Source organism: Ereboglobus sp. PH5-5 (genome assembly GCF_029504805.1).
Classification (GTDB): domain Bacteria; phylum Verrucomicrobiota; class Verrucomicrobiia; order Opitutales; family Opitutaceae; genus Ereboglobus.
Genome location: NZ_JAQFIT010000001.1, coordinates 173,015 through 230,685, shown reverse-complemented (window position 1 = coordinate 230,685; position 57,671 = coordinate 173,015). Strand labels below are relative to the sequence as shown.

Genomic DNA, 57,671 nt, shown 5'->3' with positions numbered 1-57,671 from the left:
CGCCCACGAGGTAGTTCTCGGGGTTTTCCATGATGCCGAGGTTTCTCAGCCATGTGGGCAGGAACACGCCGCTGATGATCATGAGCAGGAAGGCCACGTTGAACATGCCGCTAAAGCGCCATTCGTCCCTCTGCTTGAGCTCGGCTTGCATCTCGGCGGGTATTTTTTTGAAGTAGCGGCGGTCGACTATGTAGAAGACCAGCATGAGCAGCCCGAGCGTGCACAGCCATTCGACAACCACCTGGCCGACGAGCCAGAAGAACGGCACGCCGCGCAGAAAACCGAGAAACAGCGGCGGATCGCCAATCGGTGTGAGCGCGCCGCCGACGTTCGACACGATGAAAATGAAAAACACAATGTGATAGGGATTGAGGCGGCGGTGGTTCATGCGCATCCACGGGCGGATGAGCACCATCGACGCGCCTGTCGTGCCGATGAAGTTCGACAGCAGCGCGGCGAACGCCAGGAAGATGACATTTTCAAAGGGCGAGGACTCGCCATTCACGTTGATGTGGATGCCGCCCGCGACGACGAACAGCGATCCGATCAGGCAGATGAACGAAAAATACTCATGTGCCGTGTGCACGACGCTGGTTCCGCCGTTTGGCATGAACGCCACGTAGTAGGCGGCGACCAGCAGCCCCAGGCCGATCGAGATGACGGGGTAGTATTTTTCCCAAAACGCCTTGATGCCATGGGGCGTCAGGGGCATCACCGCGATGAGAAGCAGCAGGAGCGCGAATGGGGCAATGAGCCAAAGCGGGATTTCGACGCCGGCTGTTGATGAAGCAAAAAGTTCGACGATCATGTTGGCAGTGTAATTAAAAAGAAGGATCAGTGCGAAATGCGCAGGCTGGGTCAAAGGTTTTCCAATACGGCGACGGCATTCGGGAAATAGGCGCGCGCGGGGCGCTTTCAAAAATGCGCGTCCACGCCGCCGTCCGTATTGGGAAATGGCGACGCGCCCCAAGGTGAAACAGCTTTTCGCATCGCCCTCATCAGTGTTTCTTCTAGCTGTCGCGTTCGCCGCGCAAGGCATGGCCGGCTCGAAATGGTTTTATTCGGGGCAAAGTGACTGCCAGAACAGAAGGCCGCAAACCCTTCCCCTTTGAAAATGAATAAAATTTTATGCGTAGTGGCTGGATATATGGCGGCGGTCATGCTCGTGGCGTCGCCTGCGGACGCTGAAAGCGCGGCAGCCGGGGCATCGGATGAAAACACGGCGATCACGCGCCAGCTACTTGCGCCGATCAAGATAAGCAACCAAGACGGTGTGATGAAAATAAACAGGACGATTTTTTACACACATGGGCCGTTTATGGAAAAAAGACACGAGCCATTTGTGTTGGAGCGGGAATACACCGACAGAGAGGAGAGGATAAAACTTATATTTATAAAAAACGGGCGCGAGGCTGTGGTTGACACGATTAAATCGAGGCACGATCGCGCACCCTCCGGGGTGGATGACGTTGATACTTTTATGGATTCTTACCTTATCGGGAATCGAATTCACTATATATACAGATCTGGCGGACGCGTGTATGTTTCATACGCTGATGACGCCGGGGATGGGCAGATCATAAGGTGGGGAGATAGATTGGAAATCGGGCAGAGGCTTCATACTGGTCGATTAAAGTTTACCGCTCCCTATGGGAAATATCCATTGAGTATCTTTGTCGGATTTAGTAGCAGTTTTCAAAAAACCGGCCTCAAGGTTTATGAACTGGATGATTATTCAAATAGCTTTAAATTAAGCCAGGCGATACTGAAGGATGACGGGACACCCGAGGGGAGGGTCGTGTATCAAAGAATTTGGGATCGCATGCGCAACAGTCCGGTGGTAAAAAAGGAGCCGTTGCCCGATGACACGGTGTGGGAAAGAAAAAAAGGTTTTTTCCCAAATAAAGTTTTTCTGCTGCTGGGGTATCCATGCCCCGAAAAAAGGCCGGCGTCCTTTTTGTTTGACGAGAAGCAAACGGCAAATGAGCACAGGTCACGCTTGTTATTTGTGGAAAACGGCCGCGAAACCATTATCGACAGCCATACGGCGGCCTTAAATCCGGATGACGCCCGCAAGATTTTTTTCGACTGTTATATGGCAGGGAGTCGGCTCCATTATATATACTATGTTCATGGTAATTATTACGTTAGTTATGCGGATAGAGCCGAGGGCGGGCATTTCAAGAAATCAGATAATGCGTTATGCTTGGGCTTATGGCAGACGCTATTTACCCATAATCCTGAATTCCAAAGTCCGAAAAACGGGCGGCCATTGAGCATCATTTTGCGGGATCAGCACGGATTCTTGTTTTACGAATTGAACAATCAAAATGAGTTTGAGTTTAAACGAACAATAAACCGGGAGGGGAATACGCCCGAGGAAAAGGAGTTTTTGAGAGAGTTTTGGACGGAGTATAACCGCCGATATTTGGGGATGGGACGCTGGGCAGACGTTGAAAAAGCACCCGCCTCCGCTATCCCGCCAGCGGAAACTTGATCGCGGGGATGGGCGGCAGGTCGTCCACGAATTTTTCCAGCGGCACGTTTTCGCGGATTACGAGCGTGGCGAGCACTTGGGGGACGTAGAGGCGCGTCTCGGCGGGGAGCTTCGCGGCGATGTCGGCGTAGGTTTTGGCGCCGGGGGTTTTCTTGATCGCCACGGCAACGCGGCCTTCGCCCGCGTTGTAGGCGGCGAGGGCGAGCGGCCAGGAATTGAAGCGCTTGTATAACATGCCGAGCAGGCGGGCCGCCGCGCGCGCGTTTTTCACCGCGTAAATGCGCTCGTCCTCGGGCGCGGTGCTCAGGCCGAGCGCGCGCGCCGTGGCGGGCATGAGCTGGTAGAGGCCGCGCGCGCCGACGGGACTTTTCGCGAGCGGGTTGAACGAGGACTCGACCTCGGCGAGCCAGACGAATTCGACGGGAATGTTTTCAGTTGCAAAAATGATTTTGAGCAACGGCGCGAGCAGGTCGGCATTTTTCGGCTTGGCCCGGTTGCTGACGCGTTTGTGGCAGAGGTTGTAGTAGGGGATCGCGTTGTTCGGCGGGGGCGTTTGGTAAAACGGTTTCGGCTCGAGTGTGATCGGTGGCAGCGTGAATGGCGCGGGCGGTTTGGGCGCGGGGACGAGCGCCGGGGGCTGGCCGGGGCTGATGGCGTCCTTCGCGCTTTCGATGAGTTCGAGGCGCTCGGCAAACCAATCGGTGTATTCGGACATTTCCGGTTTTGCGCGAAGCGCGTTGAGCGTGCGCTTGGCCTTGGGTTCGAGCGAGGCGATTTCCTCAAGCGATCCGGTTTCGAGGGTTTGTTGAAACTCAGTGATGGCCGAGGCCCACTCATCGCGACTCATGAACTCGTAGTGCTCCTTGATTTGTCCGGGCGCGTAATCCTCGAAAAGCTGGCGGCCCAAGTCGTAGAGCGCGTTCATGTCGTCATCGGATATGAGCGGGGGCCGGTTTGCGCCCGCGAGCACCGGGGCGGCGGTGCCCGATGAAATTGGCTCCGCGGGCGGCTGCGAGTCCGAGGCGCGCAGCGCGGGCAGTGCGCACATCACGACAATCGCCGCCGCCGGCGCAATGCGGCGAAACGAAAAATTAGTGCGTGTCAGGGCGCGGGTCATGTGCGGGGAGAGTGAAGTTGGAAACACGCGGCGTCGCGATGTTTCACGGAAAAACTGCAATAACGCGCGCGGGCGTAAACCCCAAAAGCCGCGGGAGGTTTTTGGGGCGGTTGCGCTTTGTTGTTTTTTTACCAAACGGGTCGAAGCGATCATTGACCGTTCGGTTGAGATATTCCTACGCTCCTGCCCGTCTCTCACCATCTTGTGTATGAAAAAAGCGGTTCGTATTATTCTCGTTTCGGCAGGCGCGCTTTTGCTCCTGCTGGCGGTCGTGGTGATGGCGTTGTTTCAACCGCCGGTGCAGACGTGGTTGGTCCGGAAAGTTGTTTCCGGACAGCAAGGTTGCGAGATCGAGATCGGGCGCGTGAGCGCCGGGTTGAACAAGGTCGAGCTCACCGGTGTGCAAATGAAAGGGCGGGGGATGACGGTCGATTTGCCGCTGGCGGTGGTCGAGATGCCGCTGCTGGGTTTGATTCGCGAAAAGGTGGATGTGAAAAAAATCACGGCGAAAGGCTGGACGCTTGATCTTTCGCAACCGGCGGCCGAGCCTCCGCCAACTGCCGGCGCGCCCGCACCGGATGCGGGCGCCCCCGAGAGCGGCGGCAAAAATATTGGAGGGATTCTCGACATGTTGCGTTTTCCCGTCGATCTCGCGGTTGAGGACGCGGACATCGAGGGCGCGATTGTTTTTCCGCCGGAAACGCCGGACGCCGCGCCCGTGCGCGCCGGGGTCAGCGTGCGCGGCGGCCAGTTGCGCCCCGGCAATGACGGGCGGTTCGAGCTCGCGCTCAACATGGAGGGGCCGGAAAGCGACGCCGCGGTTTCCGCCATTCAAGTGACGAGCAGCCTGCTCGTGCGCATGGGCGCGGCGCGCGACATCCAGTCGCTCATCTTCGACGTCGATGCGAAGGCCTCCGGCGCGCAGCTGCCCCGGGGCGCGCGATTGCAGATCAACATCGCGGCCTCAAAAAACGCGAGCGGCGAGGATTATTCGATCAGCCTGAAGTCGCAGGAGGAGGGTTCGGAAAAAAACATCCTCAGCATAAAGGCCACCAACCCGTCCGGACCCGAGGGGCTGAACGCGATGTGGGTGGTCGATTTGCGCGATGCCGACCTCGCGCCATTCACGGGCGGCCTGGGTTTGAAACTGCCCGCGTTCAAGGCCAGCGGGCAGGGCACGTTTGCCGCGGCCGATAATTTCACGAGTTTTCACGCCGCCGGAAAAATCAGCGGCGACGCGAGCCGGCTCGAGGTTTTCGACGCGGCGCTTTCGGAGCTCGGGCATGTTAAGTTTTCAAGCGATTTCGACGTGGTCAACGAGGGCGACTTGTTGCGCGTCGGCGTGCTTTCGGCGGACGTGCTTTCGGATGTTCCGGTCGCCTCGATAAAAACGCTGCAACTCATCGAGATCAACACGGCGAACGGCGAGATCAAGGTGCCCGATCTCCAGGGCGATCTTTTGCGCGTGGATGTGCACGGGCTGCCCCTGGCGTGGGCGAGGCCGTTTATCAAGGACACGGGGCTCGCGATTTCGGGCGATCCGCTGCGCGGCGGCTTCACGGGCAGGGCGCAGGGCAACGGCTATTCGATCCGCAGCGCCACGCCGCTCACGCTGGGCGGACTGTCTGTCGCGCGGGACGGGGTCGCGCTCGTGAAAAATCTGGATGTGGCCGCGTCGTTCACGGCCGATTACTCGAATGCCGCGTGGGCCGTGGGTGTGTCCGATTTTGCAATACGGAGCAACGGCGCGCCGCTCGCGGTCGTGACAAACGCGAGGGCGGGCGGCGCCGTCGCGCCGGACGGGGGGATTTCCACGACGGGCCGGGCGCGGCTCAACATCCCCGCCATCCTTGCGCAACCGGTCGCCGCGGGGCTTTGCGCATTGTCGGGCGGCGCGGTTGATGCCGATTTTTCCGGGCGCGTCTCGAAAAAAATCTCCTCGTTCGAGGCGAAACTCGCCGCCTCGGATTTGCGCGCGGGCGACGGCGAGGCACTGCCGGAAGTCTCGGCCAATGTGCGCGCGGACATTCACGCGGACGGCACGCTCGAGATTCAGGCCCCGGCGGTGTTTGAACTCAACGGGCGCAAATCGGACATCGAGCTGGGCGCGACCCTCAAGCCCGACGGCGCGCGCCAAAACATCGACGCGTCCATCGCGAGCAACGATCTTTATGTCGAGGATCTGATGATTTTTTCCGCGCTGGTCCCCGAGGATTCCGGCGGGACAAAGCCGGGCGAGGATGTCGGCGGTGATACGAAGGAAACAGGCGCGCCGCGAAATGGTGTGAGCGGGCGGGTCAAGTTTGCGTTGAAAAATGTGGTCTGGTCGCGGGACATTCAGGCGGGTAATGTTGACGGCGCAATCAAGGTCACCCCCTCGCTCTTTTCACTGGAAAACCTGCGCGGGCAAATGGCCGACGGCGCCGAGATCAAGGCGGACGGCAGCATGAAACATGACGCCGCCGCGGGCGCTACGGCATACAGCGTCGAGGCAAGGGTGGCGCTCGCGAATTTCGATCCCGCCCCGTTCCTGCGCATGGCGAACCCCGGCAAGCAGCCGACGGTCGAGGGAAGGTTTGACGTCAACTGCGTTGTGACGGGCGCGGCCGAATCGCTTGTGAAGATAGCGGATGGCGTGAGCGCGGACCTGACGCTCACAAGCCGCGGCGGCAAATTTCACGGGTTTTCCCCATCGGTAAAATCGTCGGGCATCGACAATCTGCACAAGGACTCCGGCGCGACATCGACCATCGCGGCAATCAGCGGCGCGATTTTGTCCCTCGTCGGCAAAAGCGACAACTCCGCGACACTCGAAAAAATCAAGACGGGCCGGCGGGTTTTGGAGCGGCTTGGCGAAATCGATTTTGACCAGATCAACCTCGACGCCTCCTACAGGGCGGGAAGGGAGATTGAGATCAGGAATTTTAGCCTGCTCTCGCCCGACATGCGCTTTGCGGGGATGGGGACGCTTGGCAACAAGCCCGCGCTTTCGCTGTTCAAGCAGGCGCTTTCCATGAACCTGCAAATGGCCGTGCGCGGCGAGCAGGCGGAGGATTTGCGCGCGCTCAACATCTTGAAAAAGGAGACGGACGCCGACACGCTCGGCTACATGCCGCTGCTGGAGAATTTCAGCATGGAGGGAACCCCCTCAAACCTGATCGCCGCCAGCCTGGTGCGGCACATCGTCAGCATGCTTGCGAAGAAGTGAGAGGGTGCGCGGGCGGGATGTTTTTGCGCGAGCCAGCCCATGCGATGCACGCTTGGGCTTGCGCAAATCCAATTTCATGGTGTGTGCTCTGCGAGTGATGAGATACTTACGCTTTTTACCGCTGGCCGCATTGTGCGTGCTTTTGTTTTCGGGATGCGCCACCTACAAGGCGAACGTGAAGCCTGACGCGGATCTTTCCCAATACCAGCGCGTCTGGGTGAAGAGCAACATGAACGACAATCGCGGCATCGGGCACTTCATTCGCGAGGCGCTCCGGGAGCGCGGCCTCGAATCCGACCTCGGCCCGCTCACCATGATGCCGTTGAACACGCAGGCGATCATCTCCTTCACCGATTCGTGGACATGGGATTTCAAGGACCACATGACCGGGCTGACGCTTTCGTTTAAGGACACCAAAATCGATTTCCCTATCGCGACCGCGACTTACGTCGGGCACACCTCGTTCACAAAAGCGCCGCACGAAATTGCCGAAAAACTCGTCGACAAACTGTTCGGCGAAAACACCCCGAAGAAAAAATGAACCCCGCCGGGGCGGGCAAACAACCGGCGTCCGATCGACATTAACTGAACACTTGCCCTCGTCGCGCAACCGATGACAATCCCGCCACACTCGACATGACAAATCCAACGCTCCGCATCGTCCCGCTCATCCTCGGTGTTTGTTCGCTCGTGCTTCTGTCTTTTTCAGGATGCGCGCATAAAAAAGAGTATGTTCCCGAAACCGATCCGAACGCGCCCCCGCCGCCCGCGATGCAAGGCTACGGGGAATTTTTCGACGGCAAACTGCTCGTCGAGGCAAGCCTCGGCCGCGGCTTCCGCATGCGCCCCGGAAAAATGCGCGACATGGACGGACGGCGCGGGCGCGGGGACAGTTTCACCGAGGTGTATTATGTCGATAGCGACGACGAGCCCGAGGAACAATATTTCATTCCGCGCATGAACAACAGCACGCTGCCCCCGGTTGCGCTCCGTCTGCGCGTGACCAACCAGATGGCGGAATCGGTCGAGGTGGAGTTTATCGAGTGCAATTCGCTGCTGGGCAATTTTGCGGTGCGTCCGGAAAAAATCACAATCGCCCCCGGCGAGACGGGGGCGCCCGAGCCCATGACATCGCTGCTCGGTCTCTCGGCCGGCGAGTTTCAGTTGAAAATCGGCCTCAAGGTCGGCGCGATACAGGAGAGCAAAATCCTGATGCTGCACACGCTCAAGGACGCCCGTCCACCCGAGACGGAAAAGGGCAGGCGCGGCAAACCCCCGCGCCAGCCGAAGGAAAACTGAGCGCGAGGTTTGATGGCGGTGTGGAACCAAGCAGCGCTATCGAATGAAAACAGGCTTGCGCCCGCGCGTTGCTTCGCCGCATGTTCCACAAATCCGGCATTTGTGCCGGATGTTCTTTTCACACCCGACACATCACGCTCAGGGCACTGGGAAAAGCCGTGAAAACCGGCTACAGTTGCGCTGCGGTAACGCATCAGTCCAGACCATCGTTCGCGTCTTAAACGCGCGATAAAACCAGTCGGCCTCCCGGTCGGCGAAGGAGATGGCGAGGCAGGCGGCGCGTCCGATTTCGAAAACGCAAAACCACGTTTCACGAATCGCGCGCGCCCCGGCACATGCGGAGTCCGAATATCCACCCTTGGGCGCTCACGCGGCCGGCGCGAAATTTTTGCGCGCGCTGGCTTCGCGAAATCTTCATCGCAAAAATGAAGCGTGAGAGCAGTGCCTCGAGTTCGATTGCGCGCCACAAAAAACGCAGGGCGCGCAACGAGCCCTGTCTGCTCTTGCCACCAACCAAGAGAGACAGACCCGTGAACCAACACAAAAACCGTTCGCTGGCCCGCGTCCGCGCCTTCCGCGCGTCGGGACAGCTTTTTTCATTCGCGAACATCGCGGCCGCCGCCGCGTTCGCCGTTGCCATCGCAACCGCCGCCACCGGCCCCGCCGCGCGTGCCCAAAGCGTGACCGCGACCGCTTCCGCGCCGCAACAACAGCCCGGCACCGTCGAGCTCGAAGCCTACGTGGTGTCCGCCTCGCGCACCGCGCAAAATATCAAGCTCACGCCCAGCAGCGTGACCTCCATTTCGCTCTCCCACATGGAGAACTTGCAGATTCCCGATCTGCGCACCGCCTTGCAAACCATCCCCGGTGTCAACGTCTCTGAAACCGGCGGCGCGGCCGGCAGCCAGTCCGCGATTCACATTCGCGGCGCGAGTAAAAACCACACGCTCTTTCTCGTCGACGGCATCCGCATGAACGCCGAGGACTGGACCAGCGACTACAACAATTTTCTCGGCGCGTCCGGGCTCGCCGGCTTGGAGCGCGTCGAGATCCTTCGCGGCCCGCAAAGCACTCTTTACGGCAGCGCCGCGCTCGGCGGTGTCATCTCGCTTGAAACCGCCCGCGGACGCGGCCCCGCGCACGGCATGATCGCGGTCGAGGGCGGTTCGTTCGCAAGCATCGGCGGAGTTGCCGCCGTGGCTGGCAGCGTGCCCGTAACGACCGGATTTTCCGCGCAGCCGCAATCGCTCAGTTACAGCGCCGCGCTTTCCGCCTCCTACACGGAAAACGACCGCGACAACAACGATTTCAGGCAGTTCAGCGGCTCCACGCGCCTCGAATACAAACTCGCCGACCGCGTCACCGCCGGTTTCACCTTTCGCGGCCTCAAGTCCCGCTACGAGGAGCCCGGCCCGGTTTACAGCCCGGGCGACGCCGGCGTTCTCGATCTCGATGTCAACATCGCCACCGTTTACGCGGCGTGGAATCCCGTTGAAAACTTCGACACGCGCCTCACCTACGGCTGGGTTCAAAACATCTACGACTGGGACGCCTCCTGGCCGTCCCTCGCGCACAGCACGCGCAACGTCCTCGACTGGCAAAACACCTGGCGGGCCCTCGATCAGCTCCAGCTTGTCGGCGGCGTCAACACCGAGTGGTCGCGTTACACTTCCGGCGGCGAGACCGAAAGCGACCGCCTTGTCTCGGCCTATGTGAACGCCGTCGCGAACCCGCTCAAAAACCTTGAGCTCACCGCCGGTGTCCGCGTTGACGATTACAACACCTTCGACACGCGCGCGACCTGGCGCGCGGGCGCGGCCTATCGTATTGAAAAAACGAATACAACCGTTCGCGCCACCTACGGCACCGGCTTCAACGCCCCCGCGCCCCAATACGTGCGCGGCGGCGGATGGTATGTGGAAAGCCCCGACCTCAACCCCGAAAAATCCAAGGGCTGGGACATCGGTTTCGAGCAGGATGCCTGGAATGATCGCATCACCTTCGGCGGCGTGTTTTTCAGGAATGATTTCGATAACAAATTTGTCGCGAATTACGACTCCGGCAGCGGCCTCTACAAATACACGAACATCCCCGCCGCCACGACCAGGGGTGTCGAAGCCTATGTGTATGCGCGCCCGATCGACCGGATGGGCGTTCAGGTTGCCTACACCTATCTCGACACGCGCGACAGCAACGGCGCGCGTCTCATTCGCATGCCGCGCCATGTGTTTTCGGGCGACGTCAATTATCGTGTCACCAAGGAGCTGATGGTTGGCGCCGGCGTCACCTTCGCCTCGGGGCGCCCGAGCGAAACCTACAGCGTTTACGATGCATATTGGAATCCAACAACGGTCGTGCAGCGGATGGGCGGTTACGCGAACGTCCGCCTCTACGGCGGCTACGAGGTTTGCTCCGGCTTGAAACTCAAGCTGCGCGTTGAAAATCTCCTCGATAAAAAATACGACACCGTCGCCGGTTATCCCGCATTGCCCGTCGGCGTGTTTGGCGGCATTGAGTGGAAATTCTGAAAATGGAACAATTACACAAGGTAGGGCGAAGCCTCCGGCTGAGCCGCAAACAGCGTTCGCTGCTCAAACTGTTTCGGCTCACCGGGGACGGTTCGCCCTGCCTTGTTGTTTTTCTCCTCCTCCTTTTCACCCTTCACCTTTCACCCTTCACCCTTCGCGTGCGCGCGGACGCACCGCGTCCGCGCGCACGCGTTGTTTCCCAAACCGTCGGCAACGACGAACTGCTCCACGCGGTCGCCGATCCCGGGCAAATCGCCTGCCTCAGCCACCTTTCGCGCGACTCCAGTTTTTCCGCCATCGCCCGGGAGGCCGCCGCGTTTCCCAGCCTCCAAAAAAACGCCACCGCCGAAACCATCCTCTCCCACGAACCGACGCTCGTCATCTTCAACGATTACAGCCGCGTCGAGCTCGTCGAACAAGTGCGGCGCGCAGGCGTGCGCGTGATCGTCATCAGCAAATACTACACGCTTGAGGACGCGTTCGATAATCTTCGCATGATCGCGCGAGAACTCGGTCCCCGCGCCGAGGCCCGCGCCGAGGCCATCATTGCCGACGGCCTGCGCCGTGTCGCGGCCCTTCGCGAAACGCTCAAGGGCGCCAAACCCGTTCGCGTCATCGCGCCCTCGACCTACGGCCTCATTCCCGGCGACCAGAGCACGTTTCAGGACCTTTGTGATTATGCCCGCGCCGAAAATCTCGCCTCCACGCTCGGACGTTTGCACGGACACCAGGCGCCGCCCTCGGAAAAAATGCTCACATGGCCGATCGACAAAGTCGTGCTCATAGGCGCGGACAAAAACGCCGCGCTTGCGCCTTACGAAAAACTTCCGCCCTATCAATACATGTCCGCAATCCGTGAAGGCCGTGTCGCGCTCCTCGAACCCTGGCAAATAAGCTGCGTCTCCCACCTGCGCATCGGCGCCTACGAACGGCTGGCGCGGGAATTGCACCCGGCGCGGTTCCCGCTAATGAATAATGGAAAATGAAAAATGAACAATGGGGAAAACAACTCATCCGGTGGAAGGGAAAGCGCAACGGCCGCAAAGCGTGCGCGCCCTTCGCATCAGAGATCATTCTTCATTCTACATTTTCCATTATTCATTAGCATAGTCCTGCTCGCGGGACTATGCGTCGTCTCGCTCTGTGTCGGCGACATGAACCTCTCGCCCGCGCGCACGCTCGACGGACTGCTCCGGCGCGACGAGCTCGCCACGTTTGTCATTTGGAACATGCGCCTTCCGCGCCTCCTTGTTGCGATGCTTATCGGCGGCGCGCTGGCGTCGAGCGGACTCGTCATGCAGGCGTATTTTCGCAACAGCCTCGCCAGTCCCGGTCTCCTCGGCGTGAGCGCCGGCGGCACGGCGGGCGCGGTCGTTGCGATTGGGGCGGGATTCGCGGCGGGCACGTTTTTTCTCCTGCCGTTCGCATCCATCGCGGGCGCGTTTATTGCGACGGCGTGCGTCATCGCGCTCGCGCGGCGCGGCGCGGGCACCGAGCGGCTCCTGCTCGCCGGCATCGCGCTCAACGCCATGCTCGGCGCCGTTTCCAGTTACGTGCTTTCCAACGCCACGCTCACCTACGAGCGCAACGCGCAAATCCTTTTCTGGCTTCTCGGCGGGCTTGAGGATCGCACGTGGGAGCACGTCATGATGGCGTCGCCAATCCTGCTCGCCGCGCTTCTGCTCTGGCCGCTCGGCCGGCAAATGGACCTGCTCAGCCTCGGCGCCGACGAGGCGCAAAGCCTCGGTGTCGATGTGCGCCGCCTGCGTGGCTGGCTGCTCGTGCTCTCGACCGTGCTCACCGCGCTTGCGACGGCGGTCACCGGCACGGTCGGATTTGTCGGACTCGTCGTGCCGCACATCTTTCGCCTGCTCGTCGGCCCCGAGCACCGGCGGCTTGTTCCGCTTTCGCTGGTTGGCGGCGCGGCCTTCGTCGTCGCGTGCGATCTCATCGGACGCGAAGCCGGCGGACTGCGCATCGGCATCGTCACGTCGTTAATCGGCGGGCCGTTTTTCCTGTGGTTATTAAGGAGGCAGGCATGAGCGGAATTTTCGATTTTGGATTTTGGATTTTGGATTGGGAGCTCCCGCTCCATTTTCGATTTCGTTTCCGCGCGGCAGCGCGCAATCGAAAATCGAAAATCGAAAATCGAAAATTCCCCACCCCATCCCTCTGATGTCCGACGCACTGACAATCTCCAATGCCACCGTTCCCAGACGCATCGCCGGCGTCAGCCTCGCGCTTTCGCCCGGTGTCATGGCGGGACTCGTCGGACCCAACGGCTCCGGGAAATCCACGCTGCTCCAAGTCGCCTCCGGATTGCTTTCGCCCGGGCCCGGCGACGTGCGGTGGAGCGGTGTTCCGCTCGCGCGCATTCCGATTCTCGAACGCGGACGCCGCGCCTCGTGGGTGCCGCAGGAGGCGCATTTCGAGTTCGGCTTCACCGTGCGCTCCGTCGTGGCGCAAGGCCGTTACGCGCACGACGACGACGGCAAACACGTTGACGAGACACTCGCCCGGTTCGATCTCACCGCGCTCGCGCACCGTCCCGTCACCCGGCTCTCCGGCGGCGAACGCCAGCGCGTGCTCCTCGCGCGCGCGCACGCCACCGCCGCGCCCCTGCAACTTTGGGACGAACCGCTCGCCGCGCTCGACCCGCGCCACGCGCTGAAGATTCTCCTGCTTGGCAACAAACACACGCGCGCCGGCGGCACGCTCCTCTTTTCGCTGCACGACCTCCGCATGGCCTACATCCTCGACATGGTTGTGGTGATGCACGAAGGCCGTCTCCGCGCCGCCGGCAAACCCGCCGACGTGCTCACGCCCGAACTCCTCCTCGAAGTCTTCGGCGTCCGCGCCGAAATCACCTCAAGCCTCTCCTTCGCGCTGCCCTGAAAAATTCCAGTCCCGACTTAAATCGACTTGGGGCGACTTAAGTCGTTTTCAAAAAATGAAACAAAATCACACACCGCAAACCACCGCCGAAAAAACCGGGCCGCAAACCGAGGCCGAGCACGCCGGGCACATGAAAGCCGTTCAGGCCGACATGCGCGCCAAGCTCGAAGCGACCCGCGAAAAACGCGGCCTCGTCATCGTGCACACCGGCAACGGCAAGGGCAAAAGCACCGCGGGCTTTGGCATGGTCGCGCGCATGCTCGCTCACAAACGCAAATGCGCCGTCATCCAGTTCATAAAATCATCCAACGACGCCGTTGCCAAACTCCTCGACGGCCCCAACCTCCGCTGGCACCACGTCGGCGAGGGTTTCACGTGGGACACGCAAAATCGCGACGCCGACATCGCCCAATGCCGCGCCGGCTGGCAACTCGCGCTCGAGCACATGCGCGACCCCGAAATCTCGCTGATCGACCTCGATGAAATCAACGTCGTCCTCGACCTCGGCTATCTTCCCGTTGACGAAGTGCTCGCCGCGCTCCGCCAAAAACGTCCCGACCAGCACATCGTCTGCACCGGGCGCAACGCCCCCGCCGCGCTGATCGAGCTCGCCGACCTCGTCACCGAAATGCGCGAAATCAAGCACCCCTTCAACACCGGCGTCCAGGCGCAGGCGGGCATCGAGTTTTGAAATTTTCGATTTTCGATTCTCGATTTTGGATTGGGAGCTGCCGCTCCATTTCCGATTTCGAGATCGCGCGGTAGCGCGCAATCGAAAATCGAAAATCGAAAACCGAAAATCGAAAATCCATCCACCAATCTCATGTCACACACTCCTCCCCTCATTCCTTCTCTCGCAAACGAACTGGAACCCGCGCTCCGCGCGGCCATCGACAACAAGACCAAGCCGCCCGGCTCGCTCGGACGGCTTGAGGAAGTCGCGCTCCGGCTTGGCCTCATGCAGGGCACGCTCGCGCCCGAGCTTCGCGCGCCGGCGTCGCTCGTGTTTGCGGGCGACCACGGACTTGCCGACGAGGGGGTGAGCCCGTTTCCCAAGGCAGTCACCGTGCAAATGGTGCTCAACTTTCTCGCGGGCGGCGCGGCGATCAATGTCTTCGCGCGCCAGCACGGGCTCCACCTCAAGGTGATCGACGCCGGTGTCGCCGGGGCGCTGCCCGAGCATCCCGATCTCATCTCGCGCAAAGTCATGCCCGGCACGCGCAACGCCCTTCGCGAACAAGCCATGACGCCCGCCGAGGTCGAGCTCTGCTTTGCGCACGCCGACCGCATCATTGGCGATCTTCACGCGCGCGGTTGCAACGCCGTCATCTTTGGCGAAATGGGCATTGGCAACACCTCCATCGCCTCGCTCCTCATGAGCGCGCTCACCGGCACTCCGCTCGAGGACTGCACCGGGCGCGGCGCGGGGCACGATCCCGCCGGGCTCGCCCGCAAAATCGACATTCTCAAACGCGTGCAGGCGCGTCACGGCCCGATCACCGATCCGCTCGCCGCGCTCGCGGCCTACGGCGGTTGCGAAGTCGCGATGATGGCCGGCGCGATGCTCTCCGCCGCCTCGCGCCGCATGCTCGTGATGAACGACGGTTTCATTGTGACAAGCGCGCTGCTCGTCGCCTCGCGCATCAACCCCGCCGTTCTCGACTACACGATCTTCGGGCACACGAGCGCGGAGGGCGCGCATCCGAAACTTGTTTCGCTGCTCGGCGGCAAGCCGCTCATCGCGCTCGACCTGCGTCTCGGCGAGGGAACCGGCGCCGCGCTCGCGTGGCCGCTCGTCATGAGCGCCGCCGCCTTCCTCCGCGAAATGGCGACCTTCGAATCGGCCAAAGTCAGCAACAGGGAATGAGCGCAACGAAGGCGCAGGGGGCGCGAAAAACAGATTTTTTCTTTGTGCCTTTTGCGCCTCTTTCTTCGTTTTAAACCATGTCTTTCCTCCAAACTGAGCTTCGCGCGCTGCATTCCGCGGTGATGTTTTTCACGCGGATTCCGATGCCGTCGTTCAAGGACTACGATCCCGGCGACCTGCAACGCTCGTCGGCTTATTTTCCGCTGGTCGGCTGGCTCACGGGTGGCGCGGCGGCGCTCGCGTGGTGGGGCGCGATTCAAATCTGGCCGCCCGCAATCGCCAGCGGCGCGAGCCTTGCCGTCACGCTGTTGCTCACCGGCGCGTTTCATGAGGACGGCTTTGCCGACATGTGCGACGGCTTCGGCAGCGGCGCGCCGAAGGACCGCGTGCTCGAAATCATGCGCGACTCGCGCATCGGCGCGTTCGGCGCGATCGGGCTTGTCGTCATGCTCACGCTCAAATGGCAGGCGGTCGCCGCGCTGCCGTTGCAACCGGCGTGGCTCACGCCCGCGCTTTTGCTCGCGGCGCACACGGTGTCGCGCGGCGCGTCCGGCACGCTCATGACCACGCTCGCGTATGTGAGCGAACAGGGGAAGGCGAAACCGCTCGCCACCACACTGCGCGGCTGGCGCCTGGCGGTTTCGCTTGTGTTCGCGCTCGCGCCGCTCGCGCTGCTGCCGGTGCGTTTTTGGTGGACGCTGGTCGCGGTTGGTGCGGCGCGCGCAGTGATGGCGTGGCTCTGCAAACGCCGCATCGGCGGCTACACGGGAGACTGCCTCGGCGCGACCCAGCAGGTCTGCGAGGCCGCGTTTTATCTCTGCGCAATCGCGCTTGTTTGGGCAAGGTAGCACAGACATTCTTGTCTGTGCCGTGAATCACTCGCGCACCGAACACAGACAGACCCAGCCGGAAATATCCGTGCTGTTTTTATGAATAGTGCGGTATTCACTTGCGTTCAAATTGCGCTGACGAAAAGTCCTCGCGAACTTCATCAATCCCATGCCCCACGAACGCGATCTCGTCGGCCTCGGCGCGGATATACACATATCCCGGAGAAATCTTCCCCACTGGACAATCAGCGCAAGCACCGGGGCCGTTTATTGGATCACTTTTAGACTCGCTGATTCCATCCCGCAGGAAACGCTGCGCACATGGCGAAACAGCTTCAATGTTTGGAAACAAGCGCATCCGCCGCCGTGGGATGCCGCGGTTTGGGCCGAATATGACGAACGCTTCGGCAAACATTATGAAGCATGGCTCGATCAGGGCAACGGTTCGCGCGCGCTCGCAAAATCCCATGTTAGGGACATTGTCACCAACTGTCTGGCACGTTTTGTCGGCGAACGTTTTTTGCTGCATGCAGCCGTGATCATGCCCACGCACGTCCATGCTTTGATGCAGCCGCTCCATCATCACACAATCACCGCGACTCTAAAGGGCATCAAGGGCGCGAGCGCGAGAGCGGCCAATCAACTGCTCGGCACAACAGGATCGTTCTGGCATGACGAGAGCTACGACCACATTGTTCGCAGCAATGAACAGCTTGCACATTACTTTCGCTATATTGCGGACAACCCGCGCAAGGCCGGCCTGAGTTTCGATGAATACTGGCTATACAAAAAATAAAGCGGCACAGGCACAGACAAGAATGTCTGTGCTACCTTCCCGGAGCGTTTCCCGCGTTTTTCTCATCCGCCACACGCGTGTCGATGTCGCGCCGGGGGTTTGCTATGGGCAAACCGACGTGCCGCTCGCGTCCACTTTTGCCGATGAAGCCGCGACCGCGCTTTCACTCATGCCCTGGCGGCCGTCCGAAATTTGGACGAGCCCGGCCTCGCGCTGCACGCGGCTCGCGGAGCGTTTTGGCGTTTCCAATATCCGCGTCGATCCGCGCCTGCTCGAACTCGATTTCGGTGAATGGGAGAACCGCGCGTGGGAAAGCTTTCGTTCGCCGCGGAGCGAGGCGTGGGCGCTCGACCCGATGCGCGTCCGTCCGCCAGGCGGCGAGACGGGCGCGGAGTTGCACGCGCGCGTCGGCGGGGTTCGCGACGAAATTCTTTCGCGCATCGCGGCGGATGAAAGCGGCGCGTTGCGCATCGCAATCATCACGCACGCGGGCGTGATCCGTTCGTGGCTCGCCCATGCGAGCGGGCGCGGCCTGATGGATTTTTTCGGCGAGCCCGTGCCGCATGGTTCGCCGCTGGCCGCCGCGTGAAGCGTTGACACTTATTTTCCGCAATCGTTCTCTCTGCGGGACAAAACTTCGTCATGTCGCGCCCGGCTTACGTTCTCCAAATTTTGAATGCACGCGTGCGTTTCGCACGCGGCGCGGTTGTGTTGGCGGTTTTGTTTGCCATTGCGTTTTTGTTTTCCGGCTGCGCCCACGCGCCGCTCAACCAGCCGCTCGACAAGGACACGCCGCCTCCCGAGAGCCTGCGCGCGCCCGCTGAAAACACAACCGACCTCGCCGTTTTTCTGTTTTTTTCCGGCGGCGGCAAACGCGCCTCCGCGCTTTCCTACGGCGTGCTCAAGGCGCTTGCCGACACGAGCGTTTCGCTCGACGGGCACGCGCACCGCCTGAGCGACCGGATCGAGTTCATCTCGTCCGTTTCCGGCGGCAGCTTCACCGCCGCCTATTACGGCCTCTACGGGGATCGCATTTTCGAGGACTTCGAAAAACGCTACCTCAAGCACAACACCGACGCCGCACTCAGCCTGCGCCTCCTCAACCCCTACTGGTGGTTTCGCCTCGGCTCCGGTTACTACGGACGCAGCGACATGGCCGCCCGCTACTACGACAAGCGCCTCTTCAAGGGCGCCACCTTCGGCGATCTCCTCAAAAACGGAAACCGCCCCATCCTCTCCATCAACGCCACCGACGCGGGCAACGCCGAGCAATTCTCCTTCACGCAGACAACCTTCGACCTGATCTCGTCGGACCTTTCCCGTTACCCCATTTCCCGCGCCGTCGCCGCCTCGTCCGCAGTGCCCGTCGCGCTCACGCCGGTCACGCTCAAAAACTATTCCACCAAGACCTCCTCGGCCACCTACGTCGATCCGCTTCTGCTGCCCGCGCGCAAGACCGACCCGTTGCGCCCCCTCACCGAGCGCGAGCAATACCTGCGCAAAATCATGCGCTCCTACACCGACGCGGGCGAGCGGCCCTTCATTCACCTCGTTGACGGGGGCATGTCCGACAACCTCGGACTGCATGGCATCATCGACGCGAGCGTGATGCTCGGCGGCCTGCACGAATTGATGGCCCACGTGCGCATGAAACCGCCCGAAAAACTCCTCATCGTGATCGTGAACGCCGAGGCGCGGCGCGGCGGCCACCTCACCGATGTGGAGCGCACGCCCGGCTCGCTCGAAACCATGAGGCAAATAAACGACATCCGCGGCAACCAGCGCAACGCGCGCACGCTCGAGTCGCTCATGCACCTCGTCGAGGACTGGCAATACAGGGACCGCCCCTTCACCGCCGCGGCGCAGCTCGCGCCCGAGTTTTACATCGTCATCGTCGATTTCGAAAAACTTTCCGACGACAACGAACGCGAATTTTTCCAAACCCTGCCGACTCGTTTTCACCTGCCCGACAAAACAATAGACCGCCTGACAGCCGCGGGCGGAAAAATCCTGCGCGACTCGCCGGAGTTTCAACGCCTCCTGCGCGACCTTGCCGGAGACAATCGCGGGAAATGAATCCAGCGGGCACCCCGGAGGCAAAACCTGTTACGATTGCGCGCGACGGAGGTTGTCAGCGACGATGGCGGCGGCGATGGCGGCGTTGAGTGATTCGGCGCGGCCGTGGCGGGGAATGGTGACAAGTCGCGTGACCGTCGCGCGAACTTCCGGCGTGAGTCCGCGTCCCTCACTGCCGACGACAACGACGGCATTGTGAAGGGGCTCGAGCTCGTGCACATCGCCGCCGCCGAGATCGCAGCCGAGAACGGGCGTGTCTGCTTGCGCGGCCTCGATGAGAACGGGGGCGAGCGGAGTGGCGACGGCGCGCACGCGCGCGAAGGAGCCCATGCTGGCGTTGATGACTTTTTGCGAAAAAAGATCGGCGCACCCGGGCGAGCAGACGACGCGATCGAAGGCGAACCAGTCCGCGATGCGCAGGAGCGTGCCGACGTTGCCGGGGTCCTGGATGTCGTCGAGCGCGAGTGTGAGTCCGCGCGCGAGCTCGTTGTCGGCGAGCGTGGGGCGCGCGATCGGGCCGACGGCGAGCGCGGCGCCCGGTGTCGGGTAGTGGCTGATGCGCGCCATTTCGGCCTCGGTGACGGGAGTCGCGTTTTTGGCGAGCGGCGAGCTTGGCGTGGCGTAGATTTCCAGAAAGGGGAATTTTTCGCGGAGGAGTTCGGCGATGACTTTTTCGCCCTCAACGACAAAGAGGCCGAGCGCCTCGCGATGTTTTTTTTCGCGGAGCGAGCGAATGCGGGCGATGTCGGTTTTGGAGAGCATGGGGGTGGAAATTTTCGATTTTGGATTTTCGATTGGGAGCTTCCGCTCCATTTTCGAATTCGGCACCGCGCGGTAGCGCGCAATCGAGAATCGAAAATCAAGAATCGAAAATTCGTTCAGCGGGAGATTTTCACGAAGTTGCGGTAAAGTTGCAGGCCTCGCGCCTGGCTTTTTTCGGGGTGAAATTGCGTGGCGTGGCAGTTGCCGCGCGCGATTGCCGCTGTGAACGCGCCGCCGTAATCGGCGGTGGCGAGCACGACCGAGGGATCGTCGGGCACGCAATGGTAGCTGTGCACGAAATAAAACGACTCGCCCTCGGACTTGAGACCGGCGGCGAGGGGGGAGCCGGGTTGTGTGAAGCGCACGGTGTTCCAGCCCATGTGCGGAATTTTGTATTCGGGCGGAAGCTCGAAGCGGACGACTTTGCCGGGGAGAATGCCGAGGCCGCGCGTGTCGCCCTCCTCGGAATATTCGAAGAGCGCCTGCATGCCGAGGCACACGCCAAGGAAGGGGCGGTCGGCGGCGATCCACTCGCGCACGGTGCCGGCGAGTCCGCTGGCTTGCAGCGAGGCGACGCAATCGCGGAGCGCGCCGACGCCGGGCAGGACAAGCCCGGTGGCCGCGGCGGGCAGCTCGGCGGGCGTGCGTATGACGTGCGTGGCGGCGCCAACGGCCTCGAGCGCCTTGGTGACGCTGCGCAGGTTGCAAATGCCGTTGTCGATGACGGCGATGTGTGTGGTTGCGGTGTCTGTCTGGTCGTTATTCACGGACGAAGAAAAGGCGCGTATGTTTTTTTGAGCGGCGGTTTAAGTCGAATTAAATCGAGCCGCGACGGAGCGTGGCGGTGAAAAAGCCGTCGGTGTTGTGCTCGGCGGGGAGAATGGTGGTTTGCCGCACGAGTGTGAAATCGGCGTGCGCGGGATCGGCGAGGAAGGCGGCGACAACGTCCTCGTTTTCGCGGCGGCTGAGCGAGCAGGTGGCGTAGATGAGCAAGCCGCCGTCGCGGACGAGCGGCGCGTGGCGCGCGAGGATTTCGAGCTGGCGCGCGGCGGCGGTGCGAATGGTTTCCTCTGTTGTCGTGTATTTGAGGTGCGGGGCGCGACGCCATGTGCCGGTGCCGCTGCAAGGGGCGTCGACCACGACTGCGTCGTGGGATTTTGGATTGCGGATTGCGGATTTTGGATTGCCGGACGCAAGCGTGGGTTGGGGGACGATGCGGATGTTTTTTATGTTTGCGCGGGCGGCGCGGGTTTTGAGTTCGGCGAGGGCGTCGGGGCGCGGGTCGGTGGCGTCGATTTGCACGGCGGGACCGAGGAGGCGCGTGAGTTGGAGCGTCTTGCCGCCGGCGCCGGCGCAAGCGTCGAGAAAAAGGCTGAAGGACTGAAGGGCTGAAGGGCTGAAAGATGCGAGCGCGGTCGGCAGGATGAGTTGCGAGCCGAGGTCCTGAATTTCGAAAAGGCCGCGTTGGTGGGCCTCGGTTTTTGTGAGGTCGGGGTCGTTGGCGGCTTGGAGCTCGATGGCGTCGGGGAGGACGGGCGAGGCGCGCCATGTCCAGCCGCGCGCGGCGAACTCGGCGAAAACGGGCGCGAGGTTGTCGGTTTGCAGGCGGAGCCAGAGCGGCGCGCGCGTGTGGAGCGCGTCGATGTTGGGCGGCTCGAAGGCCGCGGGACAATGTTCGCGAAACCACGCGGGGAGGAGCGTGGCGGGTTGTTGTTCGAGGATTGCGGCGCGTTCGGCGATGGTGGCGGGCGCGGGCGGAAAGTTGGCGAGGAGTTGCTGTTTGAGGGGAAGCGTGCCGGGGGTGTCGGGGGCGAGCCAGAGAGCCAAATGCGAAATGCGGAGTTCGGAATGCGGAATGAAGGACGGGCTGGCGTGGGCGTTTTGGGTTTCGAGCCAGGGCAGGTGGCGCAGCGCGGTGTAGATGAGCTCGCGATAGAGGCGGCGGTCGCGGGAGCCGAAGCGTTTTTCCTTGGCGAGGCGTTGCTGGATGCGCGCGGGGAGGTTGCGATCGGTGCGGATGTGGGGGCGGATTTCGTCCCAAAGCGTTTCAAAGATGCGAAGCTGGTTTTCGGCGCGCGACATGGGGGTGTTAATTACGGATTACTAATGACTGATTACTAATCATGAATGACGCGTCGGGTGGGTGTGCCGTGCTTCGGGCGCATGGGTGTTTTCCATTAGTAATTTGTAATTGGTAATTCGTAATTTCTCAAAAATTCATGAGGCGAACCTCGATGCTAAAGCCGAATTTGCTTTCGCGGGCCTGGCCTTCATAGAGCGAGATGCCGTAGCGAATCGTCCAGAGGTTGTGGCCGAGTTTTTGGATGATGCCGAAGCTGCGCTCGTTGAAGCGATGCTCGCGCGCGTCGTAGCGCAGGCGTGCGTAGGCCTGGTAGGTTTCGTTGAGGCGGTAGCGGCTCTCGGCAATGTATTCGTTGATCTGGCCTTTCAGATAGTGCGTGGACAGGCCGGCGGACCAGAGCGAGCCGTCGTTGATTGAGAAACCGGTGTTGATTTCGCGGAGTGTGAAATCCCGCGGGGTGAAACTTTGGTAGAGGTTGAAACGGAGCCACGGCGCGGGCATGAGCGCGAGTTCGGCATGGATGGCGGAGAGGTCGTGCTCGCCGTCGGGCGCGGTGCGGTCGAGGCGAAAATCGGCGGCGAGGTTGAGCATGGCGAGGTCGCGCGAGCCGTATTCCTTGTCGCGGGTCTGGAGTGTGTTGTCGAGGCCGATGCGGAAGGTGTTCGTGGGGCTGATTTGGTCGATGTTGCGAATCTCGCCGAGGCCGAGCGGCTGGAGGTAGGTGGAGAAAGTTTGGTCGTCAACGGGCGGAATATAGGCCGAGCCCTTGTCGGCTTTCGGGATGTAGCGGTAGGAGAGACGCGGCGTGACGAGGTGGCGGAGGCCGTCGATGCCCCATTTTTCGTTTTTGTAATCGAAAGTGCCGGCGGCGCGGAGCGTGGCGTCGAAGCCGATTTCGCCGAGGTAGCGAGTGTAGTCTTTTTTGCCGTTGGCGTCGGCATAGTGGGTGACGCGCGCGCCGAACACGGGGGTGAGCGTGGCGATGTCCTTGTAGGCGACGGGGCGGTAGAGCGCGTAGTAGGCGTCGAGGCGGTTGCTGTCGATGCTCGCGGGCAGATAAAGCGGCGAGTCGTCGGTGAGCGAGGCGGCGCTGGCCTGGCCTTTTTGATAAATCCCCTGCACGCCGATGAGGGAGGGGAGGAGGTCGAAGCGGACTTCGGGAAGGCGTTGCTGGACGGGGTAGTAGGAGTTGAGCTGCGCGCGGGCGAAGACGGAAATGATGAAGTTGTCGCGCGCATAGTCGGCCTCGAGAAAATTGTCCGGCTGCTGCACGGGATAGAACTCGTTGCGCCTGAAATCGCGAATGATCTCGGAATCGCTCCAGTAGTTTATCTCGCCAAAAACACGCAGGTTGGGGGTGACGCCCTGGCTGTGCCGCCACGTGACGAATCCCCGGTCGGCCGGCACGGGGCGGTCGAGGATGTCTGTGAGGCGGTTGCCGTTGTCGTGGATGTAGCCGGTGTTGAGCGAACCGGTCATGCGCCCGCCGCCGGGCGTTGCGATGTCGTAGGCGGCGGCGGGGCCGAAAAGGACGCCGCGCTTGGTGTAGTAACCGACATTGCCGCCGAGCCGGAGTCCGTCGGCGACGGGCACAAGCGTGCCAAGGTCGAGGAACGCGCCGAGGTTGCCGCGATAACCGATCCTGCCGCTGGTGTTGCCGATGAAGGAATTCCCTCCTACGCCCTGCGAAAGGCGAGGCAGCTTGATGACGGGAACCGCGCCGATGCCGATGCGTGTATTCGATGTGTGGATACGCTGGTCGGACCCGCTTGTGTAGGTGAGCGAGCCGGCGCCGAGCTGCGGGACAAAGACGCCGGGTTCCTGATACGATACGGTGGCCTCCGTGAGCGTGACGGCCTGCGCGGAGCCGGACGCCCGCGCGCCCGAAATGTAGTAGGGAAACTCGCCGAGCCGGGGCGCCTCGACGGAGAACGTGCCGTCGGCGATGTTGTAGACGAACTCGTCGGCCAGCATGCGCATGGGGCCGCGCGTGAAAACGACACGGCCGCGCGCGACGGCGGTGTTGCCCGCGCGGTTGTAGCGCAGCTCGTCGGCGGTGAGGAGCGCGATGCCCTGGGTGAAACGGGCGTCGCCGGTGTAAACGATGTCGCGCGTCGCGCGATCAGTGCGCACATTGCCCGCGGTGAATTCGAAATCCTGAAAAGCAAACTCGCGCGCGAGCGCGGACGCCGTGCGTGACACCGTCGCCGTGCCGTCCGCAAAAACGCAGAGCGGCGGCAGGGTGAGAATAAAAATGGCGAAAAGGCGACGAATCACGATTCGCGGGAGCAAAGTGAGACGCGGGGCGGCGTGCAAGCACGGGGTTTTGTCGCTGGTGTCGAGGGGTGCCAAATTTTGATCGGATCGTGCCTGAGCCCGGGAACGCGGACATCTTGTCCGCAGGTGTTTTTTTGGGGGCGGCGCGGCGCGCCGTCTTGCGGGCGAGACGCCCGCGCTCCCAGGCGCAAGCGCGTTATTGTTGCCCTGCGAAATTTTGCTACGTTCTCAGTGATGGGCTCGTGGGTTTTCGTTGCCCTCGCGGAAACGTCCGCCACGCTTTGCCGCCATGAGCGCCGTGCCAAAATTCCCATTGCTTTTCCCCCAGCATGTGATCGCCGCGAAACGGGACGCGCGAAAACTTACGCGCGACGAGATCGACGCTTTTGTGCGCGGCGCGACCGACGGCTCCTGGGCCGATTACCAGTTGAGCGCGATGCTCATGGCAATTTGTATTCGAGGAATGGATACGGACGAAACCGCCGCGCTCACGGAGGCGATGATGAACTCGGGCACGGTCGCGGATTTGCCGGGCGTTCGCCTTCCCAAGGTTGACAAGCACTCGACCGGCGGGGTGGGGGACAAGGTCTCCATCCACCTCGCGCCGATGGTCGCGGCGTGCGGCGTGGCGGTGCCGATGATGAGCGGGCGCGGCCTCGGGCACACGGGCGGCACGCTCGACAAGCTGGAGTCGATTCCGGGGTTTCGCGTCGGGCTCACGTTGCCCGAGTATCGCGCGCAAATGGAAACGCTCGGCGTCGCGCTCATCGGGCAGACCGCCGAACTCGCGCCCGCCGACAAAAAACTTTACGCGTTGCGCGATGTGACGGGCACGGTTGAAAGCATCCCGCTTATCACGGGCAGCATTTTGTCAAAAAAACTCGCCGAGGGAATCGACGCGCTCGTGCTCGACGTGAAGTTCGGCGCGGGCGCGTTCATGAGGGAAAAGGCTCGCGCGCGCGAACTCGCGACGACGATGGTCGCCGCGTGCCGCCATCTGGGCAAACCCGCGCGCGCGATCCTCACCGCGATGAACCAGCCGCTTGGCCGCGCCGTGGGCAACGCGCTCGAAATCGCGGAGTGCGTTGATTGCCTGCGCGGAAAAGGTCCGGCGGATTTGATGGAGGTCACTTATGCGCTTGGCGAACAGATGTTGTTGCTCGCGGGCGTGGCGAAGACGATGGGGGAGGCGCGCGCAAAATTGGAAAACGCAATCGCGAGTGGCGCGGCGTTGGAAAAACTGCGCGCGCTCATCGTCGCGCAAAATGGCGATCCGCGCGTGGTCGATGATCCGGCGGGGCATTTGCCGTCGGCGAAACATCAGGAGGCGGTTGTTGCCAGTTCCGGCGCGGCGGGCGGTTATGTTGCGGGTGTTGACGCGATGGGTGTCGCGTTGGCGGCGTTGCGTTTGGGCGCGGGCCGTGTTCGCGCGGAGGACAAGATCGACCATGCGGCTGGCATTTCGAAACTCGTGAAAGCGGGCGCGCGCGTGGCGGCGGGCGACACGCTCGCGGTTATCCATGCGAACAACGAGGACGCGCTTGCGGAGGCTCGCGAAGGCGTGGCGAGGGCAATCACGTTTTCGCAGGCGCCGGTCGCGGTGGAGGCGTTGGTGACCGAAATCATTTAAGGGGGTCGCCGTGGGGACGCACCTGACATGCGACCTCTTATACCAACATCCTTATGTTTTCAGACTATTCAGGGTAGGGCGAACCCTCCGGGTGAGCCGAAGCCGTGAACGGCTCACCCGGAGGGTTCGCCCTACCAAAGTCCAAAAGCTCGTAGACGTTGGTATTATGCGAGAGACTGTGTGCGAGCGTGTGCACAAAGCGGGCGACCACGAGGACGCACGCAAGGTGCGCCCCTACGCGAAACATCATGCGTTGCGCGCATGAAAAAAGGCGGCTTTTCAGCCGCCCTTTTGAGGGTGAGATTGTGATGCTGCCGCAGGATCAGTTCACAGGCACGATGAGCGGCTTGTATTTGCCGACCATCCAGTTTTCCACGGTGATCGTCTTGGCCGTCGCACCGGATTGGGCGGTGGCGTTGGACATCGGATCGAGTTGCACGGTTTTTTCGCCGACCTTGATTTTGGCGGGAATGCTGCTGCGGTTCACAAAGATCAGGTTTCCGCTTTCCTTTTTGATTTCAACGCATGCTTCGAACAGCTGGCGCACCCATTTTTCCTGTCCGAATACCATGTTCGCGGCCCAGCCGATGGTGCGCTTGGCGAAGAACGCCTCGCGAACCGATTCCAGCGTTTTTTCCTTTGCGAGCACGAGCGTGATTGGGCGCAGGGGATTGCGCACGCCATACATGTCGAACTCGGGCGGGTGGATGTCGCTGTTGGCAAAAACGGCGAGGTTTTTGTCGGTGCACCATTTTGCCACAACGGGATAAAACTGCTTGCCGTTAAAAGCCTCGATGCCGTGCATCCAGCCTTTTTCATACATTTCCTTGTGAACATCGGTGAAGATGGTCGGCGCGCCGTTGGCAATGCCGCCGCTTTTTGGCGCCTCCCATCCGGGATGGTTCCAGAGCAGGAAGCCGCCTTGCGCCACGGCCTCCTTGAACATTTCGCGGAAGTCGTTCTGCTTCGCCGCGATCTTGTTCACGTCGGTGACGAAGAGCGCGTTGACGTGGCCGGGGGGCATTTTGCTTTTGGTGATTTCGGTGCCGCGCACCAGAAGGAGCTTGCGCTTGCCGGCTTCGACCTTGGCAATCTCGTAGGAGAGGTTGTAGTCCTCGGTCCCGTTGAGCAGGGGGAAGTTGGTGACTTTGCCCGCCTTGTTTTTGCGGGGGACGCCGCCGACAAACGGACGGTATTCGATGTGGTCGGTGATGGCGATCACGTCGAGGCCGTTGCCGTCGGCCTCGATCACGCGCTGGGTGGGCCAGACGCGTCCGTCGGAGAAAAGGGTGTGGATGTGGAAGTCGCCCTTGAGCACGCGGAACTCGCCGACGTTGGGGATGGTGATGGTGCGCTTCGCCGGTGTTTTGCTGAGCTCCTTGCCAAAGCTCACCGTGTAGCTGATGTCCGGGTTTTCGCCGGGTTTGGGCGTCACGCCCTTTGCGAGGGTGGTTTGCGGCATTGCGCAAAGCACCAGTCCGCATGCCAGAAGCGTGGAGTTTTTTAGTAATTTCATGGGTTTCGTTTTTTTGGGTGTGAGTTTGCAATGCAACAGTTTGGGAAAAATTGGGCAATGGAAATGTTTATGTGATTGAGCCGCGCGCAATAGAGACTCGACTTGAATTGAGTTGCATCGATTTAAGTCGAAATGGACGGATGCACGCGTGAGAATTAAAACACGCCTCCCTCCCTCAAGACGCGCCAGCCGCAGGCGGTGGTTCTGGTGCCTTGACCGGTGCTTTCTTGCTTTCGAGCATTTGGACGAACTCGCATCGCTCACTGGGCGACTGAAACGCATTAAACGGAATTCGGGCACGACCGATGTCAGGAAACTCAAGGTAAAGATACTCGCCTTGCTCATAAATATGAGAGAGTTCCGACAGCGGGAAAGAATAGGTAAGCCCTCTGCTGCCAGTCACGAATTTATCACCCACAACTTCGCTCGTCCATAGTTCAGAATCCGGAAGCGAAGCAATGTAGCGGGATGCCATCTTTCGATGCACAAAAGCGAACCCCTTGTGCCACAACAAGTAAATAAGCCAGAGTAAGCATGTCAGGGCGATCGCATGATCAACGGTTGCCGTGAGCCATAATGCGAGTAGGAAATTCGCTCCCCAAAACACGAGCGCGAGGGACTGGTGTATCCAGCCTGGCATGATCTTTTTTCCCTGATCTCGGACGAATTCTATCTGAAAGGAAACAGCTTCTCCAGCCGGAATCTTGTAAGTTAAACGCATCTTTTGTTGAACAGGTTATTGGGCTGCCCCGAGTGCAGTGTTTTTAGGGAGAAGGGTGGGAGGCATTGCGCAGGAGTAGAAACCAGATATTCCCTCCTAATCAAACAATTACGCCGCTCGAATCGCTCGCATTTTCGTCTCAGTTGGAGGTTTCGCTCTCCAGAAAAATCAGCTTACGCGGGCTGGGTTTGTGCAACCCTTTCAGGGTTGTGTATTCAAAAACAAAAAACTCAGGGTAGGCTCCGTTGTCGCCGACCCTGGGCTAAGTTGTGAAACCCCTTTGGGGTTTAATCATTCATGCTTACTCTTACTCCGATTTACTCCAACTCACTCCGACGACGCCGGCGCTGGCGGGGTCGTCGGCGCGTTGGGTTGGAAGAAGGTTAGCTTTTCGCCGTCGCGTTTTATTTCCACGGGCGCGCCGTCCTTGATGTCGCCTCGCAGGATCGCCTCGGCGAGCGGGTCTTCCAAATAATGCTCCACGGCGCGGCGCAGCGGGCGCGCGCCATATTTTTCATCGTAGCCTTTTTCAACGAGCAACAGTTTTGCCGCGTCGTCAAAGACGAGGTCGATTTTGCGCTCCACAAGGCGTTTCGCGAATTTCGCGACTTCGATGTCCACGATTTTCGTGATGTCGGCTTTGTCGAGCGGACGGAAGAAGATGATGTCCGAGATGCGGTTCAGGAACTCGGGACGGAAGACGCGCTTCGCCTCCTCGAGAACTTTTTCACGCATTTTCTCATGGTCGCTGATGCCGCTGGTGGCGGCGGCGAAGCCCATCGAGGTCTGGCGTTGCAGGAGCGAGGCACCGACGTTCGAGGTCATGATGATGATGGTGTTTCGGAAATCCACGCTGCGGCCCATCGCGTCGGTGAGGCGTCCGTCCTCAAGGATTTGGAGGAGGATTTGCAGCACGTCGGGGTGCGCTTTTTCCACTTCGTCGAAGAGGATGACGGCGTAGGGTTTGCGTCGCACGGCCTCGGTGAGCTGGCCGCCCTCGTCGTAACCGACATAGCCGGGGGGCGAGCCGATGAGGCGCGAGACGGCGTGCTTTTCCATGTATTCGCTCATGTCGATCTGGATGAGCGCGTCCTGGTTGCCGAACATTTGTGCGGCGAGTTGCTTGGCGGTCTCGGTTTTGCCGACGCCGGTGGGGCCGACAAACATGAAGCTGCCGATGGGGCGGCGCGGGTCCTTGAGGTCGGCGCGGGAGCGGCGCAGTGCGCGCGCGATGGCGCTGGCGGCGGGGTCCTGGCCGATGACGACTTTCTGAATTTCGGTTTCGAGCGTGAGGAGTTTTTCGCTGTCTTTTTTCTCCATGCGCGTGAGCGGAATGCCGGTCCAGTCGGCGACGACCTGCATCATGAGGTCCTCGCCGATTTCAACGCGTTTTTCGTCGCGGGATTTTTTCCAGTCGGCGAGGATTTGCTCCTGCTTGGCGCGGAGTTGTTTTTCCTGGTCGCGGAATTTGGCGGCTTCCTCGAATTGTTGTTGCGCGATGGCGGCTTCCTTTTGTTTGCAGGTTTCCTCGATTTCCTTGGTGAGGGCCTCGATATCGGGCGGACGGGCCATGTTGGCGATGCGGGCGCGCGAGCCGGCCTCGTCCATGACGTCGATGGCCTTGTCGGGAAGGAAGCGGCCGGTGATGTAGCGGTCGGAGAGCTTGACGGCGGCTTCGAGGGATTTGTCGGTGAAGATGGCCTTGTGGTGATCCTCGTATTTGCCGCGGATGCCCTTGAGGATGGTGATGGTGTCCTCGATGGAGGGCGGCTCGACTTTGACGGACTGGAAGCGGCGGTCGAGGGCGCTGTCCTTTTCGATATACTTGCGGTATTCGTTGAGCGTGGTGGCGCCGATGCACTGGAGCTCGCCGCGCGAGAGGGCGGGCTTGAAGATGTTGGAGGCGTCCATCGCGCCCTCGGCGGCGCCGGCTCCGACGATGGTGTGGAGTTCGTCGATGAAGAGGATGACGTTTTTGGCGCGGCGGATTTCGTCCATGACGGCCTTGATGCGTTCCTCGAACTGGCCTCGGTATTTGGTGCCGGCAACCATGAGCGCGAGGTCGAGGCCGATGATCTTTTTGTCCATGAGGATTTCAGGGACAATGCCGTTGGCGATTTCGAGGGCGAGACCCTCGACGATGGCGGTTTTGCCGACGCCGGCTTCGCCAATCAAAACGGGATTGTTTTTCGTGCGGCGGCAGAGGATCTGGATGACGCGGCGGATTTCGTTTTTGCGGCCGACGACGGGGTCGAGCTCGCCTTTGCGGGCGAGTTCGGTGAGGTCGCGTCCGAATGCTTTGAGCGCGGGTGTTTTGACTTCCTTTTTGTCCTCGGGGGCGCCACCGGGGCGTTGCGGGGAGCCCGCGCCGGCTTCCTCGGGTGTGCCGGCTTCGCCGGCGGAGGAGCCCGCGCCGCCGGTGAAGTTGGGATCGAGTTCGCGAAGGATTTCGTTGCGGGTGCGCTCGATGTCGATGTCGAGCGACTTGAGGACGCGGGCGGCGACGCCCTCGCCTTCGCGCAGGAGGCCGAGGAGGAGATGCTCGGTGCCGACGTAGGAGTGGTTGAGCGTCTTGGCTTCCTTGCCGGCGAGCGCGAGGACTTTTTTCACGCGGGGCGTGTAGGGGATGTTGCCGGCGCTTTTGCCGTCGGTGCCGACGCCGACTTGTTTCTCGACCGCGCCGCGGACGGTTTCGAGGTCGAGGCCCATTTTCTGGAGCACGCTGACGGCGACGCCCTGGCCGAGTTTGATGAGGCCGAGGAGGAGGTGTTCGGTGCCGACGTAGTTGTGTTGGAAGCGGTCGGCCTCCTTGCGCGCAAGAGCGAGGACTTGGGTGGCGCGGGGAGTGAAGTTGTTCATTGGTTCCATGCTGAAAAGTTAGAGATTAGAAATTAGGAAGTGGCGGCGGGCGATTGTGCTGGCGCGGCGATTAGTTTTGCGAAGGGGCGGCGTCGGGTTCAGACGGCGGCTCTTCGATGGCAGGGATGAAGTTGGGCGGCGCGAAGTCGGCGAAGGCGGCGCGGGTTTGGGCGGCGCGGAGCGTGTCGCGGAGGGCGGGTTCGATTTGGGCCTGGCCTGCGTTGTTTTGGATATGGCCGGGCTGGCTTTCGATGAAGAGGCGGTCGACGAGCGGGCGCCCCGAGTCGGGGAAGATGCCGAGGTCGATGCCGAGGCGCACGAGCGAGAGGAGGTTCATCGCCTCGCTGGAGGTGAGCAGGTGCGCGTTTTGGAGGATGCCGTAGGCGCGGCCGATTTTGTCGAAGAGCTTGGAGGAGTCGTTTTCGATGAGGCGCGCGCGGGCGTTGAGCTCGTGCTCGACGATGGAGCTGAGCACGGCGGAGAGGCGCTTGATGATTTGCTCCTCGGATTCGCCGAGCGTGGTTTGGTTGGAGATTTGGAAGATGGAGCCGGAGGCGTCGGAGCCCTCGCCGAACTGGCCGCGCACGACGATGCCGAGCTGGTTCACGGCGCGGACGACTTTTTCCATGTGACCGCCGATGACGAGGGCGGGGAGGTGCATCATGGCGGAGGCGCGCAGGCCGGTGCCGACGTTGGTCGGGCAGGCGGTGAGATAGCCGAGGGTGGGCGAGAAGGCGTATTCGAGCGTGTCCTCGATGGCGGTGTCGAAGGCGTTGATGGCGGCCCAGGTTTTCTTGAGCTGGAAGCCGGCGCGGAGAAACTGGATGCGGAGGTGGTCCTCCTCGTTGATCATGACGGAGCACGTGTGGTCGTTGCTGATCATGGCGGCGGCGCCGTCGGGCGAGGCGGAGAGCTCGCGCGAGATGAGGTGGCGTTCGACGAGGATTTGCTTTTGAAGCTCGGTGAGATCGGAGATCGCGAGGTCATAGGCAGGCTGCATCAACGGGAGGTTGTTGATGGTCTGCTGGCATGCGGCGCGGATTTCGGCGCGTTCGTCCGGGCTGGCGCGTCCGGGGAAGCGGTGGGAGGCGAGATTGCGCGCGAGGCGGATGCGCGTCATCATGACAATGGCGCATTTGCTGGAGGCGGTGTCGGTGAGGTCGGACGGCGTGGCGATGAGACTGCCAAACGTCATTGGTTTGGCGGTCGCGGCGGCCTTCGCGGTCTTAGCTCGCGGCTTCCTGTTTCCCGTAGGTTTGTTTGACTTGGGCGATTTCATCGCGGTAGCGGGCAGCGTCTTCGTAGCGTTCGTCCTTGATGGCGCTGGCCAGTGTGAGTTCGAGTTGTGAAAGGCGGTCGTGGTATTCCTTGCGCGCGGCGGCGTGGCGGGGAACCTTGCCGGTGTGCGCGGTGCCCTTGTGCATGCCGTCGAGCATGGGGCCGAGCATTTGTTTGAAGGTTTCGTAGCAGTGGGGACAGCCGAAGCGGCCCGTTTTCTTGAAGTCGGCCTCGGTGAAGCCGCATTTTTCGCAACGAAGCGTGAGGCCGGATTCGGGAGCAGCGGCGGTCGGTTCGGATGTGGCCTTGGGCGGGAAAAGATCGAGGGGGAGCTCAAATCCCGCGAGTGTGGTGATGCCTTTTTCCTGGGCGCACGCCTCGCAGAGATCGACCTTATGCACTTTATTGTTAAGGATTTGAGTAAAGTGCACGGTTGCGGGTTTTCCGCAGGAGACGCATTTGAGCTGATTGGCCATGATTGGAATATAACACGTTTGTCGATGGTATCGACAAGAAGGATTCAAAAAATGTTCTAAATAGTGTGGTTAGCGCGATATGAAAAGAGATTCAACCGATGTGTTGTTTTCGTTTGTCGTTTTTTGGCTGATGCAGTCTTTATGCCATGACGAATCAGGCAAGCGATATGCTGGACGCATGGGGAAAATATTGGTTGTCCAAGCCGAACCGTAAAAAACACGGGACGTCCGCGCACAGTGTGACAACGCCGATGTGTCACAATGTCCCAGACGGCATTTGTTGATGATAAGGGCGAAGCGTGCATCGAATTAATCCGCGCGGGGCTGTATTCGGTGCGACCGCCGCGTGCTGCAACACCAAGGAGGTGTTCGCATGCGTTTCCCGTCGGCAACAAGCGCATGCAAAAAAGCACGGCGGTGCGGGCCGTGCTTTGAAAAGAGGGAAAATGAAACAGGGGTGTGGGCGTCAATCGGAGGTTGATGCTGGCGCGGTGTTGTCGATCTCGATGGTGACGATGCGCGTCTGGCTCATGCGGCGGAGCAGGAGGCGCGACTTGCCGGATTTTTGCCGCACGAGTTCGGCAAAGGCGCCGGGTGTGCTCACGGGTTGCTCGTCAACTTCGATGATGAGGTCGTAGGGTTTGAGCCCGGCGACCGATGCGCGGCTGCCGGCGATCACGCGCGAGACGACCAGGGCGGTTTTGTCGTCGGGGATTTGGTAGAAGCGGCGGGATTCGAATGTGAGCGCGCGCACGTTGAATCCGGTTTTTTCGAATTTGGCCTCGTCGGCGTTTTTGAAATACAGGGGGCCTTTTTCCGAGCGGAATTGCGTGGTGCGGATCGCGCCGTCGCGCGCATAGGTGAGGTCGAAGGTTTTTCCGACGCCGAAGTTTTTGAGCATTTGATTCAGCGCGTTGTCCGCGGGCGGCCAGGGCGGGGGAAGCTGGTCGTAGTAGCTTTCGGGTATCTGGTCGTAGGAGTCCAATCCCATGTAGGACCGGGATGAATACATGCCGTATTCATCGCGGATGGCGACATCCTGAACGCTGTCCTCGACGCGCATGCGCAGGAGCACGTCGCCGATTTGCAGGCCGCAGCGCGAGGCGGGGGAGTTTTCATAGACGTTGGTGACGAGCACGCCGGTGGAGCCGTTTTGGGTTTGGTCGGAAATGGAGTGCGCGATGGCGAGTTCCTTTGTGAGAGGCTGGTAGTCGATTCCGAGCCACACGAGCCGCATTTCCTCGGCGCTGGAGACGGGGATGTTCGAGGCGTCGGCCCATGGCATGGCGTCGCCGGCAAAGGCGGCGAGTTCCGTCGCGGAAATGACAAACGGGCTTGGTGTGTGCCAGCGTTCTTTTGAGAGGTTGCGCGGGCGGACGTTGCAGCCGATAAAGTGGCCGTCGAGGTCGAAGAGAAACAGGGTTTCGCTCGAATCACCGACCCTCGGTGTGGCGCGGTTTTTCCATCCCTGCTCGATTGAGAGGACGCGGGTGTGGCTGAGGTGGGCGACGCGGGTTTCGCCTTGCAGTCGCAGGTCGAGGCCGACCAGGAGCCGGTCGAGCATGGTTTCCCAGTTTATGGCGCGGGGCGCGGCGCTTGCATCGAGGGGCGTTTCCGGCTCGACAACAAAGGCGCCGATGTCGGAGACGCTGGCGATGAAGCGCGCGGTCACACGTTTGTTTTCGGGGAGGCGGAGTGTGGCCCGCTCGAAACGGGCGGTGATGTTTGCGGGCATATCCGCGAGAATGAGGACGCGTTTGGGCGAGAGCACGATGGCGGGAACGGGGGTTGCGGAAGGGTCGTTGTTGTTGTCCATCGGGTTGTGCCCAAACATGTTTTCTCCGGGGCGGACGGGCAGGGGGCGAAGGGTGATGTCGGCGTGGATGATGGTGTTGCTGGCGGCGCGGTCGATTTGTTCGAATTTGGGCGCGCACTCTTCCTGCTTAATCCAGGGCCAGTCTTTCCATGATGTTTTCCATGCGTCGCCGGGGGGAATCGTTTCGCCGATGGAGAGCGCGAGCGGCTGGCCGTTTTTGGCGCAGATGATCGAGTTGCCGGGGACGGCGGTGCGCGCGTCGCCGTTGCCGGCTATGATCCATTGCGCGGACATGGGTTGGGCGGAGATTTTCCAGCCGTTGTTTTTGGTGTAGCGCACGGTCCAGAATGTGTTCAGCGCGGCGTTTGGCGCGGGGCTGAATTCCAGGGCGCGGGCGTTTGGCAGCGGCTTGTCCAGCTTGATGAGCATGGCGCGGCGGTCCAGCGTCCACGCCACGGGTTTGGCCGAAACGGTGTCGTCGCCCCGGCGCACGCGCCATGCGCGGACAAAGCGCGCGGGGACGCAGGCGTCGGGGGCGATGACAAGATCGGGCGCGACGAGGTAGCCGGGGTTGATTGCGGGGCGTTCCTCGCGCAGTGCGTCGGAGAGCGAGTTGACGTGGAATTGTCCGCAGCCGGGGCAGCGTTCCATCCAGCCGCCGGCGCGCGGTTCCTCGCCGTCGGCGGATTGCGGATCGATTTCGACGAGCACGCAGGAGGCGCGGAGCGCGTCGAAATTTTTCCAGTCAACGCGCGCGTCGGTTTTGTCCGCGCGGGCGGTGACGGTCGCGAGGCCGGCGAGGTGAACGCAGCAAAGGACAGCGAGCTGCGCGATGCGGCGCGAAAGGTTTTTGGCGCGCGGGCGCGGATGTGGTGTTTTCATGAAAAATGGATGAATGAGGGGGCGCGGACGGGCGGGTGGCGCGCGGTTATTTGACGGCGTAATCCTTGGAAATATCGATGACGACCTGGAGAAGCTGGCCGCCGCGCATGACCATGATCACGATGCGCCGCGCGCCGGTGCCGGTCTTGAGCGCGGCGACGGATTTTTCGTGGATCGCGCGGATTTCGTCGATGCCGCGCACCTCGATGCCGTTGATGCTGACAACAATATCCCGAACGGCCAACCCGCTGGCGGCCGCGTTTCCGGGATGCCGGATGCCGCTGATGTAAACGCCGCTCGCGCGCTGGTAGGAGAGGTCGGGGACTTCGAATTTGTTGATTTCCTTCACGGTGAAATCCCAGCGCGGGCAGGTGAGCTCCTCGCCTTGCACGCTGCCTTTGGCGCGGGGGTGGATGGAGAGTTCGACTTCGTTGCCATCGCGGAGCACTGTGAGTTGCGCCGGTGTGTCGGTCGGAAGTGTCGCGAGCATGCGGCGGATTTGCGGCAGGTCCTCCTCCATGCGCGCGGTGATGCCGGCGCCGTTGATGCGGATGAGCCTGTCCTGGGAGCGAATGCCGGCTTCGCGCGCGGGGCTGTTTTCATCCGTGCCGGTGACGATCGCGCCGCGGTCGCCCTCGAAGTAAATGTTGCGCTGAAAATCGCGCAGGGGCTGGAGTTGCAGGCCGGTCCACGTCCAGTTTGCGCCGTTTGTCCCGCCGACGCGCAATCGCGACACGAGCAGGCGCACCATGCTTGCGGGGACGGCGAAACCGGTGTCGCCGCCAAACAACATGCCGCGCGCGTTGATGCCGACGATCTTGCCGTTCAAATCGACGAGCGGCCCGCCCGAGTTGCCGGGGCTGATCGAGGTGTCGGTTTGAATCCATGTGCTGTATTCGCTGTTTGAGGGAAGATAGCGCCGCGCGCAGGAAATGATGCCGAATGTGACCGTGCGGTTGAGTCCCCACGGCGCGCCGAGCGCCATGACAAAATCGCCTTCCTGCAAGGTGTCGTCGGTGGCGATTTTCAGGGCGGAGACGGTTTCGCCGGGGGGAAGTTTCAGGCGGACGAGCGCGAGGTCGGAGTCCTTGTCCGCGCCGATGATTTCCACGGGGAATGCGCGCCCGTCGTTGAGCAGCGCGCGCACCTCGACGGCTTTGTTGACGACGTGCCAGTTGGTCACGACTTCGCCGTCGGCGGAAATGATCACGCCGCTGCCCGACGCGCTGACGCACAGGCGTTCGCCCCGCTCGAAGTTCTCAATGATGCAATGCAGATAAACGACCGAGGGGAACGCGGTGCGGCGGGCGTTGTTGACAATCTCGCGAAAGTCGGCGGGGGCGACACCGGCAGCGTGCGCGACACGCGGGACGGACAGGATGAAACAAACGGCGAGGGGCAAGAGCGCGGGACGAAGGAATCGGGATAACATAAATTGGATATGTGGTTGCAAAAGAATGGAGCCGCGCGGTTGAGGCAATGCTCCGGCTTTATTACGCGCAAGGATTCTTTTTCTTAATGATATTCCGGGGAGCGTGAGTATTTCTCGAAATCACAAAAAAAGCACGGCGGTGCGGGCCGTGCTCATGTTGATGAAATCGTTTTTGGGCTCAGAAAATGCCCAGGAATTTCTTTTTCTTTTTCTTGGGGGTTTGGGTGGCCTTGGCGGCGGCGACTTCGACTTCCTCCAGGCGTTTGCGCGCGCGGGCGGCGATGTCGGAATCGGGGAAGACGGTGATGGCTTCGTTGTAGAACACGCGCGCGGCTTTGTAGTTGGCGCGTTTCTTGAAGTAGAAATCGGCGATGTTAATTTTGCTCTGGGCCATGATTTCCTTCATCTTGCGAAGGCCTTTTTCCGCTTGGATGATGTGGGGGTCGTTGGGATAGAGGATCATGAAATCCTCGTAGTAGGTGACGGCTTCCTTGGTTGCGCCCTGGTCGTAATCGGCGCCGTCAACGAGCGAGGCGTAGATGTCGGCGATTTTGATGTAGGCCTCGGGCGTGAGGGTGCTGTGGCCGTAGTTGTTGATGAGGCGGTCGAGGGCGTAGAGGGATTCGTTGGTGTTGCCGATGCGCTGGTGGCCGGCGGCGATGTGCATGAGGCAGAGCGGGGCGTATTCGGAATAGGGGGCGTTGAAGAGGATGGTTTCAAAATACTGGATGGCTTTTTCGCGGTTGGTGAAGCCGGGGAATATCCAGAGGAATGGGCTGCGGGCGCCGTTGAGGTAGGCGGCGGCGATTATGTATTGCTCGCCGATGATCTGGTTGAAACGGGTGGTGTTGGGGTAGCGGCTGACAACGGTCTGGTAGTCGGTGAAGGCTTTTGGAAATTCGTTTCTCTCAAAGCGGAGCGTGGCGGCGCGATACATGGCCTCGGGGGCGTAGATGGAATTGCCGTAGCGTTTGCCAACGCGTTCGTAACTTTTAATGGCGTCCTTGGTCTTGCCGGCCTCCTCCTCCTTGCGCGCGGCGTTCATGAGGGCGAGGGCGTTGCGTCCATCGGGGCCGGTGAGTCCGGTAAGGATGCCGCCTTCGGATTTCCAACCGGTTTCGGGTGTCCACACGAGGTCGGCGGCGATGCCGAGGGGCGCTGCGATGAGGGTGATGAGTGCGAGGGCAAGAAGCGTGCGGAGGCGTGTGGCGGTGTGGTTGGACATGTTGAGAGTTGATTACCAGCGAACAAGAGCGGAGCCATAGGTCAAGCCCGCTCCGAATGCGAGAAAAAGTGTCAGATCGCCCGGGTGGATGCGTCCGGAGCGGCGCGCCTCGTCGAGCGCGATGGGGATGGAGGCGGCGGAGGTGTTGCCGTAGCGGTCGAGGTTCACGTAAACGCGGTCGCGGGTGTAGTTGAGATTTCTGGCGATGGCATCGATGATGCGGTGGTTCGCCTGGTGCGGAATGACAAGGGAGATTTGATCGGTGGCCAGGTTGTGTTGTTCCAAAATTTCGCGCGCGGCGCGCTCCATTTCACGGACGGCGATTTTGAAGACTTCCTTGCCGTGCATCTGGATGTAGTGCTGGCGCTCGGCGTGGTTTTCCGGGGTGAGGGGGCGCAGCGAGCCGCCGACGGGGATGCGGAGGAGTTCGGTGTCGGGGGTGCAGTAGAGGCGCACGCCGAGGATTTCGGGGGGAAGGGTGTGGGCGCGTTTCGGGGAAAAGTGCAGGCCGGCGAAGGTGGCGCGGCGGGCGCGGGTTTTGCCGAGGACTGCGGCGCCGGCGCCGTCGCCGAAGAGCACGCAGGTGTTGCGGTCCTTCCAGTCAAGGATGGAGGAAATTGTCTCGGCGCCGATGATGAGGGCGTGTTTGTAGCGTCCGCTGGAGATCATGGCCCAAGCGGTGTCGAGGGCGTAGAGGAAGCCGGTGCAGGCGGCGTTGAGATCGAAGCCGGGGGTGCCGTTTTTGATGCCGAGTTTCTGCATCACGAGGGTGGCGCAGGCGGGCATGCGGAGGTCGGGGGTGAGGGTGGCGACGATCACGAGGTCGATGTCGGCGGGGGTGAGCCCGGCGTCGGTGAGGGCGCGGCGGCCGGCGACGGCGGCGAAGTCGGAGGTGGCCTCGCCTTCCGAGGCGACGTGGCGGGATGAGATGCCGGTGCGGGTGCGTATCCACTCGTCGGTGGTGTCGAGGCCGCGGCGGGCGAGCTCGTTGTTGGTGATGATGTTTGCCGGGGCGCAAGAGCCGGTGCCGAGGATGGCGATGGCGCCGCGGGCGATGGCGGCCTCGAGGGGCGTTTGGCTGGCGTTGGCGGCGGTGTTGTTGTTGGCGTCGGGCATGGAGGGTGCGTTGGTAAAGTTTGCGGTTTACGGATTACAATTCGCAGTTGGGCGCGGGCGCGCTCATTCGGTGTGATGGCACCGCGGCCGCGTCGCGCTCAGGCTTCGCCGGCGTTTTCAATGAGGGCTTGCGCCCGCGCGATGTCGTTTTCGATGAGCTGGTTGATGTCGGTTTTGATCATCTCGCTTGCATCGAAGATCGCATTTTTGAGGGCCTGGCGGTTTGCCGAGCCGTGAGCTTTGACCACAACCCCCTTGACGCCGAGGAGCGGCGCGCCGCCGTAGCGTTCGGGCTTCACGCGTTCGCGGAGTTCTCCGAATGCGCCTTTGGCGAGGAGCGCCCCGAGTTTGCGAACGGGGTTGGCCATGAGATTGCGTTTGAGTTCGGTTGTGAAAAATTTGGCGAGTGATTCCCAGCTTTTGAGACAGATGTTGCCGACAAAGCCGTCGCAAACGACGACGTCGATGGCTTGTCCGTGTTCGCCGCCGTTCGTGAAGATTTGGAATCCTTCGACGGGGCCGGCGTAGTTGATGAGGTCGCCGAGGCGTTTGAGCGCCTCGTGGGTTTGTGTGATGAGAGCGTTGCCCTTGCCTTCCTCGGTGCCGATGGTGAGCAGTCCGACGCGCGGTTTTTCGATGCCGAATTCGAGGCGCGAAAAGTGCGAGCCCATGATGGCGTTGTGCACGAGGTGCTCGGGTTTTGCCTCGGGGTTGGCCCCGGCGTCGATGAGGACAAAGTGGCCGCCGTCGCGCGGGATGATGGCGGAGAGCGCGGCGCGATCCGCGCCCTTGAGCGTGCGGAGTTTGATGATGCTCGCGCCGACGAGGCAGCCGGTGTTGGCGCAACTGACGACGGCGCGGGCGGCCCCGAGCTTGACGAGTTCGATGGCGCGAATGGTCGATGCGTCTTTTTTCTTTTTCAGGACGACGAGGGGCTTGTCGTCCATGGTGATAACTTCCGATGCGTGGAAATAGGAGAGCTTGGGGTGGTTGTCGAGGCCGGCCTCGGCGACGTGTTTGCGCACGATTGCCTCGTCGCCGACGAGGGTGACGGGCGAGATGTCGGGAAACTCGGCCAGGGCGAGCTTAACGGCGGCAACGACTTCGGCTGGGCCGAGGTCACCCCCCATCGCGTCCACGGCTATGCGGTTGACGCGCTCAATGGGCGGCACAGTTTGCGCTGCCGTGGGAATTGCGGCTTCCATCGCAGGCGGATGGAGTTGCGAAAAGTCGCGGGTCAGACCTCGACGTTGAGGACTTGACGGCCGCGATACATGCCGTTGTTCGGGTTGACGCGGTGGGGGCGGAACGCGGTGCCGTCGGTCGGGTCGGTCGCGTATTGCGGAGCCTTGAAGGCGTTGGCGGAGCGACGGAGCGCGCTGCGACGCTTGGATTGTTTGCGTTTCGGATTAGCCATGATGAAAAGTGGGTTGGTCGTTGAGTGTTGTAAGAGGGCGCGGAGGTTTTTCCGGGCGCTTGGAAGTTGTGTGAAGGCGAGGTAGTAAAAGGCGCGGAGCCGCGGCGTCAAGCGTCTTGGTGGGTGGAAATCAATGGTTTTGCAGCGGTTAAAGACTTGCGTTTTTCGATCCGCCACAGGACGAGCGTGGCAATCAAGGCGCCCAAAGTGGCCAGCATCATGTCTTTCTGCGCGTCCCAGATGTCGCCTTGGGAGCCGTTGTAGGCGAGGCCGAGTTCGCCGCCGAAAACCTCGGCCGCGGCCCACTCGATGAGTTCGTAAACCATTGAGGTGGACATAATAAGATTGAGCGGCACGAAGTAACTCCAAAAGCCGCGCTTGATGGGCGAAACCGCCGTCATGAATTCGCGTATGGGCGCAAGAAACAGGAGCCCGTAAAGAAAATGCACCATGCGATCGAAGTGGTTGCGCCCGGGCCAAACACCATCGTGGGGCAGGGGGGCGCCGGTGATCGACGCCCACCATTCGCGGTAGGGCACCTCGGAATACGTCCAGTGCGCGCCGATTGCGTTGATGCAGAAAAACACAAAAAGCACCGTCCAGCTGGTGAGCGAAAAGATGGATAAAAACCGCCGGCGAAACACCATGAACAAAACGATCAGTATAAAGACGAGTCCGTTTTCAAGAATCCAATCCTGCGGATAATGCGCGCCAATGCCCGATCGCACCGTGACGGCGATAAACATCAGAAGGAGCGCCAAAATATAGCGCGAACGAAATGCCGGTGTGCTCATGTGTTTGTGATTCGCGAAAGTGAAGCAGATCAACGGCGCGTGTCGAGCGGCGCGATTTTTTTATCTTTTCGTTCGGGTGTAATTGCGAATGGTGACAAAGCGCAAAGAAACCATCCTTTGGAGTGCGGTGGCAAAGCGAAGCGGCGACACCGCCTTGAACGATTTGCGTCCGGTGAAAATCTTACGCTATTCAAAGCGGTGTCGCCGGTCGCTTGCGCTCCCTCTGCCACCGCACTCCAAAATAATCCCGCTTCGTCGCGTATTCCTCCAAACTGCCACCAATCGCAATTACACCCTTTCCGTTTCGCGCGCAAAGCGCGCGCCCTTACAAAAAACGGACGCATTTTCATGCGCCCGTTTTATTATACTGTTATATATTACTACGTATCAAAACGCCTTTCCGTCGGCCTTGGTGCCGCAGAGGCTGACTTCCAGGCCGAGCTCGGCGGCGAGCGCGGCTTTGGCATACATGGCCATGTCGGCGTCCTTCGCGGACTTTGCGTAGGCGACTTGGATGTGGTTGGCCTTGTGGCGGGCCATCATTTGGTCGCGCGTCACGCCGTGGGTCACGGCGTGCATGATCGGCCACACGTTTGAGGTGGCGTCCCAGCGGCGTTGCGTTTCCTCGTCGGGCAGTTTCACGACTTTCGCGCGGCCGAGGTCCATTTTGAGTTTTCCGTTTTCGATGAACACGCGGCTCCAGACGATTTCGCCCGGCTTCGCGATGCCGCGCAGCGTCGAGCCGCCGAGGCGGAAATACCATTTGCTCTGGCGCCAGCCGTCGCTGCCCGCCCAGCCGCCGATGTGGTGCTCGGCGGGCGCGCCGCCGGAGATAAGATACACCCACACGTAGTCCTTGACCGTGCCGCTCTTGTCCCAATCGCCCCAGCGAAGATCGTGCAGCGTGTTTTCGACGGGCTGGCCGAGCGCCTTGTGGACGCGGTTCGTGAGCAAGCCGTCGAGGCCGGCGCACTCGTCAACCTCGTTGAAATGCGGAATCGGCTCGCCGGCGCGAATGACCTTGCCCGCGGCGTTTTTCACCGGCGGGCGGTCGGAGCTGTTGAGCGTGCCCTCGACGAGATCGGACGCGGGAATCAAGTCCTTCAATCCCTGCTGGTATTGGATGCCGATGGCCTCGCAGCCGAATTCGTCGGCGATGCGGCACGCGGCGATATACATTTTGCACTGCCAGATGACCTGGCTCTCGGTGAGATCGTTTTCCTCGTCGGAGCCGAAGTGGAACGTGAAGCCTTTTTTCCTATACCAATTAAAAACCTCGCGCGCCTCGGCGTCGCTCACCTGCGTCGCGCCGTAGTAGAGCGCGGATTGCGAGAGGCGCTCCTTGTAGACGCCGGTCGAGAAAAGCAGCTCGTCGGGAATGATCGCGTTATACATGCCCATGCAGCCCTCGTCGAAAACGCCCATGATCGATTTGCGCGTGCGCAGATCGGCGGCGATTTTTTTCGCAACGGCCCTCGCCTTCGCGGGCACGGCGCATTTGGCGAGCGGCTTGACGTGCGAGGTCTTGTGCCTGGTGACGCCGGTCGCGAGCCACTCCTTGAGATGCGAGAGGAAATATTCGTCGTCGAAGTTTTCGCTCCAGAGCGTGGAATATTTTTTGCCGGCCTTGGTGAGGCCGCCGTTGAGGTTGAGCATGCCGACGAGGCCGGGCCACTGGCCGGACCAGTTCGCGACGGTGAGGATCGGCCCCTGGTGCGAGATGAGCCCCGGCAGCACGTGGTGCGAATACTGCCACACGGACTCGGCGACGATGAGCGGCGCCTTCGGGTCGAGCCTGGCGAAAATCTCCATGCCCTCCCTTTGCGAGGCGATGAAGCCGTGCTTGAGCGCGGGTTTGTAGGGATGCGCTCGCGAGAGTTTGCAACCGAGTTTGGCGAGGCAGGCGGTGAGCTGTTTTTCCATGGCGGCCTGCGCGGGCCAGCAGGTTTCGTTGGCGGACTGGCGAAGGTCGCCGGAGGCGACGAGGAGGACGGTCTTCATTTTTGAGGCGGGTTTCTTTTTCATGGAAATCAATGAGGGTTAATTAAAAGGGATGGACTAAATTGGCAAAAAGTCGCTGCGATTGGCAGGTTATTATTTTGGTGTTGCGGAAACGGCGCGGGGAGAATTTTGCCGCACAATCTGGTGTGGAGCGACGCAGGGAGGTTCGGGCGGAAAACCTGTCGCTTGTCTTTCTGTTTGTCCGCGCAATAATCCGCGTCCTGTGAACGCCACTCTCCACAAGACGGCAGCTTATGTCGCACTCGTCGCCGGGCTCGCCGCCTGCTACTGGGTCAATAGCGCGTGGGCGTTGCTCATCGGAATCGTGATCGGCCTTGCGCAACTCAATCCCGTTCCCCAATTCACAAAACCCCTCTCGACGAAACTTCTCCAGGCGTCCGTCATCGGGCTCGGCGCGGGCATGAATCTCGCCGTCCTCATCCGCGTCGGCGCAAGCGGCGTCCTCTACACCATCGTCGGCATCGCGCTTGCGTTTGCCCTCGGAATTTTTCTCGGGCGCCGCGCAAAAGTTCCGCGCGACATCACCTTGCTCATCACCGGCGGCACGGCGATTTGCGGCGGCAGCGCCATCGCCGCCATCGCCGGCGTCATCCGGCCAAAATCCGAGGACGCCACCGTCGCCCTCGCCACGGTTTTCCTGCTCAACGCGGCCGCGCTCTTCATCTTTCCCGCGCTCGGACATTTTTTCAAACTTGACCCGCAAGCCTTCGGCCTCTGGTCCGCGCTCGCCATCCACGACACCAGCTCCGTTGTCGGCGCCGCCGGCAATTACGACCCCGAGTCGCTTCCCGTCGCGACAACCGTCAAGCTCACCCGCGCCCTCTGGATCGCGCCGCTCTCCCTCGTCATCGGCTGGGCGGTTTCCCGCAACAGGAACAAGGATGCCGCCGCGACACGCCGCCGCCCGCCGATCCCGTGGTTTATCTTTGGCTTCATCGCCGCCGCCGCCGTTGTCACCTGGATTCCTCCGCTGGCCGACGCGGGGAGGGAGGTGGCCGCCTTCGCGCGACGGCTGCTTGTTCTCACGCTTTTTCTTATCGGCGCAAATCTGACGCCCGCCGCGCTCCGCGCCGTCGGCGTCCGCCCGCTCGTCCTCGGCGTCACCCTGTGGTTCGCCGTTTCCGCGCTCACGCTTCTCGCTATCAACTTTGGCTGGATTCGGTGAGGGATTTTTCCGCCCGCCGGCATCATGGCATTGGGGGATGGAGGCTCCTTTTATTTCGGTCGCATTTTGAGGTGGGGCGTTCCTAGCTAAGTAACAGTTTGATACTGTCCCGGTGAGCCGGGAATGTTGCGGCTCAGCCGGAGGCTTCGCCCTACCAAAAGGCAGTTTCTCACGACAATTTAAACCGAAACAACCGCGTTACGTCAGGTGGCCGGCGGCGATGGCGTCGGCTAGCATTTTTTCGGCGTAGGCCCAGAGTGTCGCGGAGCCTTCGGCGATGTGCTTGTTGCGTGCGATGACGCGGTCGCTCGTGATGCCGTGCTTTTTCCACGCGGCGCCCTCGGTCAGGCAGTTGAGAAGCATGGGCTGGAAACGGTCAACGGCGGCGGCGAATTTCGCCTCGGGCGTTTCGCGCGCCTCGAACTCGTCCCAGAGCGCGCGGTATTCGGCGTTTTGCGGCGCGGGGAGCATGCCAAAAATGCGGTCGGCGGCGACGGCTTCGCGCTCGTGCTGGTCGGCCATGCCGGCGGTGTCGTAGGCGAAGGTGTCGCCCGCGTCGATTTCAACGAGGTCGTGAATGGTGACCATTTTCAGGACGCGCAGGAGATCGATGCCGGGCGTGTTGCTGTGCTCGGCGAGGATCACGACGAGGAGCGCGAGATGCCATGAGTGCTCGGCGTCGTTTTCGGCGCGGCGGCTTTGCGTGCAGATGGTCTGGCGGAAAATTTCCTTGAGTTTGTCGGCTTCGATAATGAAGCGGATTTGTTGGGTTATGCGCGCGAGATCCATGAGGGGAAAGGCTGAAAAACTGAAAGGCTGAAGGACTGAAAGAGCGTCAGTCAGATCGGGCTGATTTGCCTGATCTGACCGATGGCAGAAGGCGCAATTATTCGGCGGCGGCTTTGCGGGTTTGGCGCGCCTTGAGGCTGGTGATGAGGTAGTTGTCGGGGCCGGCGTCCTTGTAGGCGGTATACCAGAGGTCGCCGAGCATTTTGGCGCCGCGAAGGAGTTGGTTTTCGAGGAGCGCGCGGCCTTCCTTGGACTGCGGTTGCGCGGGGTCGAGCTTGCCGGCTTTTTCGTAGATGTAGATTTGCTCGACGGCGGGGAGCTGACCCTCGATGTAGGCGAGGATTTGCACGAAGATCGGGTCGCGTCCGGCGGGGTCGTCGGGGGCGTTGGAGAGGCGCTCGGCGGGCTTGGCGCGGTCGGCGATCATGGCGGCGTCGATGCCGCCGGTTTTGTTGAAGAGTCCGCTGTCGATCCAGCTGTGGATGGTGCGCGCGCGTGTGTAACCGTTGGGGTTGGGGCCGGCCCAGCCGTTGAAGTGTTTCGTGACGTGGAGCGGCTGGCATCCGTCGCCGACGTAGTGGCCCATGGTGCCCATGACGTAGAGGATGTTGGCCTTGGCCTGCGCGATTTCCTCGGCGGTGCCGCCGTGCTCCTCGAAGGCTTTCAGGTAGGAGAAGCCGGACTTGAGCTTGCCGTAGTTTTCGGCGATGGCCCAGGGAATGAATCCGGGGTAGGCGCGCGTGGCGTCGCGGTTTCGGACGGGGTCGATTTTGGGGAGCTTGTCGGCGTGGATGTCGCGGGCGCGGGTGAGGTCGCTCACGAAGATGTAGCGGAACTGCGGGAGTTCGCTGAACTTGATGCCGAGCGGTTCGAGGTCCTCGACGTCGAAGAAGTGCTCGATCTGGTTGATGTGGCGGATGGAGGGATCGTAGGAGTTGCGCCAGCGGTCGGGCTCTCCCGCGAGGAAGCCGATGCGTTCGCGCGCCTCGGGCGTGCGGAGGAAGGCGGGCGCGTCGGCGGGCAGCGAGTCGAGCGCGACGAGGTTGATGGCGCGGTGGCCCTCGTAGTCCCACGCGCGCGCCGTGGCGGCGGTGAGAAACGGAAGTGCGAGGAAGGCGGCCAGGGTCACGATGCGGGTGGGTTTTCCGAGAATATGCATGGGGGGAATAGAAGGCAAATTGCGCGCGGCGCGCGAGCAGAATTGCTGTGACAGAATCGCTGTGCCCCAAACAAACAAAAGGCGCGAAACGCTCCGCTCGCGAGAGGGCGTTCGCCGTTCGCCTTCGGCGCGCGACCGTTCGTGCACTCTTTGTCGCGACGGCGCGTTTGTTTGCCATCAATTGCGCACATCGGCGGCCGGTAACACGGCTTCCTTAAGACACCATAACCTGCTCCGCGCGGGGATTCACGAGAGTCGCCGCGCGGGCCTTAAAATAGAACACAAAGACAGCCATGAAAAAACAAATCGCACTCTCAATCCTAGCAATCGCGTTTGCCGGCTCGGCTTTCGCCCAACTGAGCGGGGATGTCTCGACGCGTCCCGTCAGTTTTTATGTGGAGCCCTCGGTCTTCTGGGTTCCGTCCAACAACGGCCTTGACGACGGTTTCGGCGGAGCGATTTCCAGCGGCGCCATTTTTCACAAGCACCACCAGGTCGGCCTCGACTTCGCCTACTTCGAGGCGGATTACGACAAGGGCCCCGGCAAGATGAAATTCATGCCGCTCACCACCAGCTACCAATACCTGATTCCCTTTGGAAAATGTTTTCAGGCGCGCGCGGGCGTCCATGCCGGCGCGATGTTTGAAAAGAGCAAGGACCAGCCGGGCATCCGCAACAAAAGTCGCACGGCGTTCACCGGCGGCGCGTCGCTCGGGCTCGACTGGGTGATTAACAAAAACGTTTCCGTGGGCGTCGGCGGCAAGTGGCTGTATGTTGACGAGACCAACGACCTGCGCGAGCGCAACATGGCCCTCGTGGGTCTCAACTGCGCGGTGAAGTTCTAATTTGTCTATCGGTTTCCGCAGCGGTCTTCAGCTGCGTTTGGTATAGCATGGATAGCGCCCGGGCTCCCTCGCAAAAGAGCATTGTAGGAGAGACATAACGCTCAAACGAGTAACAGGAGCCCGGGTTAGCTTTTTTTTAGCATGGTAAAATAAGTTTTTAGTCCCGTAGTTTCCCCAACCTCGTTTGCGATTTCCCCCTCGCACAGCATTCGCAATCCCATCATGGCAACCACAACACAACCAAACACGCCTGAGACGGACTGCTGCGCGCAGCCGTTCGATCCGACGGCGCGTCGCGACTACATTCGGTTTCAGTTTTGTTTGTGGGGCTTTTTTTTGCTTCTCAGTTTCATACACTTCACATGGGACGGCACGCCGACGGAATACAGGTCTTACATAGCGGGCATAAAAGTCTATGAGACGATTATGATGGCGACCTGCTCGCACATCATCTGGCTGGTGGCTCGCAAGCGCAGGTGGTTCTCGCGGTCCAAGCCGCTGAGGGTTCGCGTGTCGGTGATATGCCTCTTCTCCTCGACCGCCGTTCTGGCCGTCTCGGCGCCCCTTATTTGGAAGCTCAACAGCATCGCCAGAAGCGAGGGCGCCGTTGAGCACAACTTATTTTTCATATTGTTCCTAAACTGGATCGGCATTGCGGTGGGGCTTACGATCTGGGGCGGTTTGTATAGCGCCTATTATTATCAGGCGCGAACCCGCTACCTCGAAACCGAGCGCGCCCGCCTGCTTGCCGCCGGTCGCGAGGCGCAACTCATGGCGCTCAAGGGCCAGCTCAACCCGCACTTTCTGTTCAACAGCCTCAACACATTGCGCGCGCTCATACAGCGCGAACCCAAGGCGGCGCGCGACGCGGTCACGCACCTGGCCGACATGATGCGCCACTCGCTCACACTCTCCGATTTTGCGATCATCCCGCTCGCGGCCGAGCTCAGCTTCGTGAACGACTACCTCGCGCTCGAGCACCTGCGCCATGAGGACCGGCTTCGCATCAAGCAACGAATCGCGCCGGAGGCGCTGCGCGAAAACATCCCGCCCATGCTCCTGCTCACGCTTGTTGAAAACGCCGTCAAGCACGGCCTCAACCAGCGCAGCGGCGGCATCGACGTGATATGCGAAATCTGGCTGGAGCCGCACGCCGGCGCCGGGACGGGCGGTGAAAAAACAATTCATCTGCGCGTCACCAACCAGGGATTTCTTGTGCTCGCCGACAAGCCCGCGGACGAGGACGCGCCGCTCACGACCGGCACGGGCCTGCGCAACATCCGCGAGCGGCTCCGGCTTCTCTACGGCGAGCGCGCATCGCTTTCCGTTTCGCAAGAGGAGCATCTCGTGGTCGCCAAGGTCGCGCTCCCCGCAGTGCCCGCGCCGGCAAACGGGGTTGACTTCCTGATCACAGGCGAGACACCCGCTTTTAATCCCGACACACAGCCATGATCAAAGCCCTCCTCATCGACGACGAACGCCTCGCGCGCGCCGAGCTGCGCGACCTGCTCCAGGCCCACCCCGAAGTGGACATCGTGGGCGAGGCGGGCAACGCGGCGCAGGCGCGCGAGCTCATCGCAAAACACAAGCCCTCGCTCATCTTTCTCGACGTGCAAATGCCCGAGGAAACCGGCTTCGACCTGCTCGTCTCGCTCGGCGAGAACGCGCCGCGCGTCATCTTCACCACGGCATACGATTCGCACGCGCTGCGCGCGTTCGAGTTTGCCGCCAAGGACTACCTTTTGAAACCCATCTCGCCCGCGCGCCTGGCGACGGCCATCGACCGCCTCGTGCCCGACGACCACGCCGCCGCGGATGAGCCGCCCTCGCCCGACGACCATGCGGGCGCTTCCGCGCCTGCGTTCGGCGCGAGCGACCGCATCCTTGTCGGCGACGGCGATCATCTCGCGTTTGTCGTGGTTGAGAGCATACGCGGCGCCGAGTCGATCGGCGCGCACACGGTGCTTTGGCTCGGCAAGGGCACGGCCGTTGTCAAACGCTCCCTCAGCTCGCTTGAGGCGCGCTTGCCGGCCGCGCTCTTTTTTCGCGCCAACCGCGCCCAGCTCATCAACCTCCGGCACATCACCGCGGTGGAACCCTGGTTTAGCGGCAGCCTCATGATCACCCTGGACAACGGCAAAAAAATCGACCTTTCGCGGCGACAGGCCCGTCTCTTCCGGGAACGACAAACCCTTTGACGCGCCCCCCGGCGATGGGGTAATCAAATGGTTTCAATTTGTTGCCTGAGAAAAAGCCTCCGCCGCATAAATGTCACAAGACATCACACATTTGCCTTTAAAACTGAGCCATCGCACCCCGATTGCAGTGGGCGGGCACCGCATGATCTACGCGCACCCGCACAACGATTCGCTTGTGCTGAAAGTGCCGAAGCCGGAGTTCCGGCAAAGGACGCAGGCCGCGCAATCATTCTGGCGGCGTCATTTCGACCGTTTCAAATATTACAACGACACCGCGCGCGAGGCCATCGAGCACATCGCCTGTTTTGCGGCAAATGAGGCGCGGCCGCCTTTCTTGCAGCGATTTTATGGATTTCTCGAAACGGACTTGGGCCTCGCCTCGGTGAGCGGAGCCGAGCGCGACGGGGACGGAAACTACGCGATGAATTTCACCCAGCTCATCAAGCAGGGGAAGTTCGACAAAAAAGTGCGCGCCGCGTTTGAGGATTTCGCCGTGGCGTTTGTCGCCAGCGACGTCGTGGTGGGTGATTTGCGCCCGGATAACATGGTGTATTCCCATGACAGCGAAACAAACCGCATGCGCTTTGTGCTAATCGACGGCGTCGGCGACAAAAACGGCATCAAGCTTTGCAGCTATTTTCGCTTCTACAACCGGATGTCCAAACGCAAAAGAATCAAGTTCCTGCGCAAGCAAATAAACTGCCTGCTCGCGCAGAACGCCGGGGCGAAAAACGAGGTCGGGCGCGTGGATGACCGCGCGATGAGTTCGATGACCTCTTGAGAAACCCGCGCGACGGCCGCACAAATTACACTCGCGCTTTTTGCCGGCATGCGCGATGGTGGCCCCGCAACACGCATCCGCCGCACACCCATGCTCACCGTTCGCAATCTCACCAAAAGTTTCACGACACCCGAGGGCGCCAAGGTGCGCGTCATCGACGTGGCGGACTTTCACCTCGACCCCGGCGGGCAGATTGCGTTGCGCGGCGAAAGCGGCTCGGGCAAGACCACATTCCTGCACCTCATCGCCGGAATTCTGCGCCCCAACAGCGGCGTCATCACAATCGACGGCGTCGAGATGACCGCGCCCGGCGAGTCGCGGCGCGACGCCCTGCGCGCCGCCAAGATCGGCTATATTTTCCAGGCGTTCAATTTGCTGCAAGGGCACACGGTTCTTGAAAACGTCCTGCTCGGCATGTCGTTCGCGCCGGGCGGGGCGGACGGCGTTCGCGCGCGCGCGATGCTCGACCGAGTGGGCCTTTCGCACCGCCTGCAACATTTTCCGCGCGAACTTTCGACCGGGCAGCAACAACGCGTCGCCGTGGCGCGCGCGCTCGCGAACCGGCCCAAGCTCGTCATCGCCGACGAGCCGACCGGCAACCTCGACAACCGCAACACCGCCGGCGCGCTCGACCTCATGAAGGACACTTGCCGCGAGTGCGGCGCGGCGCTCCTCCTCGTGAGCCATGACGACGCCACGCTCGCGCGCTTCGACAACGTGCGCGACTTCACCGAAATCAACCGCATGGACAACGCCTCGCGCACCCCTTGGGGCCAGCCGCGCAAACCCGGCGAGGCGCCCTCGCGCACCGTGGAATGAAAAACGGCATCGACAGAATCACATATCAGGCAGGGCGAAGCCCCGGGATTCGTTTCGCATTCCTCATTCCTCATTCCGCATTCAAATGACCATCCCGCTCATCATTTATCGCAGCCTGCGCCAGCACGCGCTTTCGACGCTTGTCACCGCGGCCAGCATCGCGCTGGCGACCGGCCTGCTCATGACAGTGTGGATGGTGAGGGCGCAATCGCAGCGCGCGTTCTTGGAAACCAGCACGAGTTTCGACGGCGTGCTTGCCGCGCGAGGCTCGGAATTGCAGATCGTGCTGAACGCCATTTTTCACATGGAGTCCTCGCCCGGAAACATTTTGGACGCCGACTACGAGCGCATTAAAAAGCACCCCGCGGTGAAGGCGGCCATTCCCGTCGCCACCGGCGACAACTACAAAGGCTGGCGCATCGTCGGCACAGTGCCGGAGTTGTTCACGGATGCCGAGCACACGAGCGGGACAAAATTCACGATTGCGCAGGGGAAGGTCTTTTTGCCGGGCGCGCATTCGCGCGAGGCGCTGGCCGGCAGTTTCGCCGCCGCGCAACTCGGGCTCTCCGTCGGCTCGGTGTTTCGTCCCAGCCATGGACTCGCCCATGCGCCCGATCACGAGCACGACGAGGAATACAGGGTCGCCGGCATCCTCGCGCCGACCAACACGCCCGCCGACCGTGTGATCTGGATACCGCTCGATGGCGCGCGTCACATGGCGGGGCACGCCGAGTCGTCGCGCTCGGAGTTGAGCGCGGTGCTTGTGCGGCTGCGCGCGCCGTCGGCGGGATTTGCGCTCGACCAGTATTACAACAAGCAGGGCGGGCGCCTCACGTTTGCCTATCCGACGAGCGCGATCATCGCGGATTTTTTCAACAAGATCGGCTGGTTTGACCGCGTGCTGGCGCTGGTGGCGTTTGTTGTCGTCCTGGTCGCGGCGGGCTCCGTGCTCGCGAGCATCTACGCGTCGATGAGCACGAGGCAGCGCGACATCGCGATCCTGCGCGCTCTGGGCGCCCGTCGCGGCACGGTGTTTGGCGGCGTGGTGCTGGAGTCGATGGTGATTGGCGCGCTTGGCGCGGCGTGCGGCTTTGTCGTGTATTTTGTGCTGATGACGGGCGCGGCGGAATTGATTCGCGAACAAACGGGCGTCGTCATTTCCGTGGCCGCGTGGCACGCGGTTCTGGTGTGGTGCCCGCTCGGCATGATCGCGCTCGGCGCGCTCGGCGGAATCATCCCCGCGGTAAAGGCCTACCGCGTGCCCGTGGCTGAAACGCTCTCGCCTTTGTCCTGACGCGGGGGCTTCAGGCCTTCGGCCGGCGGGGCTGCTCGTTTCTGCTGCGCGCCCGGGAGTCGCGCGCGGCTTTCAATTTTTTCGGATGGTCAACGATGGCGTGCAGCCCGCGGCTTTCCTTGCGCTGTTGCGCGCACTTCACGACGAGTTCGGCGACTTGTATCAAGTTGCGCAGCTCGAGCAGGCGCGGATCGACGGAAAAATTCCAGTAATACTCGTGCGTTTCGTGCGCGAGATTGGCGATGCGGCGCCGGGCGCGCGCGAGCCGCTTCGATGTGCGCAGGATGCTCACGTAGTCCCACATCGTGGAGCGGAGCTCGTCCCAGTTGTGCGCGATGACCACGCGCTCGTCCTCGTCGCCGCCGCCGAGGTCGCGCCACGCGGGAATCTTCGGGCTCGCGGCGCGTTTGCGTTTTTCACTTTTGAGCGCGCCGGTGTATTTGACGACGGAAAGCGCGCCGCGATGCGCGAGCACGACGGCTTCGAGCAGCGAGTTGCTGGCGAGCCGGTTCGCGCCGTGCAGGCCGGTGCAGGCCGCCTCGCCGCAGGCGTAGAGCCCGGGCAGCGAGGTTTCGGCGGAAAGATTGGTGGCCACGCCTCCGCAAGTGTAGTGCGCGGCGGGCACGACGGGGATTTTGTCGCGGGAGATGTCGATGCCGAGCGCGAGGCATGTCTCGAAAATTTGCGGGAATCGGCCGCGCAGAAACGCCCTGTCGCGATGCGTGATGTCGAGCCACACATGGGGCGCGCCGGATTTTTTCATCTCGGCGTCGATGGCGCGCGCCACGATGTCGCGTGGCGCGAGGTCGGCCATTTTGTGGTAGCGTTTCATGAACGCCGCGCCATCGGCGTTGCGCAGGATCGCGCCCTCGCCGCGCACCGCCTCGCTGATGAGAAAGCGCTCGCCTTTCAGCGAGTAGAGCGCGGTCGGGTGAAACTGGATGAACTCCATGTTGCGCACCTCGACGCCCGCGCGATACGCCATCGCGATGCCGTCGCCCGTGGCGATGCCGGGATTTGTCGTGTAGCGGTAGACCTGGCCCGCGCCGCCGGTCGAGAGCACGACGACGGGCGCGTGAAACGCCTCAACGCGGCGCTTGCGCACATTGAGCGCGTAGAGGCCGGCGATGCGATTGGCGCCGCCGAGCCGAAGCTTGGCCGATGTGACGACGTCGATGGCAAAAAAGTGCTCGAGCAGCTTGATGCGTTTTTCGTTCGCGATCGCGCGCAGCAGCGCCTCCTCGACCGCCTTGCCGGTCATGTCCTTGACGTGCAGGATGCGCCGCGCGCTGTGGCCGCCCTCGCGCCCGAGGTCGAACGCGCCCGATTTGTCGCGCGAAAACTCCAGCCCCAAGTCGATCAATTCACGGACGCGCTCGGGCCCGTCGCGGACGATTTCGCGCACGGCCTTTTCGTTGCACAACCCGTCGCCCGCCACGAGCGTGTCGCGCACATGCGCCTCGAAGTCGTCCGTTTGCGACATCACGACGGCGATGCCGCCTTGCGCGTGGTTGGTGTTGGACTCGGCCTTGTTTTTCTTGGTGAGAAGCGCCACCGAGAGGCCGGCGCGCGCGGTTTTCAGCGCAAAGCTCAGCCCGGCGATTCCGGTGCCGACAACAAGGACGTCGAAGTTATGAGTCATGGGTCAAGGTTTTCAAACAAGATGCCTTCCTAAAATGGCGCGGCAGAAAAGACAAAAATCACGCGGCGGGTGCGATTTCAGCGGACTTTTCCAGCGCGCGCAGGCGCAGCGATTCGTAGATCGGCGCGCAGTTCATCGCCTCGGCCACGCCGTATGCGATCAGCGAGCAGGTCAGCACCGGCAGCATAAAATCGTATTTTCCGGTCAGCTCGATAATCAGCACCATGCTCGTGAGCGGCGCGCGCACGATGGCCGTCAGCAGTCCGCCCATGCCAATCACCGCAAAAATTTCCGGATGTCCGACAAGCGACGGCCACACTTGGTGCACCGCGTGCCCCGTTGCGAGCCCGACGAGCGCGCCGATGACAAGCAGCGGCGCGAAAATGCCGCCCGCCGCGCCCGAGCCGAAACTCCACATCGTCAGCGCAAAACGCGCCAGCATCATCAGGGTGATGACGCCGATCACTTTGAGTCCGCCGCCCAGCGCGTGCTCGGCGAGATGCGAACCCGATCCGACTACATCGGGGCAAATCCATGCCGCGATCCCGACCACCGCGCCCGCAAGCGCGCCGATTGCGATCACGGGCCAGCGGCGCGCACGCAGACCGTCGAACCAGTCCAGGCTGCGAAGCAGCACTTTGTTGAACGCCACGCCGCCAAACCCGCACACCAGGCCGAGCACGGCGGCGAGCGGCAGCGCGGCCAGCGTGGGCGCGGCGATGCTTGGCGTGGCAAAAACAGGCGACGCGCCGAGAAGCAGACGGCACACAATGTCCGCGACAACCGACGACACAAAAGCGGCCACAAACAGCACCGGCGCAAAAACGCCGTGCAGTTCCTCAAGCACAAACATGACGCCCGCGAGCGGCGCGTTGAACGCCGCCGACAAGCCCGCCGCAGCGCCCGCGCTCATGAGCGCCTTGCGCTCGCCCTCGCCGCCGCGCACGCGAAACCACCGCGAAACCATTTGGCCCGTCGCCCCGCCCATCTGGATTGTCGGCCCCTCGCGCCCGAGCGCGAGCCCAGCGCCGATGCCGATCACGCCCGCCGCGAACTTGACCGGAATCACCCGCCACCAGCGCATTTCCGCCTGGTCGAGCATGACGGATTTTAAGTGTGGAATTCCGCTGCCCGAAGTTTCAGGCGCGAAACGGCGCACAAGCCACAAGGCCAGCGCGCACCCGGCCGCGCCGATGCCGACCGCCGCCAGCAAGCCTGCCGCCCAGTGCGCATTTTCCCGCAACCATGCAAGCGCTCCGGTGCGTCCGTGCTCCACTTGCATCAAGGTCCAGCGAAACGCGCACGCCAGCCCTCCCGACACCAGGCCGATGATCACCGCCTTCACGAGAATGTGACGGCGTTTGACTTGTTCCGTCTTCAGGCCGAATCCGGAGTCCTGTGTGATATGTCGCATGGTTTGCGCATCTTTAAAATGCGCGCCCGCGTGCGCAATATTTTGCGAAAATGTTTTCCATGCGGCCCCTCGCCCGTGCCGCGGCACAATCCGTCACCATCAACGGGCGTGTGTCACTCACGCGCGCTTTGAAGTGGAGGTGTTCACGGTGGCGATGTCACATCGTGCGTGGTTGAAGTCGGTTTTGTTTTCTTGGCGAGAGGTGCCATCGGAATGTCGATGCGCGTGGGTTTCATCGCAAAGCTCATTCAATGTCGCCAACAAAGACGTTGGAATTATGACGTCATAGATCGAGGGTTTCTAAGGAAAGACGCCTTCTTAAAATGACGCGTCAGAAGAGACAAAAACATGCGGAGGCAGCTTTATGGAGAGGTTCCAATAAACATTCTTTCAAAAACTCATTGAGAAACAAACAAGAGCGATTCATTGTTCCGGTGTTGGCTGACACAGCCTTAATGCTTTAAATCTAAATCCCCAAATAATATCCATGTCTTGCCTTTTTAAAAGTGTGCTCCGGATGCTCGTATTATTGTCCGTGCCCATGTTTGCGGGTGCGATGCTTGCCGGGTCCCCAAAAAACGCGCCGGCGCAGGAACCTTCGTTTACCAAAGTCAAGGCGCTGCCATTTCCCGACGTCGATATCAAGCAGGTGTCACTTGATCTTGATCAAATTGAAAAACAAACTGTTTTGCTTTGCCAAAAACTCGGCAATTATCCTCCCAACATCAAGGATGACGAAGACCGGCAAGCCACTTACCGCCAGTGGGCGTATCTTGTTCCGGAAGCCCGTTTGCACAACCGTGTCTCCGGCGGAAACGAGCGCACAACCCTGTTGCTCATTCAGCTCTATCGTTACGGACACAATTTGGATGTCGCGCAAAGTGGCAGTGAGGCCGCCATACTTCTTGAAGCCGCGCTCAAACAATATACGCGTTCCATTCCAATCAATTGGGAGGCTTCCTATTTTTATCTTCAAACCAATCCGGAAAATGCGCCGAAGGGTGAAGCCGCACTGCTCAAATTGAGAGAGCTGCTCGGCACGGACAAAAACCTGGATGTCGAGCGCGGCTTAGTTTTCGCGTATATATACATGCAGCAAACGGACAATCTCATCAAACAAGTCGACCACTGCCTCGCCTTGGCGCCTAACGACAAGATGCTGCGCGACATTAAGAATGCGGCGTTGAACGGGAGGCTTTTTACGAAAAAAACCGATTCTGCCCAAACTGCGGTCGCGGATGAAAAAAACAAGGCAATGCAGGATCGTTCGGACGAAAACACATGGTTTAAAAATTTTTATCGCACCCACGACACCCGGCCGTTCGCCGCCTTTTGGGATAATCTTTGCAGGGAAAAGGTATTGGAAAATTCGCAGAGCAGTTTGCCGATGATCGCTTTTCTGAGTCAGGTGATACGACGTGATCCCTCTCTTATCAAAGGGCGCATGGATAATTTTGAAAACATGTCGGGCTCCATGATGAATGCGATTGTGGCCATCCTTTGGCTGAGCGACACCGGCGAGGGACGCGCAATCCTGAAAGCCAATAACCTTGAGGAAGCGGCCGTCCGCCCTGTGCCTGAAATTTCCAGCCATGAAATCACCGATCCGAGCGCGCTTGACTTTTGCTGGGGCTGGTTTTTCGGGACGGGCGACACCGGGGCGCTCGATCCAATTATCGCCACACTTGATTATTCACGCTACGCAGGGGCGCTTGAGAAATTCAAAACCAGCAAAAAAAACGACGAGGATAGGGATGCTGCAATGAAAGAGGCAATGTTTGGTGCCGCCTTGTGGTCGCTGCAGGTCAATGGCGCGGAGGATCAAAAGATCGCTGCCTATCTTGAGAAAAATTTCCATTCGCCCGAGACGCCTGTTGCTCGCAAAACCTACATCGCCTTCATCCTCTCAAAACTCATGCCGGAGCGTTACAAATTGAATATCACCGGCACGAAAAACGATAACTAATCCGGCGTTTTTGCATCCTCTTTTAAGAACGCATTGTTGCACTTCTCTCAATGTTCATGTCGGAGGGGCAAGAGGGATGCCCCCTGATCTGAATAGTTGCTATTGTCCTCTGGGTTCTGATGCAGGTGCGGCTCTTTGCCTGCGCCATCGGTCATGTGCCAAATGTTCGATTTTTTCGAA

General features: G+C 61.2%; 46 protein-coding genes (1 of these 46 cut by a window edge). 23 read left to right on the top strand and 23 right to left on the bottom strand.

The features are described from left to right. On the bottom strand, positions 1 to 808 hold the 5' portion of the coding sequence (locus tag M2103_RS00780) for a sodium:proton antiporter (protein WP_277508099.1). Its footprint begins 560 nt before the window's first position; the window shows 808 of its 1,368 coding nt (coding positions 1-808); its start codon is at positions 806 to 808; the stop codon falls past the left edge of the window. A 306-nt stretch (positions 809 to 1,114) separates the two neighbouring features. Here M2103_RS00780 and M2103_RS00775 point away from each other — a divergent pair, with 306 nt between their 5' ends. Further along, on the top strand, positions 1,115 to 2,497 hold the full coding sequence (locus M2103_RS00775; protein ID WP_277508098.1) for a hypothetical protein: 1,383 nt from the start codon (positions 1,115 to 1,117) through the stop codon (positions 2,495 to 2,497). Here M2103_RS00775 and M2103_RS00770 read toward each other — a convergent pair. Continuing rightward, entirely contained in the window at positions 2,475 to 3,614 is a 1,140-nt protein-coding gene (locus M2103_RS00770; RefSeq protein WP_277508096.1) for a lytic transglycosylase domain-containing protein, read from the bottom strand. The genes M2103_RS00775 and M2103_RS00770 overlap by 23 nt on opposite strands. Before the next feature lie 208 nt (positions 3,615 to 3,822). Between M2103_RS00770 and M2103_RS00765 the strand changes: the two genes are divergently transcribed. The 13 genes from M2103_RS00765 (at position 3,823) to M2103_RS00705 (ending at position 19,113) form a co-directional block, all read left to right on the top strand. Next, positions 3,823 to 6,822 carry a hypothetical protein gene (locus M2103_RS00765; protein ID WP_277508095.1) on the top strand — a complete coding sequence of 1,000 codons (3,000 nt, stop codon included), beginning with the start codon at positions 3,823 to 3,825 and terminating at the stop codon, positions 6,820 to 6,822. 97 nt (positions 6,823 to 6,919) lie between these two features. Next, on the top strand, positions 6,920 to 7,363 hold the full coding sequence (locus M2103_RS00760; RefSeq protein WP_277508094.1) for a hypothetical protein: 444 nt from the start codon (positions 6,920 to 6,922) through the stop codon (positions 7,361 to 7,363). Between the two features lie 95 nt (positions 7,364 to 7,458). Continuing rightward, positions 7,459 to 8,121, top strand: coding sequence for a hypothetical protein (locus M2103_RS00755; RefSeq protein WP_277508093.1), 663 nt, complete (start codon positions 7,459 to 7,461; stop codon positions 8,119 to 8,121). 530 nt (positions 8,122 to 8,651) lie between these two features. Beyond that, entirely contained in the window at positions 8,652 to 10,649 is a 1,998-nt protein-coding gene (locus M2103_RS00750; protein WP_277508092.1) for a TonB-dependent receptor, read from the top strand. 2 nt (positions 10,650 to 10,651) lie between these two features. Continuing rightward, complete coding sequence (locus tag M2103_RS00745; RefSeq protein ID WP_277508090.1) at positions 10,652 to 11,635, top strand: ABC transporter substrate-binding protein; 984 nt, start codon at positions 10,652 to 10,654, stop codon at positions 11,633 to 11,635. Between the two features lie 93 nt (positions 11,636 to 11,728). Then, the gene (locus tag M2103_RS00740) at positions 11,729 to 12,691 is read left to right on the top strand and encodes an iron ABC transporter permease (RefSeq protein ID WP_277508225.1); all 963 of its coding nucleotides are present in this window, start codon (positions 11,729 to 11,731) and stop codon (positions 12,689 to 12,691) included. Positions 12,692 to 12,824: 133 nt separating this feature from the next. After that, positions 12,825 to 13,544 (top strand): ABC transporter ATP-binding protein, encoded by a 720-nt coding sequence (locus M2103_RS00735; protein ID WP_277508088.1) that lies wholly within the window; start codon positions 12,825 to 12,827, stop codon positions 13,542 to 13,544. Between the two features lie 55 nt (positions 13,545 to 13,599). Next, positions 13,600 to 14,235, top strand: a complete 636-nt coding sequence (gene cobO / locus M2103_RS00730; protein ID WP_277508086.1) for a cob(I)yrinic acid a,c-diamide adenosyltransferase — start codon at positions 13,600 to 13,602, stop codon at positions 14,233 to 14,235. 132 nt (positions 14,236 to 14,367) lie between these two features. Further along, entirely contained in the window at positions 14,368 to 15,411 is a 1,044-nt protein-coding gene (gene cobT / locus M2103_RS00725) for a nicotinate-nucleotide--dimethylbenzimidazole phosphoribosyltransferase (protein ID WP_277508085.1), read from the top strand. 77 nt (positions 15,412 to 15,488) lie between these two features. After that, positions 15,489 to 16,259 (top strand): adenosylcobinamide-GDP ribazoletransferase, encoded by a 771-nt coding sequence (locus M2103_RS00720; protein ID WP_277508083.1) that lies wholly within the window; start codon positions 15,489 to 15,491, stop codon positions 16,257 to 16,259. 151 nt (positions 16,260 to 16,410) lie between these two features. Further along, on the top strand, positions 16,411 to 17,037 hold the full coding sequence (locus M2103_RS00715; protein WP_277508082.1) for a transposase: 627 nt from the start codon (positions 16,411 to 16,413) through the stop codon (positions 17,035 to 17,037). 22 nt (positions 17,038 to 17,059) lie between these two features. Further along, a complete protein-coding gene (locus tag M2103_RS00710) occupies positions 17,060 to 17,626 on the top strand; it encodes a histidine phosphatase family protein (RefSeq protein WP_277508081.1) in 567 nt (188 codons plus the stop codon). 95 nt (positions 17,627 to 17,721) lie between these two features. Further along, a complete protein-coding gene (locus tag M2103_RS00705) occupies positions 17,722 to 19,113 on the top strand; it encodes a patatin-like phospholipase family protein (protein WP_277508080.1) in 1,392 nt (463 codons plus the stop codon). A 30-nt stretch (positions 19,114 to 19,143) separates the two neighbouring features. Here M2103_RS00705 and M2103_RS00700 read toward each other — a convergent pair whose 3' ends face one another. The 4 genes from M2103_RS00700 to lptD form a co-directional block, all read right to left on the bottom strand. Then, a complete protein-coding gene (locus M2103_RS00700) occupies positions 19,144 to 19,875 on the bottom strand; it encodes an RNA methyltransferase (RefSeq protein ID WP_277508078.1) in 732 nt (243 codons plus the stop codon). A 116-nt stretch (positions 19,876 to 19,991) separates the two neighbouring features. Continuing rightward, positions 19,992 to 20,642 carry an imidazole glycerol phosphate synthase subunit HisH gene (hisH, locus tag M2103_RS00695; RefSeq protein ID WP_277508077.1) on the bottom strand — a complete coding sequence of 217 codons (651 nt, stop codon included), beginning with the start codon at positions 20,640 to 20,642 and terminating at the stop codon, positions 19,992 to 19,994. A 49-nt stretch (positions 20,643 to 20,691) separates the two neighbouring features. Next, positions 20,692 to 21,957 (bottom strand): RsmB/NOP family class I SAM-dependent RNA methyltransferase, encoded by a 1,266-nt coding sequence (locus M2103_RS00690; RefSeq protein WP_277508076.1) that lies wholly within the window; start codon positions 21,955 to 21,957, stop codon positions 20,692 to 20,694. Positions 21,958 to 22,084: 127 nt separating this feature from the next. Further along, on the bottom strand, positions 22,085 to 24,235 hold the full coding sequence (gene lptD / locus M2103_RS00685) for an LPS assembly protein LptD (protein WP_277508075.1): 2,151 nt from the start codon (positions 24,233 to 24,235) through the stop codon (positions 22,085 to 22,087). Between the two features lie 289 nt (positions 24,236 to 24,524). Between lptD and M2103_RS00680 the strand changes: the two genes are divergently transcribed. Then, positions 24,525 to 25,865, top strand: a complete 1,341-nt coding sequence (locus M2103_RS00680; protein WP_277508074.1) for a thymidine phosphorylase — start codon at positions 24,525 to 24,527, stop codon at positions 25,863 to 25,865. 322 nt (positions 25,866 to 26,187) lie between these two features. On the opposite strand, the gene M2103_RS00675 is transcribed toward M2103_RS00680, so the two are convergent. From M2103_RS00675 to M2103_RS00615, 13 genes are all read right to left on the bottom strand, one after another. Continuing rightward, on the bottom strand, positions 26,188 to 27,381 hold the full coding sequence (locus M2103_RS00675; protein WP_277508073.1) for a hypothetical protein: 1,194 nt from the start codon (positions 27,379 to 27,381) through the stop codon (positions 26,188 to 26,190). Between the two features lie 175 nt (positions 27,382 to 27,556). Beyond that, positions 27,557 to 28,102, bottom strand: a complete 546-nt coding sequence (locus tag M2103_RS00670; protein ID WP_277508072.1) for a hypothetical protein — start codon at positions 28,100 to 28,102, stop codon at positions 27,557 to 27,559. Positions 28,103 to 28,429: 327 nt separating this feature from the next. Next, entirely contained in the window at positions 28,430 to 30,970 is a 2,541-nt protein-coding gene (locus tag M2103_RS00665) for an ATP-dependent Clp protease ATP-binding subunit (protein WP_345783527.1), read from the bottom strand. A 61-nt stretch (positions 30,971 to 31,031) separates the two neighbouring features. Continuing rightward, entirely contained in the window at positions 31,032 to 32,156 is a 1,125-nt protein-coding gene (locus M2103_RS00660) for a protein arginine kinase (RefSeq protein ID WP_108825031.1), read from the bottom strand. A gap of 31 nt (positions 32,157 to 32,187) precedes the next feature. Next, positions 32,188 to 32,715, bottom strand: a complete 528-nt coding sequence (locus M2103_RS00655; RefSeq protein WP_277508069.1) for a UvrB/UvrC motif-containing protein — start codon at positions 32,713 to 32,715, stop codon at positions 32,188 to 32,190. Positions 32,716 to 33,181: 466 nt separating this feature from the next. Continuing rightward, a complete protein-coding gene (locus M2103_RS00650; protein ID WP_277508068.1) occupies positions 33,182 to 35,413 on the bottom strand; it encodes a PDZ domain-containing protein in 2,232 nt (743 codons plus the stop codon). A 46-nt stretch (positions 35,414 to 35,459) separates the two neighbouring features. Next, positions 35,460 to 36,845, bottom strand: coding sequence for a trypsin-like peptidase domain-containing protein (locus M2103_RS00645; RefSeq protein WP_277508067.1), 1,386 nt, complete (start codon positions 36,843 to 36,845; stop codon positions 35,460 to 35,462). Positions 36,846 to 37,023: 178 nt separating this feature from the next. Then, positions 37,024 to 38,070, bottom strand: coding sequence for an outer membrane protein assembly factor BamD (gene bamD / locus M2103_RS00640; protein WP_277508066.1), 1,047 nt, complete (start codon positions 38,068 to 38,070; stop codon positions 37,024 to 37,026). Positions 38,071 to 38,082: 12 nt separating this feature from the next. Then, the gene (locus tag M2103_RS00635; protein ID WP_277508065.1) at positions 38,083 to 39,186 is read right to left on the bottom strand and encodes a beta-ketoacyl-ACP synthase III; all 1,104 of its coding nucleotides are present in this window, start codon (positions 39,184 to 39,186) and stop codon (positions 38,083 to 38,085) included. 98 nt (positions 39,187 to 39,284) lie between these two features. Then, entirely contained in the window at positions 39,285 to 40,391 is a 1,107-nt protein-coding gene (plsX, locus tag M2103_RS00630) for a phosphate acyltransferase PlsX (RefSeq protein ID WP_277508063.1), read from the bottom strand. Between the two features lie 32 nt (positions 40,392 to 40,423). Continuing rightward, complete coding sequence (gene rpmF / locus M2103_RS00625; protein ID WP_108826504.1) at positions 40,424 to 40,603, bottom strand: 50S ribosomal protein L32; 180 nt, start codon at positions 40,601 to 40,603, stop codon at positions 40,424 to 40,426. A gap of 107 nt (positions 40,604 to 40,710) precedes the next feature. Beyond that, on the bottom strand, positions 40,711 to 41,397 hold the full coding sequence (locus M2103_RS00620) for a DUF2238 domain-containing protein (protein ID WP_277508059.1): 687 nt from the start codon (positions 41,395 to 41,397) through the stop codon (positions 40,711 to 40,713). Between the two features lie 387 nt (positions 41,398 to 41,784). Then, positions 41,785 to 43,422, bottom strand: a complete 1,638-nt coding sequence (locus tag M2103_RS00615) for a fucose isomerase (protein ID WP_277508058.1) — start codon at positions 43,420 to 43,422, stop codon at positions 41,785 to 41,787. A gap of 199 nt (positions 43,423 to 43,621) precedes the next feature. On the opposite strand from M2103_RS00615, the gene M2103_RS00610 reads away from it, so the two are divergent. Further along, positions 43,622 to 44,584 carry a putative sulfate exporter family transporter gene (locus M2103_RS00610; RefSeq protein WP_277508057.1) on the top strand — a complete coding sequence of 321 codons (963 nt, stop codon included), beginning with the start codon at positions 43,622 to 43,624 and terminating at the stop codon, positions 44,582 to 44,584. A 198-nt stretch (positions 44,585 to 44,782) separates the two neighbouring features. On the opposite strand, the gene M2103_RS00605 is transcribed toward M2103_RS00610, so the two are convergent. Both M2103_RS00605 and M2103_RS00600 read right to left on the bottom strand, forming a co-directional pair. Then, positions 44,783 to 45,373, bottom strand: coding sequence for an HD domain-containing protein (locus tag M2103_RS00605; RefSeq protein ID WP_277508056.1), 591 nt, complete (start codon positions 45,371 to 45,373; stop codon positions 44,783 to 44,785). A 97-nt stretch (positions 45,374 to 45,470) separates the two neighbouring features. Continuing rightward, positions 45,471 to 46,532 carry a hypothetical protein gene (locus M2103_RS00600; RefSeq protein ID WP_277508055.1) on the bottom strand — a complete coding sequence of 354 codons (1,062 nt, stop codon included), beginning with the start codon at positions 46,530 to 46,532 and terminating at the stop codon, positions 45,471 to 45,473. 293 nt (positions 46,533 to 46,825) lie between these two features. Between M2103_RS00600 and M2103_RS00595 the strand changes: the two genes are divergently transcribed. The 6 genes from M2103_RS00595 (at position 46,826) to M2103_RS00570 (ending at position 52,469) form a co-directional block, all read left to right on the top strand. Then, positions 46,826 to 47,377, top strand: a complete 552-nt coding sequence (locus M2103_RS00595) for an outer membrane beta-barrel protein (protein WP_277508054.1) — start codon at positions 46,826 to 46,828, stop codon at positions 47,375 to 47,377. A 222-nt stretch (positions 47,378 to 47,599) separates the two neighbouring features. Continuing rightward, a complete protein-coding gene (locus M2103_RS00590; protein WP_277508053.1) occupies positions 47,600 to 48,829 on the top strand; it encodes a histidine kinase in 1,230 nt (409 codons plus the stop codon). Further along, positions 48,826 to 49,575, top strand: coding sequence for a response regulator (locus M2103_RS00585; RefSeq protein ID WP_277508052.1), 750 nt, complete (start codon positions 48,826 to 48,828; stop codon positions 49,573 to 49,575). Before M2103_RS00590 ends, M2103_RS00585 begins: the two co-directional genes overlap by 4 nt. A gap of 91 nt (positions 49,576 to 49,666) precedes the next feature. Beyond that, positions 49,667 to 50,356: a YrbL family protein gene (locus tag M2103_RS00580; RefSeq protein WP_277508051.1), complete on the top strand. Its 690-nt coding sequence runs from the start codon at positions 49,667 to 49,669 to the stop codon at positions 50,354 to 50,356. A 90-nt stretch (positions 50,357 to 50,446) separates the two neighbouring features. Next, on the top strand, positions 50,447 to 51,175 hold the full coding sequence (locus M2103_RS00575) for an ABC transporter ATP-binding protein (RefSeq protein ID WP_277508050.1): 729 nt from the start codon (positions 50,447 to 50,449) through the stop codon (positions 51,173 to 51,175). A gap of 85 nt (positions 51,176 to 51,260) precedes the next feature. Then, positions 51,261 to 52,469 (top strand): ABC transporter permease, encoded by a 1,209-nt coding sequence (locus tag M2103_RS00570; RefSeq protein ID WP_277508049.1) that lies wholly within the window; start codon positions 51,261 to 51,263, stop codon positions 52,467 to 52,469. A 10-nt stretch (positions 52,470 to 52,479) separates the two neighbouring features. On the opposite strand, the gene nadB is transcribed toward M2103_RS00570, so the two are convergent. Continuing rightward, positions 52,480 to 54,111 (bottom strand): L-aspartate oxidase, encoded by a 1,632-nt coding sequence (gene nadB / locus M2103_RS00565; RefSeq protein ID WP_277508048.1) that lies wholly within the window; start codon positions 54,109 to 54,111, stop codon positions 52,480 to 52,482. Positions 54,112 to 54,169: 58 nt separating this feature from the next. Then, positions 54,170 to 55,525: a H(+)/Cl(-) exchange transporter ClcA gene (gene clcA, locus M2103_RS00560; protein ID WP_277508047.1), complete on the bottom strand. Its 1,356-nt coding sequence runs from the start codon at positions 55,523 to 55,525 to the stop codon at positions 54,170 to 54,172. Positions 55,526 to 56,012: 487 nt separating this feature from the next. On the opposite strand from clcA, the gene M2103_RS00555 reads away from it, so the two are divergent. After that, a complete protein-coding gene (locus tag M2103_RS00555) occupies positions 56,013 to 57,491 on the top strand; it encodes a hypothetical protein (RefSeq protein ID WP_277508046.1) in 1,479 nt (492 codons plus the stop codon). The last annotated feature ends 180 nt before the right edge of the window (positions 57,492 to 57,671 follow it).

Coding starts and splice junctions, on each gene's coding strand:
- M2103_RS00775 (WP_277508098.1), top strand. CDS start 1,115: ATGAATAAAATTTTATGCGTAGTGGCTGGATATATGGCGGCGGTCATG.
- M2103_RS00770 (WP_277508096.1), bottom strand. CDS start 3,614: ATGACCCGCGCCCTGACACGCACTAATTTTTCGTTTCGCCGCATTGCG.
- M2103_RS00765 (WP_277508095.1), top strand. CDS start 3,823: ATGAAAAAAGCGGTTCGTATTATTCTCGTTTCGGCAGGCGCGCTTTTG.
- M2103_RS00760 (WP_277508094.1), top strand. CDS start 6,920: ATGAGATACTTACGCTTTTTACCGCTGGCCGCATTGTGCGTGCTTTTG.
- M2103_RS00755 (WP_277508093.1), top strand. CDS start 7,459: ATGACAAATCCAACGCTCCGCATCGTCCCGCTCATCCTCGGTGTTTGT.
- M2103_RS00745 (WP_277508090.1), top strand. CDS start 10,652: ATGGAACAATTACACAAGGTAGGGCGAAGCCTCCGGCTGAGCCGCAAA.
- M2103_RS00735 (WP_277508088.1), top strand. CDS start 12,825: ATGTCCGACGCACTGACAATCTCCAATGCCACCGTTCCCAGACGCATC.
- cobO (WP_277508086.1), top strand. CDS start 13,600: ATGAAACAAAATCACACACCGCAAACCACCGCCGAAAAAACCGGGCCG.
- cobT (WP_277508085.1), top strand. CDS start 14,368: ATGTCACACACTCCTCCCCTCATTCCTTCTCTCGCAAACGAACTGGAA.
- M2103_RS00720 (WP_277508083.1), top strand. CDS start 15,489: ATGTCTTTCCTCCAAACTGAGCTTCGCGCGCTGCATTCCGCGGTGATG.
- M2103_RS00715 (WP_277508082.1), top strand. CDS start 16,411: ATGCCCCACGAACGCGATCTCGTCGGCCTCGGCGCGGATATACACATA.
- M2103_RS00710 (WP_277508081.1), top strand. CDS start 17,060: ATGTCTGTGCTACCTTCCCGGAGCGTTTCCCGCGTTTTTCTCATCCGC.
- M2103_RS00700 (WP_277508078.1), bottom strand. CDS start 19,875: ATGCTCTCCAAAACCGACATCGCCCGCATTCGCTCGCTCCGCGAAAAA.
- M2103_RS00690 (WP_277508076.1), bottom strand. CDS start 21,957: ATGTCGCGCGCCGAAAACCAGCTTCGCATCTTTGAAACGCTTTGGGAC.
- M2103_RS00680 (WP_277508074.1), top strand. CDS start 24,525: ATGAGCGCCGTGCCAAAATTCCCATTGCTTTTCCCCCAGCATGTGATC.
- M2103_RS00675 (WP_277508073.1), bottom strand. CDS start 27,381: ATGAAATTACTAAAAAACTCCACGCTTCTGGCATGCGGACTGGTGCTT.
- M2103_RS00670 (WP_277508072.1), bottom strand. CDS start 28,102: ATGCGTTTAACTTACAAGATTCCGGCTGGAGAAGCTGTTTCCTTTCAG.
- M2103_RS00665 (WP_345783527.1), bottom strand. CDS start 30,970: ATGGAACCAATGAACAACTTCACTCCCCGCGCCACCCAAGTCCTCGCT.
- M2103_RS00660 (WP_108825031.1), bottom strand. CDS start 32,156: ATGACGTTTGGCAGTCTCATCGCCACGCCGTCCGACCTCACCGACACC.
- M2103_RS00655 (WP_277508069.1), bottom strand. CDS start 32,715: ATGGCCAATCAGCTCAAATGCGTCTCCTGCGGAAAACCCGCAACCGTG.
- M2103_RS00650 (WP_277508068.1), bottom strand. CDS start 35,413: ATGAAAACACCACATCCGCGCCCGCGCGCCAAAAACCTTTCGCGCCGC.
- M2103_RS00645 (WP_277508067.1), bottom strand. CDS start 36,845: ATGTTATCCCGATTCCTTCGTCCCGCGCTCTTGCCCCTCGCCGTTTGT.
- bamD (WP_277508066.1), bottom strand. CDS start 38,070: ATGTCCAACCACACCGCCACACGCCTCCGCACGCTTCTTGCCCTCGCA.
- M2103_RS00635 (WP_277508065.1), bottom strand. CDS start 39,186: ATGCCCGACGCCAACAACAACACCGCCGCCAACGCCAGCCAAACGCCC.
- plsX (WP_277508063.1), bottom strand. CDS start 40,391: ATGGAAGCCGCAATTCCCACGGCAGCGCAAACTGTGCCGCCCATTGAG.
- rpmF (WP_108826504.1), bottom strand. CDS start 40,603: ATGGCTAATCCGAAACGCAAACAATCCAAGCGTCGCAGCGCGCTCCGT.
- M2103_RS00620 (WP_277508059.1), bottom strand. CDS start 41,397: ATGAGCACACCGGCATTTCGTTCGCGCTATATTTTGGCGCTCCTTCTG.
- M2103_RS00615 (WP_277508058.1), bottom strand. CDS start 43,422: ATGAAAAAGAAACCCGCCTCAAAAATGAAGACCGTCCTCCTCGTCGCC.
- M2103_RS00605 (WP_277508056.1), bottom strand. CDS start 45,373: ATGGATCTCGCGCGCATAACCCAACAAATCCGCTTCATTATCGAAGCC.
- M2103_RS00600 (WP_277508055.1), bottom strand. CDS start 46,532: ATGCATATTCTCGGAAAACCCACCCGCATCGTGACCCTGGCCGCCTTC.
- M2103_RS00595 (WP_277508054.1), top strand. CDS start 46,826: ATGAAAAAACAAATCGCACTCTCAATCCTAGCAATCGCGTTTGCCGGC.
- M2103_RS00590 (WP_277508053.1), top strand. CDS start 47,600: ATGGCAACCACAACACAACCAAACACGCCTGAGACGGACTGCTGCGCG.
- M2103_RS00585 (WP_277508052.1), top strand. CDS start 48,826: ATGATCAAAGCCCTCCTCATCGACGACGAACGCCTCGCGCGCGCCGAG.
- M2103_RS00575 (WP_277508050.1), top strand. CDS start 50,447: ATGCTCACCGTTCGCAATCTCACCAAAAGTTTCACGACACCCGAGGGC.
- M2103_RS00570 (WP_277508049.1), top strand. CDS start 51,261: ATGACCATCCCGCTCATCATTTATCGCAGCCTGCGCCAGCACGCGCTT.
- nadB (WP_277508048.1), bottom strand. CDS start 54,111: ATGACTCATAACTTCGACGTCCTTGTTGTCGGCACCGGAATCGCCGGG.
- clcA (WP_277508047.1), bottom strand. CDS start 55,525: ATGCGACATATCACACAGGACTCCGGATTCGGCCTGAAGACGGAACAA.
- M2103_RS00555 (WP_277508046.1), top strand. CDS start 56,013: ATGTCTTGCCTTTTTAAAAGTGTGCTCCGGATGCTCGTATTATTGTCC.